Here is a 45,356-nt window from a genome sequence, read left to right on the forward strand (position 1 = left end):
TACTGGGCGACCCAGTCCTGCTCGAGGGAGCGGACACCTGATTCGCCGGCGAGGAGTGCGTTCCAGGACTCCCGGGCGGTCCCGCCGAGGGGAGTGCTGGCACCGATTCCGGTGACGACGATCTTCTTGGTCATGACGAGCTTCTCTGTTCCGTGGGGATGGGTGCCGGGCTCACCCCGGCCGACGGTCGCCGGCCGGGGTGTCCGCCACGAGGACGGGGTGCGCGGGCGTCGACTACTCGGACGCCTTGACGATGAAGCGGACCGCGTCGCCGACCGTCTTGAGGTTCTTGACCTCGTCGTCCGGGATCTTCACGTCGAACTTCTCCTCGGCGTTGACGACGATGGTCATCATCGAGATGGAGTCGATGTCGAGGTCGTCGGTGAACGACTTGTCCATCTCGACGGAGTCGGTGGCGATGCCCGTCTCGTCGTTGACAAGCTCGGCCAGGCCGGCGAGGACTTCTTCGTTGGACAGTGCCATGGTTCTCTCCTTGGGGGTTCTTCGGGTGTTCGTCAGTGACCGTAGGTCAGTTTAGGGGTGGGGTCGCGCCGGTCAGGGGAGCACCACGACCTGCGCGCCGAACACCAGTCCGGCGCCGAAGCCGATCTGCAGCGCGAGTCCGCCGTGCAGCTCCGGGTGCTCCTCGAGCAGGCGGTGGGTGGCGAGCGGGATCGACGCGGCGGAGGTGTTGCCGGTGGTCTCGATGTCGCGGCCGATCGCGACGGTCTCGGGCAGCTTCAGCTGCTTCGCGAGCTCGTCGATGATGCGCATGTTCGCCTGGTGCGGGATGAAGGCGGCGAGGTCCTCGGGCTGGACGCCCGCCTCCGCGAGCGCCTGCTTGGCGACCTTGGCCATCTCCCAGACCGCCCAGCGGAAGACCGACGGGCCGTCCTGGCGGAGGGTGGGCCACTCGGCGGTGCCGTCGCGGTAGGCCGCGAGCGGGTTGTCCATGCCGACGGTGTCCCACTTCGAGCCGTCCGATCCCCAGACGGTCTTCGAGATGCCGGCGGAGTCGCTGGGGCCGACGACCGCGGCGCCCGCGCCGTCGCCGAGGAGGAAGGAGATGCTGCGGTCGGTCGGCTTGACCAGCTCGGACAGCTTCTCGGCTCCGACGACGAGCACGTACTCGGCCAGGCCGGAGCGGATGAAGGAGTCCGCCTGGGCGATGCCGTAGGTGTAGCCGGCGCAGGCGGCCGAGATGTCGTAGGCCGGGGCGGGGTTCGCGCCGATGCGGTCGGCGAGGAGCGCGGCCAGCGACGGGGTCTGCACGGTGTTGCTGATCGTGGAGACGAGCACGACGCCGATCTGGTCCGGGCGGATGCCCGCCTTCTCGATCGCTTCGAGGGAGGCGGCGGTCGCGAGGTCGACCGCGTGGACGTCGGCGGAGGCGCGGCGGCGCTCGATGATGCCGGTGCGCTGGCGGATCCACTCGTCGGAGGAGTTGATCGGCTCGATCAGGTCGTCGTTCGGGACGACGAGGTCGCCGCGGGCCGCGCCGATGCCGAGGATCCGGGTGTACGCGCTGCCGCTGGACTGGGTGAGGGAAGGGGTCGTCATGGGGTCTCTCCTGCTAGGCGGCGTGCTCGTCGAGGAAGGCGCGGGCGGCGTCCACGTCGTCGGGGGTCGTGATGGCGATGCTCGGCACGCCCTTGAGGCCGCGCTTGGCGAGGCCGACCAGCGCGCCGGCGGGTGCCAGCTCGATGATCCCGGTGACGCCCGCGTCGGCGAAGGCCGCCATGCAGAGGTCCCAGCGGACGGGGGAGGCGACCTGGCCGACGAGCAGCTCGAGGAACGCGGCGCCGGAGTCGACGACCGACCCGTCGCGGTTCGTCCAGAGCCGGAGCGTCGGGTCGGAGGGGGTCAGCCCGGAGGCGACGCCGGCGAGGGAGTCGCGGGCGGGCGCCATGTAGCGGGTGTGGAAGGCACCGGCCACCTGCAGCGGGATCACGCGGGTCCCGCGCAGCGGCTCCGCCTTGAGGGCCTCGAGCGCGTCGACCGCCCCGGCGACGACGATCTGCCCGCCGCCGTTGTAGTTGGCCGGCTCGAGGCCGAGCTCGTCGAGCCGGGTGATCAGCGCCTGCTCGTCGCCGCCGAGGACCGCGCTCATCGCGGTCGGCTCGGCGGCGGCCGCAGCGGCCATGGCGCGGGCGCGCTCGCGGACGAACACCAGCGCGTCGGCCTCGGTGAGGACTCCGGCTCCGGCGGCCGCGGTGATCTCGCCGACCGAGTGGCCGGCGATGCCCGCGATGCGCTCGCGGCGTCCGCCCTCGAGGAGGGCGGCGAGGCTCACGAGGCCCGCGGAGACGATCAGGGGCTGGGCGACCGCGGTGTCGCGGATGGTGTCCGCGTCCGAGACGGTGCCGTGCGCGGCGAGGTCGATGCCGACCGCCTCCGAGTGTGCGGCGACCTGCTCGGCCACGGAGGGGATCTCGAGCCAGGGCGCGAGGAATCCGGGGGTCTGGGAGCCCTGACCCGGGGCGACGACGACGATCACGGTATCCAGTCTTCCGATCTGCGCCCGCTCGTGCGGCGCGTGGAGCCACTGACAAAGCACAAAGAGCTTGTCGCGGGTCTACAAGTGTTCAGGGGTGGGGGGTTCAGCGAGCAGGGAGCTTCAGTGAGCAGGGAGCTTCAGTGAGCAGAGGGCTTCAGTGAGCAGAGGGGCTCAGCGGCGGGACGGCTTCCGGCGGACGGCGCCGTCCGGGTCGCTCATGGAGCCGAGGATGAGGGCGGACTGGAGGATGAGCGCCTCGCGGGCGCCCGTCGCGTCCCAGCCGATCACCTCGGCGACCCGCTTGAGGCGGTAGCGCACTGTGTTCGGATGCACGAACAGCTCGCGGGCGGTCGCCTCGAGGGAGCGGCCGTTGTCGAGATAGGCCCACAGCGTGGTCAGCAACTCGGTCGAGTGCTTCTGCAGGGGCCGGTAGATCTGCGTGATGAGGCTCTGCCGGGCGAGCGGGTCGCCGGCGAGGGCGCGCTCGGGAAGGAGGTCGTCGGCGTTGACCGGTCGCGGTGCGTTCCGCCAGGAGCGGGCGACCGCGAACCCCGCGAGTGCCGCGCGGGCGCTGCGAGACGCTTCGACCAGGGTCGGCACCTCGTGGCCGAGGACGAGGTGGCCCGTCCCGAAGCCGGGCTCGAGCGCCTCCGCGATCTCGAGGAACGCGACCGGCGGACCGGTCTCCTCCGTCGCGTTCTCGCTCGGCTCGGCGCGGCCGATGACCAGGACGAGACGGCTGCCCTGCACGCCGATCAGCACGTCGGCGTCCATGTGCCGGGCCGTGCGGCGCAGCTGGTCGACGTCGAGCATCTTGGGAGCGGTGCCCACCAGGACGGCGACCTCGCCGTGGCCGTGCCAGCCGAGGGCGGCGATGCGGCTGGGCAGCTCGTCGTCGGCCTCGCCCGTGAGGATCGAGTCGACGACCAGCGCCTCCAGGCGCGCGTCCCAGAGACCGCGGGCCTCGGCGGCGCGCGCGTAGACGTCGGCCGCGGCGAAGGCGATCTCGCGCGAGTAGAGCAGGATCGCCTCGCGGAGGTCCTCGCCGCCGTTCTTGATCCGGTCCTCGACGACCTCGACGGTCACCTTGATCAGCTGCAGCGTCTGCGTCAGCGACACGGAGCGCAATAACTCGCGGGGAGCTGCTCCGAACACATCCGCCGCGATCCACGGCGTGGCCGACGGGTCGTCGAACCACGAGATGAACGACGTGATGCCGGCCTGCGCGACGAGGCCGACCGCCGAGCGCCGGCCGGGGGGCATGCTGCCGTACCAGGGCAGCGTGTCCTCGAGGCGCTTGATCGTCTGGGTCGAGAGCTCCCCGGCGAGGGTGCGCAGCCAGGCGAGGGTCTGCTCCTTCGTGCGGGGAGCGCCCGGCCGGGTGGCCGGACGCTCCGCCGCAGGAGCAGGACCCCGCGCACTCGACGGAGCGGGTTCCTGCGAGAGCACGGACTCGTCCGTCAGATCTCGCCGCCCGCGTTGCCGGTGGTGCCGGCGTTGACGTCGAGGAGGCGGTACTTCTCGATCGCCTGGACCGCGAGCGAGGGGTCGACCTCGCCGCGCTTGGCGAGCAGCTGCAGCGTCCGCACGACGACCGAGGGGCCGTCGATCTGGAAGTAGCGCCGCGCCGCTGCACGGGTGTCCGAGAAGCCGAAGTCGTCCGCGCCGAGCGTCGCGAAGTCGCCCGGGATGAACTGGCGCAGCTGGTCCGGGACCTGGTGCGAGAAGTCCGAGACGGCGACGAAGGGACCCTTCGCGTCCGCCAGCTTCTGCGTCACGTACGGCACCTGCTCGGCGTCCTCGGGGTGGAGGAAGTTGTGCTGCTCGGCCTTGATGCCGTCGCGGCGCAACTCGTTCCACGAGGTGACCGACCAGACGTCCGCCGAGACGCCCCAGTCCTCGGCGAGGAGCTTCTGCGCCTCGATCGCCCAGGGCACCGCGACGCCCGAGGCGAGGAGCTGGGCCTTCGGCCCGTCCCACTGGCCCCAGGAGATGCGGTGGATGCCGCGGACGATGCCCTCGACGTCGACGTCCTCCGGCTCCTTCGGCTGCACGATCGGCTCGTTGTAGACCGTGATGTAGTACATGACGTTCGGGTCGGTGTGCTTCCCGCCGTACATGCGCTCGAGTCCGGACTGCACGATGTGCGCGATCTCGTACCCGTAGGCCGGGTCGTAGCTCACGACGGCCGGGTTGGTCGCCGCGAGGATCGGGGAGTGCCCGTCCGCGTGCTGGAGGCCCTCACCGGTCAGCGTGGTGCGCCCCGCGGTGGCGCCGATCATGAAGCCGCGCGACATCATGTCGCCGGCCGCCCAGATCGCGTCGCCCGTGCGCTGGAACCCGAACATCGAGTAGAAGACGTAGACCGGGATGAGCGGCTCGCCCTGCGTCGAGTAGGAGGTGCCGATCGCGGTGAACGCCGCGAGGGCGCCCGCCTCGTTGATGCCGACGTGGAGGATCTGTCCCTGCGGGCTCTCCTTGTAGGCCAGGAGGAGCTCGCGGTCGACCGACGTGTAGTGCTGGCCGCGGGGGTTGTAGATCTTCGCGTTCGGGAAGAACGCGTCCATGCCGAAGGTGCGCGCCTCGTCCGGGATGATCGGGACGACGCGGTTGCCGAAGTCCTTCGAGCGGAGGATGTCCTTCAAAATGCGGACGAACGCCATGGTGGTGGCGATCTCCTGCGTCCCGGAGCCCTTCTTGCCGACCGCGTACGCCGAGTCCTCGGGGAGGTTCAGCTGCGTGTACTTGGAGCGGCGCTCGGGGAGGTAGCCGCCGAGCGCGCGGCGGCGCTCCTGCAGGTACTCGATCGCCTCGTCGTTCTGACCGGGGTGGTAGTACGGCGGGAGGTACGGGTTCTCCTCGAGCTGCGCGTCCGTGATCGGGATGCGCATCGTGTCGCGGAACGACTTGAGGTTGTCCAGCGTCATCTTCTTCATCTGGTGGGTCGCGTTGCGGCCCTCGAAGCTGCGGCCGAGACCGTAGCCCTTGATGGTGTGGGCGAGGATGACGGTGGGCTGGCCCTTGTGCTCGGTCGCGGCCTTCATGGCCGCGTAGATCTTGCGGTAGTCGTGGCCGCCGCGGCGCAGGCCCCAGATCTGCTCGTCGGAGTAGCCCTCGACGAGCTTCTTGGCGCGGGGGTCGCGGCCGAAGAAGTTCTCGCGGACGTAGGCGCCGTCCTCCGTCTTGTAGGTCTGGAAGTCGCCGTCGGGCGTCTTGTTCATCAGGTCGAGCAGCGCGCCCTCGGTGTCGCGGGCGAGCAGGTCGTCCCACTCGCGGCCCCAGATGAGCTTGATGACGTTCCAGCCCGCGCCGCGGAAGTACGACTCGAGCTCCTGCACGATCTTGCCGTTGCCGCGCACGGGTCCGTCGAGGCGCTGGAGGTTGCAGTTGACGATGAAGTTCAGGTTGTCGAGGCCGTCGTTCGCGGCGACCTGGAGCTGACCGCGCGACTCGACCTCGTCCATCTCGCCGTCGCCGAGGAACGCCCAGACCTGCTGGTCGGAGGCGTCCTTGATGCCGCGGTTGGTGAGGTACTTGTTCGCCTGCGCCTGGTAGATGGCGTTGATCGGGCCGAGGCCCATCGACACCGTGGGGAACTGCCAGAACTCCGGCATGAGGCGCGGGTGCGGGTAGCTGGAGAGCCCGCCCCCCTGGTGCGACTTCTCCTGGCGGAAGCCGTCGAGCTGGTGCTCGCTCAGGCGTCCCTCGAGGAAGGCGCGCGCGTACGGGCCGGGGGAGGCGTGGCCCTGGATGAAGATCTGGTCGCCGCCGCCCGGGTGGTCCTGGCCGCGGAAGAAGTGGTTGAAGCCGACCTCGTATAGCGAGGCGCTCGACGCGTACGTCGAGATGTGGCCGCCGACCCCGATGCCGGGACGCTGCGCGCGGTGCACGAGGATGGCCGCGTTCCAGCGGATCCACGCGCGGTAGCGGCGCTCGACGTCCTCGTCGCCCGGGAAGTCGGGCTCGTTCTCGGGCGCGATGGTGTTGATGTAGTCCGTGGTGGGCACCATCGGCACGCCGAGGTGGAGCTCCTTGGAGCGCTTGAGGAGGCTGAGCATGACGTCGCGCCCGCGACCCCGGCCCCGCTCCTCGACGAGCGCATCGAGCGACTCGTTCCACTCCGACGTTTCCTCGGGGTCCGAGTCCACGTGACCGACGGAATACGGGTCCTGATCGTTAACAGTCACCCTCGACCTCTCTCTGGGGGCAGATCGTGCCCGAGACATCACTCTCATGAAGCGGTGCGGATCCGCGGATCCGGGGCTCGGATGACGAGCCGCGCGCGGGCACCTCCGTCAGCCTAGCGATTCCTGTGCCCCGAACCTGGAACCGCACTGTGGTGATCCACGACGGATGGGCGCCGTCGACTGTAGGAGAGCGCCAGACGGGACGCGTCGACCGGCCCGCGATCGGGCGAGACGGGCTGTTCCTTGGAGTCTGCGCGGAGCGGGTCTAGCATTGCCCCTCGTGCTCGCGCGACTCTCGTGCGCACGGAAGGACATCGGACCGATGGCTCTCGAGAAGCTGACCCTGGCTCCCGACTTCGAACTCGCGAACCAGTACGGCGAGCGCATCCAGCTGGGCGACTTCCACGGGCGGCGCAACGTCGCCCTCGTGTTCTTCCCCCTCGCCTTCTCCGGCACCTGCACCGGCGAGTTCTGCGCGCTGCGCGAGAACCTCTCCCTCTTCGAGCACGCCGACGTGGAGCTGATCGGCATCTCGGTCGACTCCAAGCACACGCTGCGCGCCTGGGGCGAGAAGCAGGGCTACGACTTCACGCTCCTCTCCGACTTCTGGCCGCACGGCGACGTCGCCAAGCAGTACGGCGTGTTCACCGAGGCGAAGGGCTACGCGACCCGCGCGACCTTCCTCATCGACAAGGCCGGCGTCATCCGGGACACGTTCATGACGGCCCCGGGCGAGCCGCGCTCGATCGACGCCTACCGCGCCGCGATCGACGCGCTCGCCCCCGCGCACGTCTGACCCTCCGGAGGCCGATCGCGCCGGTCCTCAGCTGAGGATGTTGACGGCCCGCGAGATCACGAGGGCCAGCAGGACGAAGCCGGTGAACGCCTCGGCGATCATCAGGAGCTTCATCCGGCTCGAGAGCGGCATCGTGTCGGTCGGGCTGAACGCCATGGTGTTCGTCGTCGAGACCGAGAGGTAGTCGACGAAGCCGGGCCGCCAGTCGGCGCGCTCGGAGGAGGTCGCGGCGACCTCGGGCGCGGTGTTTCGGTAGGTGTCCTGCGGGAAGGCGAAGTCGGCCGCCGGCAGCTCGGTGCGGGGGAGCGTTCCGCGGGCGACCGGACCGCCGCGGTCGAGCTCCCAGAACAGCAGCGCGTACGCGACGACGTTGGTGACCCAGACCTGGAGCGCGGTGAGCAGCAGCGGCGGGCCGTCGGCCGTCCCGTCGACGAGGTCGACGACCACGGCGACCACGTTCACCTGGTTCGCGACGGCGAGCACGACCGCCAGGGCGATGGAGACCCCGCGCGACCAGCGCGTCTCGCTGTCGAGGCGGCGCGGGTTGACGACGAACAGGGGCACGAGCAGAGCGAGCGTGATGCCGGCGGCGACGAGGCGGACGACCGAGGTGTCGGCGCTGTGACCGGCCACGTTCAGGGCGACAGCCACGAGGATCGCGGCGGAGGCGGGCCAGCGGCTCTCGGCGCGCCGTCTCGCCCGGGAGTCGCTGTCGGCGGTCATGTGCCGAGGCTAGTGCCCGCAGGGGGCCGCTCCGCCTGCCGTAGGATCGTGTCGATCGTCCGCGGGTGCGCCCGCGACGGGGGCCTTTAGCTCAGTTGGTAGAGCGCCACGTTTACACCGTGGATGTCATCGGTTCGAGCCCGGTAGGGCCCACCCCCTCAGGCGGTCGGAGCTCCGCGTCAGCGGGACTGGCGGCGCTTGTAGGGCTTCGGCTGGCCCTTCACGATCGGGGCCCGGCCGGTCCCCTTGGAGGCCTTGGCCTTGCCTCCCGACTTCGGAGCCGCCTCCGGCTCGTCGCCGAGAGCGGCCAGCTCCTCGCGGGCCGAGGCGAGGCGCTGCCGCCCGGCCGCGGTGAGGGTCGTCGCGGCGGCACCGGGCTCGAAGAGCGGCTTGCCGAGGTCGAGCTCGACCGCGGCGACGGAAGAGTCGAGCTTCTGCCGTGAGATGCCGAGACGCTCGGCGGCGCGCACGAAGTGCAGCTCCTCGGCGACCGCCACGAAATGGTGCAGCTGGCTGATCTTCATCCCGAACCCTTCACGGCCGCTCCCTGCGGCACGACCACGGTACGCGGTCCAGGAGGGGGCGCCGACCGCCGGGAGCGCCGGCGGGAGCCGCGTCGACCCGTCGATCCGCGCCAAACTCCCCGGCGGACATTGCCGGACGGAGGCGGGAGGCCTACGTTCGCGCCCGTGGGCGGTCCCGAAGCCGGCCACGGAGAGAGGCCGACGTGGGCGCGCTCATCTACAGCTCGATCGCGTCGCTCGACGGCTACGTGAACGACGCGGACGGCGGATTCGCCTGGGCGGAGCCGCGACCCGCCGTGCACCGCTTCATCACGGAGCGCGAGGGGCGGGTGCGCACGTACCTGTACGGGCGGCGCATGTACGAGGTGATGCGCGCGTGGGAGCAGACCTGGGCCCTCGCGGAGGAGTTCGCGTTCATCCGCGACTTCCAGGAGATGTGGCGGGCGGCCGACAAAGTCGTGTACTCGACCACGCTGGAGTCGGCCGACACCCGCCGCACCCGCGTCGAGAACGGGTTCGACCCGGTCGTCGTCGCCGCGCAGGTCGGCGCCGCCGACCACGACGTCTCGATCGGCGGGCCGACCCTGGCCCGACACGCGCTGCTCGCCGGGATCGTCGACGAGGTGCAGGTCTACACGGTGCCGGTGGCGGTGGGCGGCGGGACCCACTTCCTCCCGTGCGGGTTCCACGCGCGCCTCGACCTGCGCGAGGAGCACCGCTTCGCCGACGGAACGGTCTTCACGCGCTACAGCGTGCGGCGCTGAGACCGGCTACTCGGCGCCGACCAGCGCGGCGATCCTCGAGGCGAGACGGGCGCCCTGGGCACGTCCGGCGCGGGCGGAGGCGGCGCGGACGGCCGGGTCGAGCGAGTTCGGGCCGAAGGCGCGCACCGACTCCTCGTCGGCGTAGAGCACCTCGACCCGCGAGTCCGCGAGAGCGTCGAGCTCGCCGGTCGGGACGAGGCCCGCGCCGGGCGTGCCGACGCCCGGCAGCGGAGTGACGATCAGGACCCAGTCGGCTCCCGCGGCGAGGTCGGCGTTGCTGCCGGAGCGCACGCCGCCGTCCATGTAGCGGACGCCGTCGATGCTGACGGGAGGCCAGACCCCGGGGACGGCGCAGCTGGCGGAGATCGCGTCGACGAGGCCGACGCCGCTCTCGCGGTCGAACACGCGCAGCTCGCCGGTGGCCGTGTCGACCGCGGTGATGAGCAGACGCTGCTCGGGCCAGTCGGCGTCGCCCACGCGGGCAGAGATGACGGCCCGGCGGGTGTCCTCGGGGAGCGTCTCGGCCTCGAGCGCGAGGGTGCCGATGCGGCGCCGCGCGTCCTGGGGCGAGGTCGCGCCCTCGACGGCCGCGGCGAAGAGGGCCTGGAGGCGCTCGCCGTCGACGTCCGCTCCGATCTCGGCGGACTCCTCCTGGAGCTGGGACTCGTACGACTCGTCGAGGCCGGTCCCGGTGCTCAGCTGCGCGGCGACCGCGGAGCCGGCGGAGGTGCCGATGAAGGTCGTCGACACGTCGAGCAGGAGGCGGGCCGCCTCGGGGGAGGCGTCGGCGAGGCCGCGGAGGACGCCGAGCTCCCAGGCGATTCCGGCGAGGCCGCCGCCGGCGAGGACGAGTGCACCAGGCATGGGGGAGGTCCTTTCGATCAGGATCAGGAGGGGTCGGGCGCTGCGGTGCGCCGCAGCACCAACGCTGTCACATCGTCGTGCGCGTCGTCTGCGAGAGCGTGCAGACGTTCGAAGAGAGCGGGGTCGTCGTTGCTCCGCACCAGCTCGGCGAGGCGGTCGAGCGCGTCGAGCCGCCCGCCGAAGACGTCGAGAAGGCCGTCGCTGCAGGAGAAGAGCGCGTCGCCGGGGGCGAGCACGCGCTGCTCCTCCTCCCAGGAGACGTCGGCGGCGATGCCGAGCGGGACGCCTGTGGAGGCGAGCCGCTCCGTGGTGCCGTCGGCGCGGAGGAGGAGGGTGAGGCCGTGGCCGCTGTCCACGAACGCGACGGCGCCGCTCGCGAGGTCGACCCGGGCGATCAGCGCGGTGGCGAACATCCCGGTCGCGGTCAGATCGGGCAGGAGCTGGCGGTTCACGGCCTCGACGGCCGCCGCGGGGGAGAGCTCCGGCCGAGCCTGGAACGCGGAGCGGATCGCGGAGGCGATGATCGCCGCCGACACTCCCTTGCCCATCACGTCGACCAGCTCGAGGGAGAGGTCGTCCCCGCTGCGGCGCCACGCCGTGTAGTCGCCGGCGACGTCGTGCAGCGGCGTGGTCAGCGAGTCGAGGCTCCACTCGCCGAGGTCGAGGCGCTCGGGCCAGAGCCGCTCCTGCGTCTCGCTCGCGCGTCCGGAGAAGGCGATCTCGCCCAGCTCCCGCTCCGCCCACCGGCCGAGGTCCTCGAGGATCTCGCGCTCCTCCTCCGAGAAGCCGCGCACCTCGCTGTCGATGATGCAGATCGTGCCGACGCGGAGGCCGTCCCCGACGACGAGCGGGCGGCCCGCGTAGAAGCGCACGTGGGGGGATCCGGTGACCACGCCGCGGTCGGCGAACCGCGGATCGGCGGTGGCGTCCTCGACGACGAGGATGTCGCCCTGCTGGACCGTGACGTCGCACATCGAGTCGGCGCGCAGCATCCTGCTCGCCCGCGCCGAGCGCTGGGGCGACTTCGTGAACTGCGTCGTCTCCTCGAGGATGTTGATCTCGGCGAGGGGGACGCGCAGGAGCCGGCGAGCGACGCGGGTGATCCTGTCGAAGCGCTCCTGGGGGGTGCTCAGGCCGACCCCGAGCTCGGCGACCGCAGCGAGGCGGGCGCGCTCGGACGGCCCGCTCACGTGCGGGTCCGGGCGAGCGCCCAGAGGTTCTGCCCATCGACCCTGCGGTAGGAGAACTCGGTGACGAGGGCGTGGATGAACGGGATGCCGCGGCCGGCCTCGTCCCACTCGTCCGGCATGTCGCGGGGGTCGGCGACCTCGGCGGGCGCCTCCTCGGCGGAGTCGTTGAGCGAGGCCCGCAGCTCGGTCGCGTCGACGCGGATCTCGACCAGGCAGATGATGTGCCGGTACGACCGGGCGTGCTGGACGATGTTCGAGGTCAGCTCGACCAGCGCGGTCTCGAACGACATCCGGTCGACCGGCGCGACGCCCGGCTCTTCGAGCCACAGCTCCTCGAGCGCCTCGTGGACGGCGGTGACGCCGTCCTCGGGCGGCGTGCGCACGACGAAGGAGCGCTCAGGCACGGTAGGCCTCCTCGACGGTCTCTGCGCTCCCGAGAAGGCGGTCGAGGTTGGACAGGCCGAGCACCATGGCGGGCTGCTCGCCGGCGGCGGCCACGCGCAGCTCGCCGCCCGCCTTCCGCGCCTCCTTGAGGCCGGCGACGAGGACGCCGAGCCCCGATGAGTCGAGGAACTCGACCGACGCCAGGTCGACGACCACGCGGACCTCTCCCGCCTCGAGCGCGCGCTGGAGGACCGCTTCGAGCTCCCACGCCGTGGACAGGTCGAGCCGGCCGACGGGGCGGATCACCACGATGTCGGGCTCGATCCGCTCGGTGCTGATCCTCGAGCTGGGCTCCATGGTGTCCTCCTGACGGGACGGCACGCGGTTCCGGAGGGCTCGGAGACGCGGTGAGGACGCGGTCGGGGGCGCGACCGAGGGGTTCCGGATCCGATGCGGGAGTGAATCGGGGAGTTCGTCCGCATCCGACCGTACAAGGGAACGGGGCGCCCCGTGGGAGGCGTGACCGGATCCGCGCTGCGATCCGCGATAGGCGGTCCTGCGGAGGAGGCTCCGCTCAGCCCCTCGCGGCGGCGAGAGCGTCGGCGGCGAGCCGCGCGGAGGCCTCCCGGCCGGTCAGCCAGAGCGGCACGGAGCGGGCGCGGAGCCCCGCCGACTCGAGCGCCGGGACCGCGTCCGCGTCCTCCTCGCCGACGAGCCAGGCGTCGAGGAGGCCGCCCTCGCTCCGAGCTCCGTAGTGCCGGCCGACGGCCTCGGCGGAGGTCTCGACGCCGATCGCGGCGAGGCAGGCGTCGGCCATGCCGCGCACGACCGCGCCGCCGATGACGGGGGAGACGCCCACGACGGGTGCGGAGGTCTGGCGGAGGGCGTCCGCGATCCCGGGGACGCCGAGGATGGTGCCGATCGAGACGACGGGATTGGAGGGGGCGACGAGCACCGCGTCGGTGTCGGCGATCGCCTCCAGCACGCCCGGGGCGGGACGGGCGCTCTCCACCCCCTGCTGGACGAAGCGGCGGGCGGGCGCGGACGCGCGCAGCCGCACCCACCACTCCTCGAAGTGGAGGAGCCGCACGCCCTCCCCGGGAAGCTCGACCTCGACGTGGGTCTCGACGTCCTGGTCCGACATCGGCAGCAGGCGGACCCCCAGCGGCCAGCGGGCGGTGATCCGGGCGGTCGCCTCCGAGAGGGTGAGGCCGTCGCGCAGCATCGAGCTGCGGGCGATGTGGGTGCCGAGGTCGAGGTCGCCCAGGGTGAACCACGGCCAGCCGACGCCGAAGGCGGTGAGCTCGGCCGAGACCCGCTCGCTCTCGCCGGCCCGGCCCCAGCCGCGCTCGGTGTCGTTCACTCCGCCGAGCGCGTAGGTGATCGAGTCGAGGTCGGGGCAGACCTTGAGGCCGGTGAGCCACATGTCGTCTCCGGTGTTGACGACGACGGTGATCTCGCTCGCCTCGCCCCCGGCGGCCTCGAGGTCGCGGAGGTGCTCGCGGACCGCCGAGGTGAAGCGGGCGCCGCCGACGCCTCCGGCCAGGATCGTGATGCGCATCCGCCCACGCTAGCGGCACCGACGGATTCCTCCCCCGGCGAGCCTTAATGCTGCGGATCCGCGCCGGAAACACCGGGGAAACGTCGAACCCCGACGATGAAGCCCTGTCCGCGGAGCCGGACGGGCCGTCATTGCCTTCGGGCCCGGCGGGGACCACAGTGGGTCCACGTCCCCGGCTCCTCACCGCCCGGCGGAGCACGACCGGAGCCGGACAGGGACGCCCGAGCATGGAGGTACCGATGACCATCGTCCGCGCAGCGATCACCCAGACGACCTGGACCGGCGACAAGGAGTCGATGCTCGACAAGCACGAGCAGATGGCCCGGGACGCCGCGGCCGACGGCGCGCAGATCGTCTGCTTCCAGGAGCTGTTCTACGGCCCGTACTTCGGCATCACGCAGGACAAGAAGTACTACCGCTACGCCGAGCCCGCCGACGGGCCGATCGTGCAGCGGTTCGCGGCCCTCGCGAAGGAGCTGGGCGTGGTGATGATCCTCCCGATCTACGAGGAGGAGCAGACCGGCGTCTACTACAACACCGCGGTCGTGGTCGACGCCGACGGGACGATCCTCGGCAAGTACCGCAAGCACCACATCCCGCACCTGGACCGCTTCTGGGAGAAGTTCTACTTCCGGCCGGGGAACCTCGGCTTCCCGGTCTTCGACACCGCGGTCGGCAAGGTCGGCGTCCACATCTGCTACGACCGCCACTTCCCGGAGGGCTGGCGGGAGCTGGGCCTGAACGGCGCCCACCTCGTCTTCAACCCCAACGCGACCAAGCCCGGACTGTCGAACCGCCTCTGGGAGGTCGAGGGCCCGGCGGCCGCGGTGGCGAACGGCTACTTCGTGCTGCAGCCCAACCGGGTCGGCCGGGAGGACAACGAGTACGGCGAGCTCGCGGTCGACTTCTACGGCACCAGCCAGATCATCGATCCGCGGGGGGAGTTCGTCGGCGAGCGGGGCTCGGGCGAGGCCGAGGAGATCCTGATCCGCGACCTCGAGATGGACATGGTGCAGGAGATGCGCGACGACTGGCAGTTCTACCGGGACCGCCGGCCGGAGTCCTACACCAGCATCCCGAAGCCGTGACCGCAGTTCGAGACGGGGAAGACCGATGAAGACCCTCATCACCGGCGGGACGGTCGTCAACGCGACCGGCACCGGAGCAGCAGACGTCCTGATCGACGGCGAGACCATCGCCGCGGTCCTCGCCCCCGGCTCCACGCTGCTGGGCTTCGACCTGGCGGCCCACGTGGACCGCGTGATCGACGCGAGCGGCAAGTACGTCATCCCGGGCGGGATCGACGCGCACACGCACATGGAGATGCCCTTCGGCGGCACCTCCGCCTCCGACACCTTCGAGACCGGGACGCGGGCGGCGGCCTGGGGAGGCACGACGTCGATCGTGGACTTCGTGGTGCAGTACCCGGGCGAGAGCGTCGTCGACCGGTTCCAGGCGTGGCAGGAGAAGGCGGCGGGCAACTGCGCGATCGACTACGGCTTCCACCAGATCCTCTCGGACGTGCAGGACTCCTCGCTCGTCGCGATGGACGAGCTGATGCGCGAGGGGGTGACCAGCTTCAAGCTGTTCATGGCCTACAAGGGCGTGTTCCTCTCGGACGACGGGCAGATCCTGCGGGCGTTCCAGAAGGGCGCGGAGAACGGCGCGATGATGATGATGCACGCCGAGAACGGCGCCCTCATCGACGAGCTGGTGAAGCAGACCCTCGCCGCCGGGAACACCGCGCCGTACTTCCACGGCACCTCTCGCCCCTGGCAGGCGGAGGAGGAGGCGACGCACCGGGCGATCATGATCGCCGACCTCACCGGCGCGCCGCTGTACGTGGTGCACGTCTCCGCGAAGCAGGCGGTGGAGCAGATCGCCCAGGCCCGCGACCGCGGCATGAACGTCTTCGGGGAGACCTGCCCGCAGTACCTCTACCTCTCGCTCGAGGAGCAGCTCGGCGCTCCGGGCTTCGAGGGTGCGAAGTGGGTGTGCTCCACGCCGCTGCGCTCGAAGGCGGAGGGGCATCAGCACCACATGTGGCAGTCGCTGCGCACCAACGACATCCAGATGGTCTCGACCGACCACTGCCCCTTCTGTATGAAGGGCCAGAAGGACATGGGGATCGGCGACTTCTCGAAGATCCCCAACGGCATCGGCTCGGTGGAGCACCGGATCGACCTGATGTACCAGGGCGTGGTGTCGGGGCAGATCTCCCTGCCGCGCTGGGTCGAGCTCACCTCGACCACTCCGGCGCGGATGTTCGGGATGTACGGGAGGAAGGGCGTCATCCAGCCCGGGGCCGACGGCGACGTCGTCGTGTACGACCCGAGCGGGCACACCTCGATCGGGATCGGCGAGGGCCGCAGCCACCACATGAACATGGACTACTCGGCCTGGGAGGGCTTCGAGATCGACGGCCACGTCGACACGGTGATCTCCCGCGGCAGGGTCGTCGTCGACGACGGCTCCTACGTCGGCACGAAGGGCGACGGGGCGTACATCCCGCGCGGTCTGAGCCAGTACCTGATCTGAGCCGGCACCCGATCCGAGCCAGCACCTGATCGAGCAGAAGGAACCCCATGGACTTCGGAGTCGTCCTCCAGACCAACCCGCCCGCCTCGCGCACCGTCGCGCTCGCCGTCCTCGCGGAGACGTACGGCTTCGACTACGCGTGGACCTTCGACTCGCACCTGCTCTGGCAGGAGCCCTACGTGATCTACTCGCAGATCCTCGAGAGGACGCACCGGATCACGGTCGGCCCGATGGTCACCAACCCCGCGACGCGCGACTGGACGGTCATCGCCTCGCTGCACGCGACGCTCAACGAGATGTACGGGAACCGCACGGTGTGCGGGATCGGACGCGGCGACTCGGCGGTGAGGGTGACCGGAGGAGCTCCGACGACGCTCAAGACGCTGCGGGAGTCGATCCACGTCATCCGCGAGCTCGCCAACAGCCGGCCGGTCGAGTACAACGGCCAGACGCTGCAGTTCCCGTGGAGCCGGGGCTCGTCCCTGGAGATGTGGGTCGCCGCCTACGGCCCGCTCGCCCTGAAGCTCGCGGGCGAGGTCGGCGACGGCTTCATCCTGCAGCTGGCCGACGTGGACATCGCGCGCTGGATGATCGGGGCCGTCAAGGAGGCGGCGGCGAACGCCGGCCGGGATCCGGAGTCGCTGCAGTTCTGCGTCGCGGCGCCGATGTACATCGGCACCGACCGGGAGCACATGCGCGACCAGTGCCGCTGGTTCGGCGGGATGGTCGGCAACCACGTGGCCGACATCGTGGGCCGCTACGGCGCCTCGGGAGCGGTGCCGCAGGCGCTGACGGACTACATCGCCGGCCGCGAGGGCTACGACTACAACGAGCACGGCCGTGCGGGCAACAGCCACACCGCCTTCGTGCCGGACGAGATCGTGGAGCGCTTCTGCGTGCTGGGCACGGCGGACGAGCACATCGAGAAGCTCCGGGCGCTCGCCGACATCGGCGTGACGCAGTTCGCGGGCTACCTCCAGCACGACAACAAGGAGGAGACGCTGCGCGTGTACGGCGAGCGGGTCATCCCCGAGCTGCGCGAGCACATCGTGGCCCGCGCATGAGACCGGCCCTCGCGCGCGGGCTCGTGCTCGGCGCCGGCGGGCTGCTCCTGCTCGCGCTGGTGTGGGAGGGCTGGAAAGTGCTCGGGCCCGAGGCGGGGGTGGTCGTCGGAGGCGTCACGGTGCTCCCGCGCACGAGCGCGATCGCGATGCCCCACCTCTGGGAGATCGCGGCCCGGCTCGGCGAGCCGGTCACCGGAGCGCGCAACGCTCCGGCGCTCTGGTCGGCCGTCCTGGCGGCGAGCGCCTTCTCTCTGGGGATCGCCGCGGTCGGCTGGGTCGTCGGCACCGTCGTCGGACTGCTCCTCGCCCTCCTGATGCAGCGGTTCCGCACGGCGGAGTCGGCGGTGCTTCCCTGGATCGTGCTGAGCCAGACGGTGCCGCTGATCGCGATCGCCCCGCTGGTCCGGCGCTGGGGGTCGCAGCTCGAGCTCGGACCGGTGACCTGGGAGAACTGGATGTCGGTGGCCCTGATCGCCTCCTACCTCGCGTTCTTCCCCGTCTCGATCGGCGCGCTCCGCGGTCTCGGTTCGCCGACCGCCCACCAGGTGGAGCTGATGCACGTCTACGGCGTGGGCTGGTGGAAGACGCTGGTGCGCCTGAGGCTCCCGGCGAGCGTGCCCTACCTGCTGCCGGCCCTCCGGCTCGGAGCGGTCAGCGCCGTCGTCGGCACGATCGTCGCCGAGGTGTCGATCGGTCTGCGCGGCGGCATCGGCCGCATGATCATCGAGTTCGCCTCCGCCGCTGGAGGCGACCCCGCCAAGCCGTGGGCGCCGATCCTCGGAGCGGTGCTGGTGGGCCTCGCGGCCGCCGGAGCCGTCGCCCTGCTCGGCACCCTCCTCCGTCCGTTCCGCCGAGGGGAGCAGCCCGCATGAGCACTGCAGGATCCGCGGTCGTCGTCGACACCGTCACGAGGACCTTCACCACCGCCAGGGCTGCGAGCGTGACCGCGCTCCAGGACGTGTCGCTCGAGGTCGCCGCGGGGGAGTTCGTCTCGCTGATCGGCCCGTCCGGCTGCGGGAAGTCGACGCTGCTGCGGCTGATCGCCGACCTCGACGAGCCGGACTCCGGCTCGATCGCCGTGTTCGGCAAGACGGCGCGGCAGGCGAGGCTCGACCAGGACTACGGGATCGCCTTCCAGCAGGCGGGCCTCCTGCCCTGGCGGACGATCCGGGCGAACATCGCCCTGCCGCTCGAGCTCCACGGCGTCGCCGCCGCTGTCCGGCGCTCGCGCGTCGACGAGCTGCTGGCGCTGGTCGGGCTCGGCGACTTCGCCGACTCCTACCCGGACCAGCTCTCCGGCGGGATGCAGCAGCGCGTCGCCATCGCCCGCGCGCTCGCCGAGAGCCCGCGGCTGCTGCTGATGGACGAGCCGTTCGGCGCGCTCGACGAGATGACCCGCGAGCGGATGCAGACGGAGCTGCTGCGGATCCGGCGCGAGACCGGCGCGGCCGTCGTCTTCGTCACCCACTCGATCCCGGAGGCGGTGTTCCTCTCGGACCGCGTCGTGGTGATGTCGCCGCGACCCGGCAGGATCCGCGACGTCCTCCCGGTCGGACTCCCCGGAGCGTCCGAGCGCGACGCGGCGGTCCGGGAGGACACGGCGTTCTTCCGCGACGTGAGCGCCGTGCGCGAGCTGCTGCACGGCGACCTCGCGGCCGTGCCGCGCGGGGTGGAGAACCGGTGAGCACGACGGCGCTCGCGCGCAGCGTGCTCGCTCCGCTCGTGCTCGGGATCGCCGCGGTCCTGCTGTGGCAGGCCGGGGTCACCGCTCTGGCGATCCAGCCGTTCGTGCTCCCGTCGCCGCTCGCGATCGGACGGGAGTTCGCCGCCAACCTCGGCTCCGTCGCCGAGGGCAGCGCGGTGACCGGCCGCAACGCGCTGGTCGGCCTGCTGGTCGGCGCGGTGCTGGCGATCGTGGTCGCCGGGCTCTCGGCGCTCGCGAGGGTCTTCGACGGACTGGTCGCGCCGATCGTGGCAGCCGCCGCCGTCGTGCCGATCGTGGCCCTCGCTCCGGTGCTCTACACGATGTTCGGAGCGAACGCCGAGACCGCGCGGCAGCTCGTCGCGGCGCTCGCCGTGTTCGTGCCGGTCTACGTGACGACGCTGCGCGGGCTGCGGCAGGCCGCTCCGGTGCATCGCGACCTGCTGAAGGCCTACGCGGCGACGCCGTGGCAGACCGCCCGCACGATCACGCTGCCGGGCGCGGTGCCCTACGTCTTCACTGGGCTCCGCATCGCCTCCTCGCTGGCGGTGATCTCGGCGCTGGTCGCCGAGTACTTCGGCGGACCCGTCGGCGGGCTCGGCAAGTCGATCACCACGGCGGCCTCGGGCAGCGACTACGCGCTCGCCTACGCCTACGTCCTGGGCGCCGTGCTCGTCGGCCTCGCCTTCTACTGCGTGACGGCCGCACTCGAGGCCTTCGCGCTGCGGCGCAGCCGGATCCGCTGAGCTTCCCCGACTCCACCCGACTCACCACTCGCACCGCCGCACGATCAGCGCCACCTGCACCACAGCACCACCTGCACCGCCTGCACCACAGCACCACCTGCACCGCCGCACCACGGGGCGCGCCGCACCGGCGTCCCCCGCAGACCGCACCAGGAGGACCCGTGACCAGACGCACCCGCATCACCCTGACGACGACCGCCGCCTTCGCGGCCGTGGGCCTCGCGCTCACCGGCTGCAGCGCCTCCGGCGGCTCCGGCTCGGGATCCGACTCCGGCTCCGACGGGCTCACGCCGGTCACCCTGCAGCTGCAGTGGGTGGCCCAGGCGCAGTTCGCCGGGTACTACGCCGCCGTCGACCAGGGCTACTACGAGGACGAGGGCCTCGATGTGACGATCGCCGAGGGCGGCGGCGACATCGTCCCCCAGGACGTGCTCGCCTCGGGCGACGCCGACTACGCGATCTCCTGGGTCCCCAAGGTCCTCGGCTCGATCGAGCAGGGCGCCGAGATCACGGACGTCGCGCAGATCTTCGAGCGCAGCGCCACCACGCAGATCTCCTTCAAGGACAAGGGGATCACCTCGCCCGCCGACCTCGCCGGGAAGAGCGTGGGCAGCTGGGGGTACGGCAACGAGTGGGAGCTGTTCGCCGGCATGCAGAAGGACGGCGTCTCGCTCGACGACATCTCGCTGGTGCAGCAGCAGTTCGACATGAACGGGTTCCTCGCGGGCGACATTGACGCGGCCCAGGCGATGACCTACAACGAGTACGCCCAGGTGCTCGAGACCGTCAACCCCGCCACGGGCGAGCTGTACCAGCCGGACGACCTGAACGTCATCAGCTGGAACGACGTCGGGACCGCGATGCTCCAGGACGCGATCTGGGCCGATGCGGGCAGGCTCGCAGACGACGACGCGTACGCGGAGCAGACCGTCGCGTTCATCAAAGCCTCCATCAAGGGCTGGATCTACGCGAAGGACGACCCGCAGGGGGCGGCCGACATCGTCACCGCGGCCGGCTCGACGCTCGGCACCAGCCACCAGCTCTGGATGACCAACGAGGTCAACAAGCTGATCTGGCCCTCAACGGACGGCGTCGGGATGATCGACGAGGCCGCCTGGCAGCAGACCGTCGACATCGCGAAGGAGACGGAGAACGAGACGGGCGCCACGATCATCAGTGCGGACCCGCCCGCCACGGCCTACTCGAACGAGTACGTCGAGAAGGCGCTCTCCGAGCTCGCCGATGAGGGCGTGGACACGAGCGGAGCGGACTACGCCCCCATCGATGTGACGCTGGAGGCCGGCGGAGCCTGAGCCGGCGGATCCGCGATCCTGCCTCTCCCGGCCCTCCCGCCCCGGGGCGGGCCGGGGGGAGTAGGCTGGACGCTCGTGACTACTTTCAAGAAGACGCCGTTCACCGTGAACGTGCGCGACCTCGTGAGGCGACCGGGCGAGATGCGCGAGCACCGCCTCGAGCTCGAGGCGCCGGAGCAGTTCGGCGAGGGGATCGTCGCGGTCCGCAAGGGATCGGCCGTCGATCTCGACGTCCGGCTCGAGTCCGTGCACGAGGGGATCCTGGCCAGTGTCGAGGTGTCGGCGAGGGCCGACGGCGAGTGCAGCCGGTGCCTGACCGACATCTCCCTGCCTGTCGATGTCGAGTTCCAGGAACTTTTCGCGTACTCTTCTGACGAAGCTTTCGACTATGAGGTTCACGACGACCACGTGGATCTTGAACCTCTGGTCAGGGATGCGGTGGTTCTGTCGCTGCCGTTCCAGCCGGTCTGCCGGCCGGACTGTCCGGGCCTCGACCCCGTCACGGGGGAGCGGCTGGCCGATTCCTCCACGCCTGAACCCGAGGCGCCGCGCGACTCCCGGTGGGCCGCGCTCGCAGGGTTGGGCGAAGGGGACGGCGGGGCCGCAGCGCCCGGAGCTTCCACCGACAGAGCTTCCGCAGACAGCGGTGAGGGCGCGACCGCCCGCACCGAATCCGACTAGAGGTAGAGAAGAGAGAATCATGGCTGTTCCCAAGAGGAAGAAGTCCCGCGCGAACACCCACGCCCGTCGTTCGCAGTGGAAGGCCGAGGTCCCCACCCTCGTCAAGACCATCGAGAACGGCAAGGTCGTCTACAGCCTTCCCCACCGCGCCAAGGTCGTCGAGGACTCCGCGGGCACCGCGCTGTTCCTCGAGTACAAGGGCCGCAAGGTCGCCGACGTCTGATCCCGCTCCTGGTCCGCACGGCGCGGGGCGAACCGCCTCTCGACGAACGGACCGCGGTCCATGGTGAACCAGACCTCCGCACGACCCTCCAGCGACGACCGGTCGCGTCTGGAGGCCACGCTCGGCGTGAGCCTCGACGGTGAGCTCTTCGAGCTCGCCCTGACGCACCGGTCGTTCGCTTTCGAGCACGGCGGCATCCCGCACAACGAGCGCCTCGAGTTCCTCGGCGACTCGATCCTGGGGCAGGCCGTGACCGTCATGCTCTACACCGAGTACCCCGCCCTCAGCGAGGGCGACCTGGCCAAGCGCCGGGCGAGCCTCGTCTCGACCGTCGCGCTGGCCGAGATCGCCCGCGGCATCGGCCTGGGCGAGTTCCTCCGCCTCGGACGCGGCGAGGAGCTGACCGGCGGTCGGGACAAGGCGTCGATCCTCGCCGACACCGTCGAGGCCATCATCGGCGCCGTCTACCTCGGCACCGGGCCCGACGCGGCCCGTGACCTGGTGCTGCGCCTGATCGCCCCCCTCCGGGCCGATCCGCTCCGCTTCGGCGTCTCGATGGACCCGAAGACGAGCCTGCAGGAGGCGGCCGCCGAGCGCGGTGCGCCGGCCCCGCGCTACGAGATCGCCGCCACCGGCCCCGACCACAACAAGGTCTTCGTCGCCACCGTGATCGTCGGCGGACTCGTCACCGCCCGCGGCGAGGGCACCAGCAAGAAGGCGGCCGAGATGGCCGCTGCGCTGGACGCGTGGACCCGTCTGGCGGCTCCCGGCGCACCCGCCGCTCCTGCGGCCTCGGACTGATCGTGCCCGAGCTGCCCGAGGTCGAGGTGGTGCGCGCGGGCCTCGCCCCGGCGGTCACCGGCTCCCTGGTGACCGGCGTCGAGATCGTCGACGAGCGCTCGCTCAAGCGGCACCTGCATCCGCACGGGACCTTCGAGCGCCTGCTCGTCGGGCGCAGGCTGGAAGCGGCGGTGCGGCGCGGGAAGTTCCTCTGGCTGCCGGCCGGCCGCGACGAGGCGCTGCTGGTGCACCTCGGCATGAGTGGGCAGGTGCTGCTGCGCGCGGCGGATGCGGCGCTGCCGCGGCTGGCGCGCATCCGGATCGGGATCGAGCACCCCGAGCACGGCGAGCTGGCCCTGCACTTCGTCGACCAGCGGATCTTCGGCTCGATGGCGGTCGACGCGCTGGTGCCGACGCCGGACGGAGCGCCGGGCGGCTACGCGGGCGAGGAGGCCCGCGGAGGCGGCTGGCTGCGCGCCGTGCCCTCGCAGGTCGCGCACATCGCCCGCGATCCGCTCGACCCCTCCTTCGACCTGGGCTCGGTCGTCGCGGCGCTGGCGAGGAGGAGCAGCGGGATCAAGCGGGCGCTGCTCGACCAGACGCTCGTGAGCGGCATCGGGAACATCTACGCGGACGAGTCGCTGTGGGCGGCGGAGCTGCACCCGGAGCGGCCGAGCTCGTCGCTCGGCGAGGCGCGCATCCGCCGCCTCTTCGCCGAGGTCCGCTCCGTGCTGGAGCGGGCGCTGGCCGAGGGCGGCACCAGCTTCGACGCGCAGTACGTGAACGTGAACGGCGCCTCCGGCTACTTCTCGCACAGCCTGCACGCCTACGGGCGGACGGGGAAGCCGTGCGCCCGGTGCGGCGAGGCGATCGTGCGGGTGCCGTTCATGAACCGCTCCTCGCACCTCTGCCCGCACTGCCAGCAGCTGCCGCGCTGAAGCACCGGGAGGCGTCGCGTCAGGCCGCGGCGTCGGCGGGCGCGGGAGCGTACCGGGAGTGGACGACGAGCTCGCCGAGCAGCGTCGCGACGAGCGTGATGACGGCGGCGATCGCCAGGCCGAGCCAGAGCCCGACCAGCAGGGCGAGCGCGCCGACACCGGCACCCGCGGCGATCAGGACGATCGCGGCGGCGCGGCGGAACCAGGGCTGACCGGACCCTCCCGCCAGGCGCGAATCCGCGGCCAGGCCGGTGATCGTCGAGGTGACGACGACCGTCGTGACGTCCTTGACGGCGAGATGGCGGGCCGTCGCGGCCTGGAGGCCCATCGCCCCGCCCAGCACGCCGGTGACGGTGAAGGCGAGCGGCTCGGGGTGCTCGGGCACGACCGCGAGCACGATCGCCAGGGCGCCGAGCAGGATCCCGACCACCGCGAAGAGCCACGTCGAGCGCGAGGTCCAGCCCTTCTTCACCGGCCGCAGCACTCGGCCGCCGATCACGGCGCCGATCATGAAGGCGCCCAGCGCGATCAAAGGCCCGACCACGGGCAGGTCGGCCGCCCCGGAGAGGGCCATGCCGAGGATGACCACGTTGCCGGTCATGTTGCCGGCGAAGACACGGTCGAGCCCGAGGTACCCGACGGCGTCGATGATGCCGGTCGAGAAGGTGAGGGCGAGCATCAGGCCGAGGGTGGCGCCCTCGGTGCGGGTGCGCAGGCGTCGGAGCACGGGAGTCCTGTCGTCGGGGGCGGGTCTGGAGAATCGTGGCACACGCGTGCACATGCTCGAAACACGGCGCGGTTAGGGTCGGACGGCGCGGACGGGCCGCGCGGGAGGCGGACGCGCATGCGGTGGACGGAGTGGGCGGTGCAGCCCGGCGAGGGAGTGCCGTCGGGGGTCGACTACCTGCCGGCCGAGCCGGGGTCGGTGCTGTGGGGGCGCCTGCCGTGCGCGGCGGACGCGCCCGTGCTCACGGTCGACTCGGGGGCCGAGGTCGTCATCGACACGCTCAGCCACGAGGGAGTGCTGGAGGACCAGGGGCGCGATCCGGTCGCCTTCTTCGGCCGCCACGGGGTCGCTCCGGAGGGGGTGCTGCGCGACGCGGTCGCGCTCGCCGCCGACGGGCCCTTCCGCGACGGCGGGACGGACGGGCCGCACGTGGTCACGGGACCGATCGCGGTCCGGGGGGCGCTGCCGGGGGACCTTCTCCGGATGACCCTCCTCGAGGCCGAGCCGCGCGTGCCGTACGGAGTCGTCTCGAACCGGCACGGCCGCGGGGCGCTGCCGGGCGAGTACCCGCTGCAGGAGGGGCCGTTCAGCGTCTTCGCACGCGTCGACGAGGACGCGCAGGGCGGTCTCCGCGGCGTGATCCCGCTGGTGCCCGGAGGGACGCGAGCCGCCCGGTTCCCGCTCCGGCCGTTCCTCGGCATCATGGGCGTCGCCGTCGCAGGGGAGGAGCGCCCGCACTCGGTGCCGCCCGGTGCGCACGGGGGCAACATCGACATCGCACTGCTGACGGCGGGAACCAGCCTCTACCTTCCCGTGCAGGTCCCGGGCGCCCTCGCCTACGTCGGCGACCCCCACTTCGCGCAGGGCGACGGCGAGGTGGCGCTGACGGCGATGGAGGCGAGCCTGCGCGTCCGGGTGCGCCTGGACGTCGTCCCGCGCGCCGAGGCGCTCGCGGCGTTCGGGGAGCTGCTCGGGCCGATGGCGGAGACCGGCGAGTTCCTCGTGCCCACCGGGATGGACGAGGACCTGGACGTCGCCGTCCAGAAGTGCGTCCGCGCCGCCATCGCGCTGCTGGCCGCCCGATACGGGATGGACCCGGCTCACGCCTACGCCTACCTCAGCGCGGCGACCGACTTCGACATCTCGCAGGTGGTCGACCTGGTGAAGGGCGTGCACGCCCGCGTCCGGACGGCCGACTTCGATGACTGACCCGCGGGTGACGACGCTCGAGGGCGACCTGCCGGACGGGCTGGTGGACGCGGTCCTCGCGTACGAGGCGGCGCTCGGGGCGGACGACGTCAGGGCGCTCGCCGACGCGTTCGTCGACGCGCCGACGACGCTCCGGGGCGACGCCTCCGGACTGCTCGTCGGTCACGCGGCGATCACCGGCTTCCGGGGCCGTCGCGGCGGGGCGCCGGTGCGACAGGTGATCGAGCTGCACGTGCGGGCGGTCGATCGGGACACGGCGCTCGTGGTGAGCGTGAACGCCCCGGCGCGCGGGGGGCGCGGGCTCGTGACGCAGCTGTGGTCGCGAACGGAGGACGGGATCTGGCGGGTGCGCGCCGCGCAGGTGCAGGCGCCCACTCCGCCGCTGGACCCCCGCGTCTGGCGGGCCGTGGGCGCGCCGCTGGTGCCGGCTGCCGGGTCCGGGCCGCTCGACGGACTGGACGTGGCGGTGAAGGACCTCTTCGCGATCGAGGGCCAGCGGATCGGCGCCGGCGTGCCGGCCCTGCTCGCCTCTGCGCCGATCGAGGCGGCGACCGCTCCGGCCGTCGCCCAGCTGCTCGCGGCGGGAGCGTCGGTGCGCGGGATCGCGCAGACCGACGAGTTCGCGTACAGCATCGCGGGCCGGAACTCCGGCTACGGGACGCCGCCGAATCCAGCGGTAGCGGGGGCGATCCCGGGCGGTTCGTCGAGTGGACCGGCGACCGCGGTGTCCCTCGGGCAGGCGGCGGTCGGGCTCGCGACCGACACGGCGGGCTCGATCCGGGTGCCCGCCTCGTACCAGGGGCTGTGGGGGCTGAGGACGACCCACGGCGCGGTGCCTGTCGAGGGGCTGCTGCCGCTGGCGCCGAGCTTCGACACCGTCGGGTGGCTGACGCGGGACCTCGGCACGCTGCGGCGGGTGGCCGAGGTCTGCCTGCCGTCCGGCCCGCCGGTCCGGGGTCTCGCGGTGGCGCCTGCACTGCTGGGCGGAGTGGATGCGGCCGTCCGGGCGGCGTTCCGAGCGGCCGTCGAGGGGCTGAGTGCCGACGAGGTGGTGCTGCCCCCCGTGGCGGAGATGCTCGAGGCGTTCCGGCTGGTGCAGGCCGCCGAGGCGTGGCGGTCGAGCGGCTCGTGGGTCGCGGCGCATCCGGGAGTGCTGGCGGCGGACGTGCAGGCGCGCTTCGACGCGGCGTCGCTCGTCGACGAGCAGACGGAGGCGGCCGCGCGGGCGCGGGTCGCGGGGTTCCGGCAGGCGCTCGACGGCGCGCTCGACGGGCGGGTGCTGCTCCTGCCGTCGGCGTCGTCGGTCGCGCCGGCCCTCGACGCGTCGGCCGAGGCGATCGACGCGGCGCGGACGGCGACGCTCGGCCTGACCTGCGTCGCCGGGATCGGCGGGTATCCGGCGCTGTCGGTGCCGCGCCTGAGCGTGGACGGCGCACCGGCGGGTCTCTGCCTGGTGGGACCGCGGGGGTCGGATCTCGCGCTGCTGGAGCTGGCCGGCACGCTCTGAGGGCGCGCTCTGAGGGCGGGTGAGGGGCATCCCGCCCGCAGGCACGCAGCATGCCCCGCGGTCAGAACGGGGGAGGCGCATCGCTGAAGCTCGGCCTGAGCGGTGGCCGTGAGGACGCAGGCGGATCGGATGGACGGGTGACCACGCGGCGCCCCCCTGTGGAGGAGCGCTGCGCCGCCGGAGGGGTCCCGAGACCCCGACACGGCTCAGGAGGGTCCGCGGAGGACCGACGTCAGCGTGAGCAGGATCACGACGACGCCGACGACGACGAGGAGGGCGCCTCCCGCGGCCATCACGACGGGCGACTGCGTCCTCGGCCCGACCCTCTGCCCCCGCCGGCGCATCTGGTCACGGGCCCGCGCGGAGATCCACTCGCGCCGGCCGATGAACACCGCTCCGAAGACGATCGCGATCGGCGCCCAGACGAGAGCGACGATCTGGTCCTCGGTCACCGGCCGGCGACCGTTCCGTGCGGCGCTGTCCTCATGCCGACCAGTGTCCCGCGGACCTCCCCGGCGCGACCCGCCGCACCCCGTGAAACACCGGCGAAACGTCCGTCCCATAGGCTCTCCGAGTGAAACAGCTGTTTCTCTCCCGTACGCGAAGAGGTGGCCCCATGACCGCGCCCGCACCGTTCCTCCCCGTCGATCCGCCGCCGCGCCTGCTCATGGGCCCGGGCCCGATCAACGCCGATCCGCGCGTCCTGCGCGCGATGTCGGCGCAGCTCGTCGGGCAGTACGACCCGTTCATGACGGCGACGATGACCGAGACGCAGGAGCTGTACCGGCAGGTGTTCCGCACCCGCAACGAGAAGACGATGCTCGTCGACGGCACGAGCCGTGCCGGCATCGAGGCGGCCCTGGTCTCGATGCTGGAGCCGGGCGACCGCGTGCTCGTGCCGGTCTTCGGGCGGTTCGGGCACCTCCTCCGCGAGATCGCGGAGCGCTGCGGCGCGGAGGTGCACGTGATCGAGGCCGAGTGGGGGCAGGTCTTCCCCGTCTCGGCGATCGCGGAGGCCCTGGCCCGGGTGAAGCCGAAGATGCTGGCCGTGGTCCACGGCGACACGTCGACCACCATGGCGCAGCCGCTGGAGGAGCTCGGCGCCCTCTGCGAGAAGCACGGCGCCCTCTTCTACACCGACGTCACCGCCTCCCTCGCGGGCAACGCCTTCGCGACCGACGAGCTCGGGCTCGACGCGGTCACCGCGGGGCTCCAGAAGTGCCTGGGCGGCCCGTCCGGATCGGCGCCGGTCACCTTCTCGGAGAAGGCCGTCGCGGTGATCGAGTCGCGCAAGAGCATCGAGGCCGGGATCCGCGACGAGGGCGACGCCGTCAGCGCCCGCCGCGTCCGCTCCAACTACTTCGACCTCGGCATGGTCTTCGACTACTGGGGGCCGCGGCGCCTCAACCACCACACCGAGGCGACCACGATGCTCTACGGCGCGCGCGAGTGCGCCCGCATCGTCGTCGAGGAGGGCCTGGACGAGACGGTCGCCCGCCACGCGCTTCACGGCTCGGCGATGCTCGCCGGCGTCCGCGGCCTCGGCCTCGAGGTGTTCGGCGACGTCGGGCACAAGATGACGAACGTCGTCGCGGTGCACATCCCGCAGGGCGTGAACGGGGACGCGGTGCGCGGGGAGATGCTCTCCGACTTCGGCATCGAGATCGGAACGTCCTTCGGCCCGCTGCACGGGAAGGTCTGGCGCATCGGCACGATGGGCTACAACGCCCGGACGGACGCGGTGCTGACCACCCTGGCGACGCTGGAGGCGGTGCTGCGCCGCGCGGGTGCCTCCGTGCCGGTGGGCGGCGGAGTCGCAGGAGCCTACGAGGTCTACGGGGCGGCACGGGCATGACCGGCACCACCACGGACCCCACCACCACGGACCCCGCCGCCACGACCGCGGCCCCCGTCGCGACCGCCCTCGATGCCGCCGCAATCATGGCCCGCTGCGACGAGCTCGCCGCGGTCTCCTCCAGCCGCGACGGCATCGAGCGGGTCTACCTCTCGCCCGAGCACGCCCGGGTGAACGCGATGGCCGCGCGCTGGATGACCGAGGCCGGCATGCGCACCTGGCAGGACGCGGCCGGCAACCAGTGCGGCCGCTACGAGGGCGCCACTCCGGGACTCCCGGCGCTCCTGCTCGGCTCGCACCTCGACACCGTCCCCGACGCGGGCCGCTACGACGGGATCCTCGGCGTGATGCTCGCGATCGCCGTGGTCTCGCGTCTGCACGGGGCGGGCCGGCGCCTGCCGTTCGCCGTCGAGGTCGTCGCGTTCGGCGACGAGGAGGGCACCCGCTTCGGCACGGCGCTCCTCGGCTCCCGCGCCCTCGCCGGCACCTGGGACGAGCACTGGTGGGAGCTCGCGGACGCCGACGGGACGACGCTCGTCGAGGCGTTCCACGAGTTCGGGCTGGACCCCTCGCGCATCCGCACCGCCGCGCGCGACGCGCAGGACGTGCTCGCCTACCTCGAAGCGCACATCGAGCAGGGCCCCTACCTGGAGGAGGCGGACCGCGCCCTCGCCGTGGTCTCCTCGATCGCGGGCGCCCGCCGCTTCGCGCTCACCCTCACCGGCAAGGCCGGGCACGCGGGCGGAGTCCCGCTCGACCGCCGCCGCGACGCGCTCACCGGAGCGGCCGAGGCCGTGCTCGCGGTGGAGCGGATCGCACGGGAGCAGGGCGTGATCGCCACCGTCGGCCGGCTCGAGACCTTCCCGGGCGCGGTCAACGTCATCCCGGGCCGGGTCGAGTTCAGCCTCGACCTCCGCGCCGAGACCGACGCCCAGCGCGACGCGGCGTGGGACGCCGTCGAGCACGCGATGTCGGAGTCGGCGTCGCGCCGCCGTCTCGCGCTGACGGTGGAGGAGACGCACTCGGCCCCCGCGGTCGTCGCCTCCTCGCGGCTCCAGGACGTCGTGCGCGCGGGCATCCGCGCGACCGGGGACGCGGAGCCGATGGTGCTGTTCTCCAAGGCAGGCCACGACGCGATGGCGGTCGCCGACCTCGCCGAGTACGCGATGCTCTTCCTCCGCTGCGAGGGCGGCGTCAGCCACCACCCGGACGAGAACGTGACGGAGGCCGACGTCGCGACGGCGCTCGACGCGTTCGAGGCGGCCGTCCTGGCGCTCGCCGACGGGACGCCGACCGCGTGACTCCCGCCCCCGCCCCCTCGACGAGCATCGGCCACCGCATCGATGCCGGCTACGCCGCGCTCACGCGGCAGGAGCAGCGGGCGGCCGACTTCATCCTCGACCACCTCGGCGACCTGGCCGTCTACACGGCGACCGAGCTCGCCCAGCACAGCGGAGTGTCCAAGGCCACGGTCTCGCGGCTGTTCCGCCGCCTGGGGTTCTCGAACTCGCAGGAGGTGCGCGAGCACGCCCGGGCGCTCCGGTCCTCCGGTGTCCCGGTCGGTCCCGCGCAGGGTCAGGGGGATCCGCTCGCCGCGCACCTCGAGGGCGAGCGGGCGAACCTGGCCCGGCTGGCCTCCGCGTTCGGCGGCGGGCGGCTGGAGGACGCGGTGCGGCTGATCGCGGGAGCGCGCGAGGTCGTCGTGATCGGACTGCGCAACAGCTACCCGGTGGCGCTGCACCTGCGCCAGCAGCTCGCGCAGGCGCGCGGACGCGTCCGGATCGCCCCGCAGCCCGGCCAGTCGCTCGGCGAGGAGCTCGAGGGCCTCGGAGCCGACGACGTCGTGGTGCTGGTCGGCTTCCGCCGCCGCCCCGCCTCCTTCGCCGCCCTGATCGGGACGCTCGCCGCGCGCGAGGTGCCCGTGGTGCTCCTCGCGGATCCGCCCGCTCGGCGCTACGCGGAGCACGCGGCGGTCTGGCTGGAGTGCCCGGTCGACAGCGGCACGGCGCTGGACAGCTACGCGGCGGCGATGAGCGCGGTCGCGCTCGTGGCCTCCGGAGTGCTCGGCGCGTCCCCGAGGGAGTCGCGCGAGCGGATCGCCGGGATCAGCACGGCCTACGCGGAGCTCGCGGAGCTGGAGGACCGGCCGTGAGCGAGGCCGCGGAGCTGATCCGCGCGCACGCCAAGGATCCCGTCGGGCAGGCCGACCCGACTCCGTCCCTCGGCCGGGCCGAGCTGATCACCCCCACCTGCGGCGACCGGATCGAGCTGCGCGTCGACGGCGGCGCGGAGCAGGTGCGCCTCGCCTGGAGCGGACGGGGGTGCGAGGTCTCTCGGGGATCTGCGTCGCTGCTCGTGGACGGTCTCGACGGGCTGCCGGCGTCGGCGGTGCGGGAGCGGATCGACGCGTTCCTCGCGGCGATGGCGCACCGGGAGGGCGCTCTCGCCGGCGAGGAGCAGGCGTTGCTCGCGGTGGCGGCCAACCCCGTCCGCTCGGTCTGCGCGACCCTGGCCTGGCGGGCGCTGACCGCCGCTCTCGACGATGCGGGCCTGGTGTGAGCGGCTCAGTGCGGCCGCCCGTCGCGGTCGGCTCCCGACCACAGGTCGCCGCACTCGACTCCGAGCGCGCCCCTCGCGCGCAGCAGGTCGCGCGCGCCGGAGTCGCCGTGCACGCCCTCGAGGAGCTCCGGCCAGTGGTCTCGTCCCAGCAGCACCGGATGACCGGGCCGACCGCGGAAGACCGCGCGGGCGAGCACGTCCGGCGCGACCGGCGCCTCCACGAGCAGCCGCGCCCCCACGCTCGGCGGCTCCTCGGGCAGGTCGACCAGGGCGACCAGCGCGGCGACGCCCTCGGCGGCGGCGAGACCCGCGCGGAGGGACGCCGACAGGCCGGTCTCCCACTCCGCCGCGACGACCACGTCAGCGGACGGCGGCACCAGGAGGCGCGCCCGTCCGGCCTCCGCGCCCAGGACGACGAGCACCCGCCCGCAGCCGACCGCGCGGAGCCTCTCGACGGCCCGCTCCACCCAGGGCACTCCCCCCGCGTCGCGCCGCAGCGCCTTCGGGCCGCCCGCCCGGCGCCCCGCGCCCGCCGCGAGCACCAGCCCGACGAGGTCCCGACTCCCGACCAGATCCATCCGACCATCGTGCCGCAGGCCGAGCCCCTGCTCCGCCGGACGAAGGAGACCGCATGACCGACACCCGATCCGAGACCGCCCGCGACGTGCTGCTCGCGTGCCTCGCCGTCCCGCGCTGGGCCGACGAGGTCGCCTCCGGCGCGCCCTACCCGTCGGCCGACGCGCTGGCCGACGCGGCCGAGCGGGCCGCGCGCACGCTCACCGAGGAGGAGGTGGAGGCGGCGCTGGCCGACCACCCTCGGATCGGGGAGCGGCACGCGGGCGCGGGGCGCTCCTCCGCGTTCTCGGCCGCGGAGCAGGCGGCGAGCCGCACCGGCGACGAGGAGCTGACCCGGCGGCTGCTGGCCGGCAACCGCGCCTACGAGGAGCGGTTCGGGCGCGTGTTCCTCCTCCGCGCGGCCGGTCGCAACCGGGCCGAGGTCGTCGCGGAGCTGGAGCGGAGGCTCGGGCTCGACGACGAGACGGAGGCGCGCATCGTCGCGGAGCAGCTGAGGGAGATCACGGTGCTGCGGGTCCGCGGGCTCGACGACGGGCGCCTGGTCCGGGCGGAGGCGGCACGATGAGCGGGCACGCCAGCCGCGTCACCACCCACGTGCTGGACGCCGTCCACGGCCGCCCCGCGCGCGGCGTCCCAGTGGCACTCGACGTCCGCGTCGGATCGGGCTGGGAGCGCCTCGCCGAGGCCCGCACCGACGACGACGGCCGCGTCGCGGCCTTCGGCCCGGAGCGGCTGGCGGCCGGGGTCCACCGGGTCGTCTTCGACACCGGCGCCTGGTTCGCCGCCTCGGGCACCGAGACGTTCTACCCCGAGGTCGTCGTCGCGTTCCGCCTCGACGACGAGGACGCGCACTTCCACATCCCGCTCCTGCTCAGCCCCTTCGCCTACTCGACCTACCGGGGCAGCTGATGCAGCTCCAGGACGTCCTCGACGCGCCGCAGCTGCGGCTGCACGTGCTGGTCGCCGGCGACGGAGCGCTCGCGCGGCCGGTCGACGGCATCTTCACGACCGATCTCCTCGATCCGCGCCGCTACATCTCGCGCGACCAGCTGGTGCTGACCGGTCTGGTCTGGCGCCGGGACGCCCAGGACAGCGCGGCCTTCGTCGCCGCGGTCGCGGACTCCGGCGCCAGCGCTCTGCTCGCGGGCGAGGGGCTGCTGGGCTTCGTGCCGGACGACCTCGTCGTCGCCTGCCGCGCGCACGACGTCCCGCTGATCGCCGTGCCGGCCGACGTGTCGTTCGGAGCGATCACGGCGCACCTCTCGAACGCCCTCGCCGGCGACCGCGTGGCCCGGCTGACGGCCGCGCTCGCCCGCCAGCGGGAGCTGCTGACCGAGGTCTACCGGGGGCAGCGGCTCGACGAGCTCGTCGCGCGCACCTCCCGAGAGCTCGGACTCCCGGTGTCGGTGCTGACCGCCACCGGCCGGACCGCGGCCTCCGCCTCGCCCCTCGGGCTGGGCGAGATCGAGCGGGTCGTCCACGCGGCGCTCACGGCCCGGCGCAGCCCGGTTGTGGTCCCGGACGCCCGCGGCGGCGCGCTGTCGGTCCTCACCGTCGCCGGCGCGGGCGAGCACCGCGCCACCTCCTGGCTGGTCGTCGTCGGGGGCGACTGGAACGACTGGCCCGCCGCGGTCCTCGACGCCGTGACCGAGCTCGCCGGAGTCGTGGGGGTCTACCGGCTGCAGCGGGAGGCGGCGCTCTCGGCCGACTCCGCTCTCGCCGACCGCCTGCTCGAGCTCGTGGAGGAGGACAGCGAGCAGCCGGAGGCAGCGGTGTACCTGCGGCAGCTCGGACTCGGCGGCGCCGGGCGGTGCGCCGTGGTCGCCGCCGAGTTCGAGGGGGACGCGCCCCCGGACCTGGCGCGCCGGGTGCTGGTGGACGCCGCCGCGCACCTGGGTCGAGCCGTGGTCGGACGCGACGCCCAGGGCTGCGCGGTCGCGGTGCTGCCCACCGAGGCGACCGACGCGATCCCGACCGGCGCGGATCCGCTCGCCGTCGTCACCTCGGCGCTCCGACGAGCGGGAGCCGCGTGGCCGGGCGCCGTGCTGCGCGTCGGGACGAGTGCTGCGACTCCGCTGCCCGCGCTCGGCGGCGCCCTGCGCTCGGCGCGCTACGGGATGCTGCTGCCGGGCTCTCCGGGCGACGACGCGCCCGTGCGGATCAGCGACTCCGGAGAGGTCACCTCCGCCGTGCAGCTGCTGAGCGCGGTCCCCGACCACCTGCGCTCGGTTTTCGTCGAGCTGGTGCTCGGGCGGCTGGTGGAGCACGACGCTCGGTACGGCTCGCAGCTGGTCGCCACGCTCGCCGCGTTCCTCGACTGCGGCGGCTCGTGGGTGCGCACGGCGGAGCAGACGCACCTGCACCTGAACACCGTGCGGTACCGCATCGCGCGGGTGGAGGAGCTGACGCAGCGGGATCTGTCCGACACGGCGGACCGCGCCGACCTGTTCCTGGCGCTGCGGCTGCGCTGACGGCCGGGTGCGCGCGGTCCGCACCGCGCCGCCCCGGCCGGCCCCGTCACTCCGGAGCCGCGATCCGCCTGCCCCGGACGTGCACCGCGGCGATCGCCGGCTCGCGCAGGGTCATCAGCAGGGCGAAGAGCAGCTGGGCCGTCGCCTCCTCCTCGTCGTCCGCGCGGATCCCGTGGGCGAGGACGTCGGCGAGCGGCTCCCACCGGTCGGGCTCGATGCGGAGGAAGTCGGCGTCCTTCCCGGGGTCGAGGCTGCCGAAGCGGTCCTCCTGGTCGAGCGCCCGCGCTCCGGCGAGCGTCGCCGTGAACAGGAGCTCGGCCGGATGCAGGGCGACGGCCGCGTCGCCGGGCTCCGAGAGGTGCACCTTGAAGGCGTCGTTCGCCACTCGCGCCAGCAGCCATTCGTCGCCCGCGCCCACGTCCGTGCCGAGAGCGACGGTGACTCCGGAGGCGACGGTCCGGCGCCAGGGCATGGTGCCGGAGCCGAGGAACTGCTGCGAGGTCGGGCAGTGGGCGATCGAGGTGCCGGTCTCCGCCATCCGGTGCAGCTCCGCGTCCTGGCAGTGCACGGCGTGGGCGAGGATCGTGCGCGGCCCGAGGAGCGAGGAGCCGCCGCGCGCGGAGCCGGGCAGGAAGAGCCCGTCGTAGGTGTCGAGGTAGCTTCGGGTGCCGTACGAGCCGAGGACCGCGGCGATCTCGCCGTCCCCGGGCCGGTCGTTCTCGTTGAGGTGGCTGTGCACGTAGACGCCGAGCCCTCGGACGTCGTCGTAGAGGTCGCCGAGCGCACCGAGGGTCCGAGGAGTGACGGACAGCGAGAACCGCGGGACGAGTGCGACTTGCAGGAGCGGGTCCCTCCCGTGCCAGCGGGCGATCTCCTCCGACGCGAGCGTCAGCGCCTCGTCCTCCGACGTGATCAGGGGAGCCGCCGAGGCCGGCCCCGTGGTCTGGATGCCGCGCCCCGACACGATCCGCAGCCCCGCCTCGCGGGTGCGCTCGAAGAGGGCGTCCTGCGCCGCCGGGAACGCGGAGCCGAAGACCATCGCGGCGGTCGTGCCCGCAGCCACCCGCCGCCGGGTGAAGGCGCGCGCGACGACGTCGGCGAAGTCCGGGTCGGCGAGCCGCGCCTCCGCCGGGAACACCGTCCGGTCGAGCCACTCGAGCAGCTGGCCGCCGCCGAAGCCGTCGGTCGAGAACGTCTGGGGGAAGTGCACGTGCGCGTCGACGAAGCCGGGCAGCAGGATCGACGCCGCGTCGCCGGAGACCGGCAGGAGCGCGTAGCGGCCCGGCAGCTCGCCGTACGGACCGACCCAGGCGATCGTGCCGTCGTCGTCCACCGCGAGTGCGCCGTCCGGGATCGACACCAGCGACTCCTGCGCGGTCTCGAGAGTCGCGCTCCCGGAGACGTGCAGGACGTGCCCCCGGTGGACGCCCCCGGCGCCGGTCACACCAGGCCCGTGTAGGCGGTCCAGGCGGATCCCGCGGGCGGCGCGTCGTCGCGGGTGACACTCGCCTGGATCAGCCCGTAGGGGCGGTCGTCGGCGTGGAAGACCTCGTTGTCGTTCTCGATGCCGAAGGGCGAGAGGTCGTAGACGAAGTGGTGCTTGTTCGGCGCGGAGAGCCGGATCTCGACGATCTGCGGGTACTCCTCCAGCACCGCCCTCCCCATCTCGAAGAGCGTCTGCTGGAGGGCGAGCGAGTGCACGGTCGCGAAGCGGCTGGTCATCAGCGCCTTGACGCCCGCGTAGACCGCCTCCCAGTCCATCGCCGCGATCTCGCCCTCGGTCAGGGCGAAGCGCCACTTCGCGACCAGCGACGTCGCCATCACCCGGTCGTTCGTCGGCTGGAGGACCGTGTAGGGGTCGGTGAGGAAGCCGTGGAACTCGCTCCCCGTGGACTTGAGGATCGTGAGGTCCTTGAAGCCGCCGGTGATCCAGATCCGCCGCTCGTCGCCCGAGCCCTCGACCGTCACCGACGCGATCCGCGTCTCCTGGCCCTTCCGGACCCAGGTGTGGTCGTGCTCGCGCCCGTCCACCAGCACGCGCTCCCAGGCGAACTCCTCGATCTCGATGCGGGCGCCGTGGACGGGCTCGTACCCGTCGACGAAGTGGCGGGCGAGCTCGAGACCGTAGGGCTCGATCGAGCGCAGGCCCTTCTCCTTCGCGAAGGCGTACGCGGTCTGCTTCTGCGTGTCCGTGGGCAGGACGGCCGACTGGTCGCCCTCGCGGTGCGCGGCCTCGAAGTCGCCGCGGAGGGCGGTGGAGACGTTGACGTCGTGGATCTCGTGCCGCGGGGTCTCGCGGTAGATCCGCACGACGCGGTTCTCGGCTTTCCCGTACTGGTGGTCCCCGAGGATGATCGACATGTCCGCTCCTGTCCGTTCACTGCGGCCGGGCCGCGCGTGGTTCCCGTCCGGCTCGAGGCTCCTTCGAGCCCGTCCGCCAGCTTCGCGCCTGACGGACGCTCCGCGCATCGGCGGAGCGACCCGAGTCGCCGTCTCCGCGTCCCCGAGTCTTGTGCGATCCGCCCGCTCCGCGGCTCCGACCCGCCTCCGTTCACATACTGGAAACGTGCCGATGACACGGGGTCGCCGATGAGCGGCGGGCCTCCCCGAGGTGTCGTCGCCAGGGGTGCAGGGATCGCCAGGGGTGCAGGGATGGGCGGTCGAGGTCAGGGGCGGGTGAGGAGGCGCCCGGCGGGCGGGACCGTCTCGGCGGTGACGCGGCGGCCGCCGACCCAGGTGGCGGCGACGGTGCCGCGGAGGACGCGGCCCTCGTAGGCCGAGACGGGGTTCCGGTGCGAGAGGGCATCGACGTCCACGCGCCATTGCGCCTCCGGGTCGAAGGCGACCAGGTCGGCGTCGGAGCCCGCGTGCAGCAGCCCCTTCTGGCCGAGCCCGGCGAACGCGGCGGTCGCCGTGGACATCCAGGCGACGACCTGCTCGAGCGGGATGCCCCGCTCGCGGGCCCCGGTCCAGACCGCGCGGAAGCTCAGCTCGAGCCCGGAGATCCCGCCCCAGGCGATGCCGAAGTCGCCGCCCGCGGGGAGCTTCAGCTCGGCGGTGGCGGGGGAGTGGTCCGACGCGATGATGTCGATCGTCCCGTCGAGCAGCCCCTTCCAGAGCAGCTCGCGGTTGCGCTCGTCGCGGATCGGCGGGCAGCACTTGAACTGCGTGCCGCCGTCGGGGATCGAGCCGGCGTCGAAGGTGAGGTAGTGCGGGCAGGTCTCGGCGGTGATCGGCAGCCCCTCGGCCTTCGCCTCGCGCAGGAGCGGCAGTGCATCGGCGGAGGAGAGGTGCAGGATGTGCGCGCGGCAGCCGGTCTCGCGGACGGCCTCGATCACGTGCAGGATCGCGCTGCGCTCGGAGGCGGGCGGGCGGGAGTCGACGAATGCGCCGTAGGAGGCGCCGGGCTCCAGCGCGCTCGCCTCCAGCTCGGCCGGGTCCTCGGCGTGCACGATCAGCAGTCCGTCGAATCCGGCGATCTCGCGCATCGCCTCGACGAGCTGCTCCCGGCTCAAGTGCGGGAACTCGTCCACGCCGCTCGGTGAGAGGAAGCACTTGAAGCCGAAGACGCCCGCGTCGTGCAGCTCGCGCAGCGTGCCGAGGTTCGAGGGGATCGCCCCGCCCCAGAAGCCGACGTCCACCTGCGCTTGCGGCCCGGCCGCCGCGCGCTTGGCCTCGAGCCCCGCCACCGTGGTGGTCGGCGGGATCGAGTTCAGCGGCATGTCGATGATCGTGGTGACGCCCCCGGCAGCGGCCGCGCGGGTGGCGGAGGCGAAGCCCTCCCACTCCGTGCGGCCCGGCTCGTTGACGTGCACGTGGGTGTCGACGATCCCCGGGATCAGGACCTGGCCCTCGGGGAGGACGATCTCCTCCGTGGTGCGCCAGGGGGCGTCCCGCTCGCCGACCGCGACGATCAGGCCCTCGGCGATCGCGATGCTGGCCGGACGCCGGCCGTTCTCGGTCAGCACGTCGGAGGCGCGGATCACGAGGTCGAGGAAGGGAGCGTCGTCAGGCATGGATCGACCCTATACTCGGCATGTTTCCTGCGTGTGAGCGCCCGTCGGCGGCTCCGCTCGGCCGCGTTGCGGCTCCGGCGCCGTCGCCTCCCGTCCGTGCCGCAGCCGTGGCGCCGTCGCCCTCCGTCCCTGCTGCAGCCGTGGCGCCGTCGCCCTCCGTCCGCATCGCAGCCCCGGCGCCGTCGCCTCCCGTCCGAGAAGAGGAGACCGTCGTGCTCGACATCGCCGCCGCCCTGCTCGATCGCGTCGAGGCGGGCGGGAGCGTCGCGGTCGTCACCGTGACCCACGTCTTCGGCTCGGCTCCGCGTGCCCTGGGCTCCTCCATGGCGGTCGACGCCGACGGGCACGCGATCGGCTCGATCTCGGGCGGTTGCGTGGAGGCGCAGGCGTACGCGCTGGCCCAGGAGGTGCTCGGCTCCGCGGGCACCGCCGCCGAGCACTTCGGCTTCGACGACGAGGCCGCCTTCGCCGCGGGGCTCTCCTGCGGAGGGCAGCTGCGCGTGTTCGGCCAGGTCGTCGACTCCGGCTCCATCGCGGTCCTCGCCGAGCTGCGCGCCGCCCGTGCCGGCCGCTCGGCCGCGCTGGCCGTCGTCGTCGGCGGTCCGGAGGAGCTGGTCGGCCTCGTCCTCACCGGAGCGACGCGCCTCCAGGACGTCGTCGGCCCGCACCTGGACGAGGACACCGCCCGTCGGATCCTCGCCGAGCGCGAGGCGCGCCTCGCCTCCGGTCGCTCGGCCACGGTCGAGACCGCCTGCCGGGGCGCGGAGCTGGAGGTCGCCTACGTCGTGCACGCCGAGCGGCCGCGCCTGCTGATCTTCGGCGCCGTCGACTTCTCCGCTGCGCTCTGCTCCGCCGGGTCCCTGCTCGGCTACCGCGTGACCGTCTGCGACGCACGTCCGGTGTTCGCGACCGCCGAGCGCTTCCCCGGCGCCGACGAGGTCGTCGTCGAGTGGCCGTCCGACCACCTCGCCCGCACCGAAGTTGACTCCCGCACGGTGATCGCGGTGCTCACCCACGACGAGAAGTTCGACATCCCGCTGCTCGAGACCGCGCTCGCGCTCCCGGTCGCCTACGTCGGCGCGATGGGATCGCGGCGCACCCACGAGCGGCGGCTGCGGCTGCTGCGCGAGGCGGGAGTGACGGAGGAGGCGCTCGCCCGCCTGCACTCGCCGATCGGCCTGGACATCGGGGCGTCGACTCCGGAGGAGACGGCCGTGTCGATCCTCGCGGAGGTCCTCGCCGCGCGCACGGGGACGTCGGGGGAGCCGCTCGCGGGGCGCTCGGGGCCGATCCACGCTGCGCGCTGAGCGGTGGCCCTGAGCGGTGGCCCTGAGCGGTCTGCAGGCCCCCGCGCGATCTGCAGGGGTGAGTGCCGTGTGCAGGGGTATGTGCGATTTGCAGGGGTATGTGCGATCTGCAGGGGTATGTGCGATTTGCAGGGGATGCTGCTCGTTCTCGACCGATCGCGCGGAAGGATGGGCCTTGAGGCGCGCATCCCCTGCAAATCGCACGCGCCCGTCCTGCAGACGGAACTTCCTCCTGCGAATCGCACACTCCGCCCCTGCACACGGCGCACACTCCTGCAGATCGCACACCCTCCTGCAGACGGCACGCGCTCCTGCAGATCGCACGCGCCCCCTCCTGCAGACGGCACGCGCTCCTGCAGATCGCGCGCCCCTGGGGTAACGGCCGCGAAACACCGCGGTGCCATGCTCGGGGCATGCAGCGCCACGTCCTCACCGGAGCCCATGTCGCCACCGTCGACGCGCACGGGACCGAGCACCCTGTCGGCCACGTCGTCGTCGACGACTCCCGCATCGTCGCGGTCGGAGCCGGCGACCCTCCGGCGTGGGCCCTCGACGGGCGCTCTCCCACCGGCGGGCCCGCCCACGAGCCGATCACGCTCACGCGGATCGACGGCCGTGGCCACCTCCTCACGCCCGGCCTCGTCAACACGCACCACCACCTCTACCAGTGGCTCACCCGCGGCTGGGCGCAGGACTCGATCCTCTTCGACTGGCTGGTCGCGCTCTACCCCGCGTGGTCTCGGATCGACGCCGATCTGACCCGCTCCGCCGCCCTCGGCGCGATGGGCGTCCTCGCCCGGTCCGGCTGCAGCACCGTCGCCGACCACCACTACGTCTTCCCGCGGGGCTCCGGCGACATCGTCGGCGGCATCGTGGACGCGGCCGCCACCCTCGGGCTCCGGCTGCACGCGACCCGCGGGTCGATGGACCTCGGCGAGTCGAGGGGCGGCCTCCCGCCGGACTTCGCCGTCGAGACCACCGCTGCCGCGCTGCAGGCGAGCGGAGAGGCGGTCCAGCGGTACCACGACGCCTCCGCCGACGCGATGGTGCGGGTCGCGATCGCACCGTGCTCGCCCTTCTCGGTGACCACCGACCTGCTTCGGGAGTCGGCCGTCCTCGCCCGTCAGCTCGGGGTCCGGCTGCACACCCACGGCTCCGAGACCGTGGAGGAGGACGCCTACACGCGGGAGGCGTTCGGCCTCTCGCCCACCGACCACCTGGAGTCGCTCGGCTGGCTCGGCGACGACGTCTGGATGGCGCACTGCGTCCACCTCGATTCCGATGCGATCGCGAAGTTCGCGGCCACGGGCACCGGAGTCGCGCACTGCCCGTCCTCGAACGGCCGGCTCGCGGCGGGCATCGCGCCGATCCCGCAGCTGCTGGCCGCGGGAGCACCGGTCGGCCTCGGCGTGGACGGCGCGGCGTCGAACGAGTCCGGGCAGCTCGGCTCCGAGATCCGCGCCGCGGTGCTGATGAACCGCCTGCGCGCCGGCGCCGACCGGATGAGCGCCCGCCAGGCCCTCTCGGTCGCCACGATCGGCGGGGCGCGGGTCCTGGGCCGTCAGGACGAGATCGGCTCGATCGAGGTGGGCAAGCTCGCCGATCTCGCCCTCTGGCGGATCGACGGGATCGAGCACGCGGGCATCGCGGATCCGGTCGCGGCGCTGGCGCTCGGTGCGCAGCCCCCGCTGAGCCTGCTCCTGGTGCAGGGCCGCCCGACGGTGCGGGAGGGCCGGCTGGTGAACGCGGACGAGGACGCGATCGCCCGCGAGGTGGCCCGGGCGAGCGCGGAGCTCGCGTCGCGGGTCTGAGCGGCGGATCACAGCAGGCGGGCCTCACCGGGTCGCGCCGCGCATCCGCTTCGTCGCCCTCAGCCGGGAGGCGCCCCCGCCTCGACGGTCGCGACCGGTGCCGCATCCGGATGGAGGAGCCGCCAGACGCGGTCGCGGGACAGCGGCAGCTCGGTGGGCCGGACGCCGATCGCGTCCCGGACGGCGTTCGCGAGCGCGGGGGCGACCGGGTTGTAGGGCGCCTCGCTCATCGACTTCGCCCCGAACGGCCCGAGGTCGTCGGCCGTGTCCGCGAAGTAGACCTCGGTCTCGGGCACGTCCGCCATCTGCGGGATGTGGTAGTTCCGCAGGATGGCCGTGGTGACGGTGCCCTCGCCGTCGAGGATCACCTCCTCGTAGAGCGCCGAGCCGATCGCCTGCGCCACTCCGCCCTCGACCTGCCCGCGGCACTGCGCGGGGTTGATCACGAAGCCGGCGTCGGCCGCCTGCACCGACTGCAGGATGCGGACCTCGCCCGTCGGCTCGTGCACCGCGACGCGGAAGCCCTGGACGTTGAACGCGAGCGAGCGCTGAGCCCCGTCCTCGGTGCCGGTCGCCGTGACGGGCCCGCCTGCGGCGCGCACCAGGTCGGCGAATCCGACGCGGGTGCCATCGGGGGCGAGCAGGCCCTCGTCGTCGGGCTCGAAGGTCTCGTCGTGCCCGGTCAGCCGCTTGGCGAGCGCCTGCAGGTCGGCCAGGAGGCGCGTCGCGGCCGAGTACACGGCCTTTCCCGCGACGACCGTTCCCGCGCTGCCGAACGCTCCGGTGTCGTAGCGCGCCGCGTCCGTGTCGGACTGCCGGATGCGCACGCGGTCGGCGGAGGCGCGGAAGGCGCTCGCCACCAGCTGCGTGTGCACGGTGGTCGTCCCGTTGCCGAACTCGGCCGTGCCGACGCCGATGGTCAGCACTCCCTCGGCGTCGACGGTGACGGTCGCCTCCGAGAAGTGGCCCCTCGGAGGGATGGTGGCGATCATCGCCAGTGCGGTGCCCTGCCCCGTCCGCCACCCCGGTCCGACGGGGGCGGGGGAGCCGCCGCCGCCGGCCAGAGCCGCCTCGGTGAGGTCGAGGCACTGGTCGAGCCCGTAGGAGGCGAAGCCGATGTCGTCGCCCTCGACGTGCGTGACCACCAGCGGCTCGCCGGGGCGCACCGCGTTGATCCGCCGCAGCTCGAACGGGTCGATCCCGAGCTCACGCGCCAGTTCGTCCATCGCCGATTCGATGCCGAAGATCACCTGCCCGAGGCCGTAGCCGCGGAACGCTCCCGAGGGGAGGTTGTTCGTGTAGACGGCCTGCGCGTCGACGCGTTTGCTGGGCGCGCTGTAGACGGCGACCGACTCGGAGGTGCCGTGGAACATCACGCCCGGTCCGTGGTTGCCGTAGGCGCCGGTGTCCGAGAGCACGTCCACGGCGAGGGCGGTCAGCCGTCCGTCGCGCCGGGCGCCGAGCGTGACGCCGACCCGCATCGGGTGTCGGCAGGGGGCCATCGTGAACTCGTCGCTCCGGGTGAACTCGAACTGCACAGGCCGACCGGTGGCGAGCACGGCGAGGGCGACGACGTCCTCCGTCAGGATCTCCTGCTTGCCGCCGAAGCCGCCGCCCACCCGTGCCGTGAAGACGCGGACGGTCGACGGATCGCGGTCGAACAGGCGCGCGATCTCGTCGCGCACGAGGAAGGGCACCTGCGTCGAGGTCCGCAGCACCAGCTCTCCGCCCTCCATCCAGCCGATGGTCCCGTGAGTCTCCAGCGCCGTGTGCGCGACGCGGGAGGTCGAGTAGCGGCCCTCGACGACCACGTCGGCCTCCGCGAGTCCGGCGGCCACGTCCCCGTACTCGCCGTGGAGCTCCGCGACGACGTTCGCCTCCGGCCGGGCGATGCGCGAGGCGATCGGGTCCTTGTCGGCGTGCAGGAGCGGCGCACCGGGGGAGCGCGCCTCCTCCGGGTCGAAGACGGCGGGCAGCACCTCGTAGTCGATTTCGACGGCGCGGCAGGCCGCCTCCGCCTCGGCCACCGACTCCGCGACCACCACGGCGACACGCTGCCCGCGGAACCGGACGACCGTGTCGAGCATGCGGGTGTCGTCCGGGTCGTCGAGCCGGGACTCGTGGCGGGCGGTGGAGTAGAGGACGTCCGGAACGTCCTCGGCGGTCAGGACCGCGACGACGCCCGGCATCGCGCGGGCGGTGGTCGTGTCGATCGAGCGGAGGCGCGCGTGGGCGTGCGGGCTCTGGACGACCTTCAGGTGCAGCAGGCCGGGCACGGCGATGTCGAGGGTGAACGGCTCGCGGCCCTGGACGATCCGGCGGCCGGCGGGCGCGCCGAGCGAGCGGCCGACCCGCGACTCCTCGGCCGACGGGCGACCCGTGCGGCGGACGGGCGTGAGACCCGACGGCGGGGCCGCGTGCCGCCCGTGACCCGGCGCCTCTCCGCGGTCGGAACCGGACGGCCCGGCCGCGTGCGCGCCGTGCCCGGACGCGCAGGCGCCCGTCACGGCCTCGCGGATGGGACGGTAGCCCGTGCACCGGCACAGGTTCCCCTTCATCAGCCGCGGCACGTCCTCGGGGCGGACCCCGTCCATCGCCGTCGCCGTGACCACCATGCCGGCCGTGCAGAAGCCGCACTGGAACGCGCCGGCCTCGACGAACGCCTCCTGCACCGCGCTCGGCTCCTCACCCGTGCCGAGGCCGGCCGCAGTCGTCACCTCGCGCCCTTCGACGCGGTGGGCGGGGTAGAGGCAGGAGTGGAACGGCGTCCCGTCGACCAGGACGGAGCAGGCGCCGCAGTCGCCGGCGTCGCACCCCTTCTTCACCTCGAAGTGCTCGTGATCGCGGAGGAGGGTGCGCAGCACCTGGCCCGGGCGGGGGGAGGCGTCGACCGGCTCCCCGTTGACGGTGAACCTCATCGGGCACCTCCGGTCAGCTCGGCGCGGATCTCCTCGGCGAGCACGCGGACGACGGCGTGGCGCCAGTCGGCGGCTCCGTGCGGGTCGGTGAACCAGGTCGCGACGCCGTCGACGGCCGCGGCGAGCTCGGCGGCGGACGGGGCGGTGGCGAAGCGGAGCAGCTCCGGCCGGACGGTCGCCGCGGAGATCGTGAGGACGAACGCGCCGTCGGTGTCGAGGCGGCCGATGACGACGGCGCCGGAGCGTCCGAGAGGCGAGAGCGCCGTCTTGCGGAACGCGGTGCGCGCCCGGAGGGAGGAGAGCGGGAACTCGATCGAGCGGATCACGTCGTCCCGGGCGAGCGTGGTGGTCATGTTGCCGGTCACGAGCTCGGCGACCGGCACGGAGACGTCCGAGCCGTCGGCCCGCCAGACGAGCGCAGTGGCGTCGAGCGCGGCGGCGAGGCTGATCATCGGTCCGGCGGGCAGGGCGTTGGCGATGTTGCCGCCGACGGTGGCGACGTTCCAGATCTTGAAGGAGCCCAGCAGCGCCGTGCAGCACTGGAAGAAGAGCGGATGCGCGGCGTCGCCCGCATCGGGCATCGCGGCGAGCTCGCTGAGCGTGCAGGTCGCCGCGATCGAGAGGCCGTCGGGGGTCCTCGTGATCGGCTCCCAGCCGAAGCCCTGGAGGTCGAGCAGTTCGTCGAGGTGGTCGTGGGGGAGGGAGAAGACCCAGGAGCCGCCTCCGATGACCGCCGAGCGCGGCCCGCGGTCGGCCAGCTCGGAGCGGTCGCGCACCACCCGGACGCGCCGGATCGTGTTCAGGTCCATGCCGCGCCTCCGTCCCTGCGCCGGTCCGGCGCCTCCCCCCGCCCGGGCCAGGTGCTGCGCACCCTCCTCCGCGATCACGAGCACTTCGAGGTGAAGAAGGGGTGCGACGCCGGCGA

Annotated in this window: 45 protein-coding genes and 1 tRNA gene (1 of these 46 only partly in view); 25 read left to right on the forward strand and 21 right to left on the reverse strand. The window is 72.9% G+C overall.

Features of this window, described 5'->3' with window-relative positions; genetic code table 11:
- From C5D44_RS09425 to aceE, 6 genes are all read right to left on the reverse strand, one after another.
- On the reverse strand, positions 1 to 134 hold the beginning of the coding sequence (locus C5D44_RS09425; protein WP_104281491.1) for a beta-ketoacyl synthase. The gene continues 1,102 nt to the left of window position 1, outside the view; 134 of the gene's 1,236 nt are visible here — the first part of the coding sequence; it begins with the start codon at positions 132 to 134; its stop codon lies off the left edge, out of view.
- A gap of 100 nt (positions 135 to 234) precedes the next feature.
- Positions 235 to 483, reverse strand: coding sequence for an acyl carrier protein (locus C5D44_RS09430; RefSeq protein ID WP_104223463.1), 249 nt, complete (start codon positions 481 to 483; stop codon positions 235 to 237).
- 72 nt (positions 484 to 555) lie between these two features.
- The gene (locus tag C5D44_RS09435; protein ID WP_104276791.1) at positions 556 to 1,560 is read right to left on the reverse strand and encodes a beta-ketoacyl-ACP synthase III; all 1,005 of its coding nucleotides are present in this window, start codon (positions 1,558 to 1,560) and stop codon (positions 556 to 558) included.
- 13 nt (positions 1,561 to 1,573) lie between these two features.
- Positions 1,574 to 2,497, reverse strand: a complete 924-nt coding sequence (locus C5D44_RS09440) for an ACP S-malonyltransferase (protein WP_104276790.1) — start codon at positions 2,495 to 2,497, stop codon at positions 1,574 to 1,576.
- Between the two features lie 171 nt (positions 2,498 to 2,668).
- On the reverse strand, positions 2,669 to 3,835 hold the full coding sequence (locus C5D44_RS09445) for a CdaR family transcriptional regulator (protein ID WP_181027189.1): 1,167 nt from the start codon (positions 3,833 to 3,835) through the stop codon (positions 2,669 to 2,671).
- A 122-nt stretch (positions 3,836 to 3,957) separates the two neighbouring features.
- Complete coding sequence (aceE, locus tag C5D44_RS09450; RefSeq protein WP_104281492.1) at positions 3,958 to 6,684, reverse strand: pyruvate dehydrogenase (acetyl-transferring), homodimeric type; 2,727 nt, start codon at positions 6,682 to 6,684, stop codon at positions 3,958 to 3,960.
- Between the two features lie 322 nt (positions 6,685 to 7,006).
- On the opposite strand from aceE, the gene C5D44_RS09455 reads away from it, so the two are divergent.
- Positions 7,007 to 7,480 (forward strand): peroxiredoxin, encoded by a 474-nt coding sequence (locus tag C5D44_RS09455; RefSeq protein WP_104238203.1) that lies wholly within the window; start codon positions 7,007 to 7,009, stop codon positions 7,478 to 7,480.
- 27 nt (positions 7,481 to 7,507) lie between these two features.
- On the opposite strand, the gene C5D44_RS09460 is transcribed toward C5D44_RS09455, so the two are convergent.
- Positions 7,508 to 8,203, reverse strand: a complete 696-nt coding sequence (locus C5D44_RS09460) for a hypothetical protein (protein ID WP_104281493.1) — start codon at positions 8,201 to 8,203, stop codon at positions 7,508 to 7,510.
- A gap of 80 nt (positions 8,204 to 8,283) precedes the next feature.
- Here C5D44_RS09460 and C5D44_RS09465 point away from each other — a divergent pair.
- Positions 8,284 to 8,356: transfer RNA gene (locus C5D44_RS09465), tRNA-Val, on the forward strand.
- Positions 8,357 to 8,382: 26 nt separating this feature from the next.
- Here C5D44_RS09465 and C5D44_RS09470 read toward each other — a convergent pair.
- On the reverse strand, positions 8,383 to 8,727 hold the full coding sequence (locus tag C5D44_RS09470) for a LysR family transcriptional regulator (protein WP_104281494.1): 345 nt from the start codon (positions 8,725 to 8,727) through the stop codon (positions 8,383 to 8,385).
- 203 nt (positions 8,728 to 8,930) lie between these two features.
- Between C5D44_RS09470 and C5D44_RS09475 the strand changes: the two genes are divergently transcribed.
- Positions 8,931 to 9,491, forward strand: a complete 561-nt coding sequence (locus C5D44_RS09475; RefSeq protein WP_104276787.1) for a dihydrofolate reductase family protein — start codon at positions 8,931 to 8,933, stop codon at positions 9,489 to 9,491.
- A 6-nt stretch (positions 9,492 to 9,497) separates the two neighbouring features.
- On the opposite strand, the gene C5D44_RS09480 is transcribed toward C5D44_RS09475, so the two are convergent.
- The 5 genes from C5D44_RS09480 to cofD all read right to left on the reverse strand — a co-directional run bounded on the left by C5D44_RS09480 (position 9,498) and on the right by cofD (position 13,490).
- Positions 9,498 to 10,355, reverse strand: a complete 858-nt coding sequence (locus tag C5D44_RS09480) for a patatin-like phospholipase family protein (protein ID WP_104281495.1) — start codon at positions 10,353 to 10,355, stop codon at positions 9,498 to 9,500.
- Between the two features lie 23 nt (positions 10,356 to 10,378).
- Positions 10,379 to 11,545, reverse strand: a complete 1,167-nt coding sequence (locus tag C5D44_RS09485) for a PP2C family protein-serine/threonine phosphatase (RefSeq protein WP_181118480.1) — start codon at positions 11,543 to 11,545, stop codon at positions 10,379 to 10,381.
- On the reverse strand, positions 11,542 to 11,949 hold the full coding sequence (locus tag C5D44_RS09490) for an ATP-binding protein (RefSeq protein ID WP_104223473.1): 408 nt from the start codon (positions 11,947 to 11,949) through the stop codon (positions 11,542 to 11,544). Before C5D44_RS09490 ends, C5D44_RS09485 begins: the two co-directional genes overlap by 4 nt.
- Entirely contained in the window at positions 11,942 to 12,286 is a 345-nt protein-coding gene (locus C5D44_RS09495) for an STAS domain-containing protein (RefSeq protein WP_104276783.1), read from the reverse strand. Before C5D44_RS09495 ends, C5D44_RS09490 begins: the two co-directional genes overlap by 8 nt.
- A 217-nt stretch (positions 12,287 to 12,503) precedes the next feature.
- Positions 12,504 to 13,490, reverse strand: coding sequence for a 2-phospho-L-lactate transferase (cofD, locus tag C5D44_RS09500; protein WP_104276782.1), 987 nt, complete (start codon positions 13,488 to 13,490; stop codon positions 12,504 to 12,506).
- A gap of 239 nt (positions 13,491 to 13,729) precedes the next feature.
- Here cofD and C5D44_RS09505 point away from each other — a divergent pair, with 239 nt between their 5' ends.
- From C5D44_RS09505 to mutM, 11 genes are all read left to right on the forward strand, one after another.
- On the forward strand, positions 13,730 to 14,578 hold the full coding sequence (locus tag C5D44_RS09505; protein WP_104276781.1) for a nitrilase-related carbon-nitrogen hydrolase: 849 nt from the start codon (positions 13,730 to 13,732) through the stop codon (positions 14,576 to 14,578).
- Positions 14,579 to 14,603: 25 nt separating this feature from the next.
- Positions 14,604 to 16,028: a dihydropyrimidinase gene (gene hydA, locus C5D44_RS09510; RefSeq protein WP_104226664.1), complete on the forward strand. Its 1,425-nt coding sequence runs from the start codon at positions 14,604 to 14,606 to the stop codon at positions 16,026 to 16,028.
- 47 nt (positions 16,029 to 16,075) lie between these two features.
- Entirely contained in the window at positions 16,076 to 17,092 is a 1,017-nt protein-coding gene (locus tag C5D44_RS09515) for a TIGR03842 family LLM class F420-dependent oxidoreductase (protein ID WP_104281497.1), read from the forward strand.
- Positions 17,089 to 17,964, forward strand: a complete 876-nt coding sequence (locus C5D44_RS09520) for an ABC transporter permease (RefSeq protein WP_104281498.1) — start codon at positions 17,089 to 17,091, stop codon at positions 17,962 to 17,964. Before C5D44_RS09515 ends, C5D44_RS09520 begins: the two co-directional genes overlap by 4 nt.
- A complete protein-coding gene (locus tag C5D44_RS09525) occupies positions 17,961 to 18,776 on the forward strand; it encodes an ABC transporter ATP-binding protein (protein WP_104276778.1) in 816 nt (271 codons plus the stop codon). Before C5D44_RS09520 ends, C5D44_RS09525 begins: the two co-directional genes overlap by 4 nt.
- On the forward strand, positions 18,773 to 19,540 hold the full coding sequence (locus C5D44_RS09530) for an ABC transporter permease (protein WP_104276777.1): 768 nt from the start codon (positions 18,773 to 18,775) through the stop codon (positions 19,538 to 19,540). Before C5D44_RS09525 ends, C5D44_RS09530 begins: the two co-directional genes overlap by 4 nt.
- Positions 19,541 to 19,701: 161 nt before the next feature.
- Positions 19,702 to 20,853, forward strand: a complete 1,152-nt coding sequence (locus C5D44_RS09535; RefSeq protein ID WP_258065105.1) for an ABC transporter substrate-binding protein — start codon at positions 19,702 to 19,704, stop codon at positions 20,851 to 20,853.
- 141 nt (positions 20,854 to 20,994) lie between these two features.
- Positions 20,995 to 21,534, forward strand: a complete 540-nt coding sequence (locus tag C5D44_RS09540) for a DUF177 domain-containing protein (protein WP_104276832.1) — start codon at positions 20,995 to 20,997, stop codon at positions 21,532 to 21,534.
- Between the two features lie 19 nt (positions 21,535 to 21,553).
- A complete protein-coding gene (gene rpmF / locus C5D44_RS09545; protein ID WP_104223482.1) occupies positions 21,554 to 21,757 on the forward strand; it encodes a 50S ribosomal protein L32 in 204 nt (67 codons plus the stop codon).
- A 60-nt stretch (positions 21,758 to 21,817) separates the two neighbouring features.
- Positions 21,818 to 22,558, forward strand: a complete 741-nt coding sequence (gene rnc, locus C5D44_RS09550) for a ribonuclease III (protein WP_104281499.1) — start codon at positions 21,818 to 21,820, stop codon at positions 22,556 to 22,558.
- A gap of 2 nt (positions 22,559 to 22,560) precedes the next feature.
- The gene (mutM, locus tag C5D44_RS09555) at positions 22,561 to 23,475 is read left to right on the forward strand and encodes a bifunctional DNA-formamidopyrimidine glycosylase/DNA-(apurinic or apyrimidinic site) lyase (RefSeq protein ID WP_104281516.1); all 915 of its coding nucleotides are present in this window, start codon (positions 22,561 to 22,563) and stop codon (positions 23,473 to 23,475) included.
- Between the two features lie 19 nt (positions 23,476 to 23,494).
- On the opposite strand, the gene C5D44_RS09560 is transcribed toward mutM, so the two are convergent.
- The gene (locus C5D44_RS09560) at positions 23,495 to 24,202 is read right to left on the reverse strand and encodes a YoaK family protein (protein ID WP_308470818.1); all 708 of its coding nucleotides are present in this window, start codon (positions 24,200 to 24,202) and stop codon (positions 23,495 to 23,497) included.
- 117 nt (positions 24,203 to 24,319) lie between these two features.
- On the opposite strand from C5D44_RS09560, the gene C5D44_RS09565 reads away from it, so the two are divergent.
- Positions 24,320 to 25,411 (forward strand): acetamidase/formamidase family protein, encoded by a 1,092-nt coding sequence (locus C5D44_RS09565; RefSeq protein ID WP_104281501.1) that lies wholly within the window; start codon positions 24,320 to 24,322, stop codon positions 25,409 to 25,411.
- Positions 25,404 to 26,918, forward strand: a complete 1,515-nt coding sequence (locus tag C5D44_RS09570; RefSeq protein ID WP_104281502.1) for an AtzH-like domain-containing protein — start codon at positions 25,404 to 25,406, stop codon at positions 26,916 to 26,918. The genes C5D44_RS09565 and C5D44_RS09570 overlap by 8 nt, the downstream gene beginning before the upstream one ends.
- Positions 26,919 to 27,124: 206 nt before the next feature.
- Here the strand turns inward: C5D44_RS09570 and C5D44_RS09575 are convergent, their stop codons facing one another.
- The gene (locus C5D44_RS09575) at positions 27,125 to 27,370 is read right to left on the reverse strand and encodes a hypothetical protein (protein WP_104276772.1); all 246 of its coding nucleotides are present in this window, start codon (positions 27,368 to 27,370) and stop codon (positions 27,125 to 27,127) included.
- A 164-nt stretch (positions 27,371 to 27,534) separates the two neighbouring features.
- On the opposite strand from C5D44_RS09575, the gene C5D44_RS09580 reads away from it, so the two are divergent.
- From C5D44_RS09580 to C5D44_RS09595, 4 genes are read left to right on the forward strand one after another with little or no spacing between them, the layout of a single operon-like run.
- Entirely contained in the window at positions 27,535 to 28,773 is a 1,239-nt protein-coding gene (locus tag C5D44_RS09580; RefSeq protein WP_258065107.1) for an alanine--glyoxylate aminotransferase family protein, read from the forward strand.
- The gene (locus tag C5D44_RS09585; RefSeq protein ID WP_104281503.1) at positions 28,770 to 30,074 is read left to right on the forward strand and encodes an allantoate amidohydrolase; all 1,305 of its coding nucleotides are present in this window, start codon (positions 28,770 to 28,772) and stop codon (positions 30,072 to 30,074) included. Before C5D44_RS09580 ends, C5D44_RS09585 begins: the two co-directional genes overlap by 4 nt.
- A complete protein-coding gene (locus tag C5D44_RS09590; RefSeq protein ID WP_219815338.1) occupies positions 30,071 to 30,925 on the forward strand; it encodes a MurR/RpiR family transcriptional regulator in 855 nt (284 codons plus the stop codon). Before C5D44_RS09585 ends, C5D44_RS09590 begins: the two co-directional genes overlap by 4 nt.
- The gene (locus C5D44_RS09595) at positions 30,922 to 31,332 is read left to right on the forward strand and encodes an iron-sulfur cluster assembly scaffold protein (RefSeq protein ID WP_104281504.1); all 411 of its coding nucleotides are present in this window, start codon (positions 30,922 to 30,924) and stop codon (positions 31,330 to 31,332) included. Before C5D44_RS09590 ends, C5D44_RS09595 begins: the two co-directional genes overlap by 4 nt.
- A gap of 5 nt (positions 31,333 to 31,337) precedes the next feature.
- Here the strand turns inward: C5D44_RS09595 and C5D44_RS09600 are convergent, their stop codons facing one another.
- Positions 31,338 to 31,910: an NTP transferase domain-containing protein gene (locus C5D44_RS09600; RefSeq protein WP_104281505.1), complete on the reverse strand. Its 573-nt coding sequence runs from the start codon at positions 31,908 to 31,910 to the stop codon at positions 31,338 to 31,340.
- A 53-nt stretch (positions 31,911 to 31,963) separates the two neighbouring features.
- Here C5D44_RS09600 and uraD point away from each other — a divergent pair, with 53 nt between their 5' ends.
- From uraD to C5D44_RS09615, 3 genes are read left to right on the forward strand one after another with little or no spacing between them, the layout of a single operon-like run.
- Complete coding sequence (gene uraD / locus C5D44_RS09605) at positions 31,964 to 32,473, forward strand: 2-oxo-4-hydroxy-4-carboxy-5-ureidoimidazoline decarboxylase (protein ID WP_104281506.1); 510 nt, start codon at positions 31,964 to 31,966, stop codon at positions 32,471 to 32,473.
- Positions 32,470 to 32,817: a hydroxyisourate hydrolase gene (gene uraH / locus C5D44_RS09610; RefSeq protein WP_104281507.1), complete on the forward strand. Its 348-nt coding sequence runs from the start codon at positions 32,470 to 32,472 to the stop codon at positions 32,815 to 32,817. Before uraD ends, uraH begins: the two co-directional genes overlap by 4 nt.
- Complete coding sequence (locus C5D44_RS09615) at positions 32,817 to 34,379, forward strand: PucR family transcriptional regulator (protein ID WP_104281508.1); 1,563 nt, start codon at positions 32,817 to 32,819, stop codon at positions 34,377 to 34,379. Before uraH ends, C5D44_RS09615 begins: the two co-directional genes overlap by 1 nt.
- Before the next feature lie 46 nt (positions 34,380 to 34,425).
- Here C5D44_RS09615 and C5D44_RS09620 read toward each other — a convergent pair whose 3' ends face one another.
- The 3 genes from C5D44_RS09620 to allB form a co-directional block, all read right to left on the reverse strand.
- Positions 34,426 to 35,823, reverse strand: a complete 1,398-nt coding sequence (locus C5D44_RS09620; RefSeq protein ID WP_104281509.1) for an amidohydrolase family protein — start codon at positions 35,821 to 35,823, stop codon at positions 34,426 to 34,428.
- Complete coding sequence (pucL, locus tag C5D44_RS09625; RefSeq protein ID WP_104281510.1) at positions 35,820 to 36,740, reverse strand: factor-independent urate hydroxylase; 921 nt, start codon at positions 36,738 to 36,740, stop codon at positions 35,820 to 35,822. Before pucL ends, C5D44_RS09620 begins: the two co-directional genes overlap by 4 nt.
- A gap of 305 nt (positions 36,741 to 37,045) precedes the next feature.
- A complete protein-coding gene (gene allB / locus C5D44_RS09630; protein ID WP_104276763.1) occupies positions 37,046 to 38,395 on the reverse strand; it encodes an allantoinase AllB in 1,350 nt (449 codons plus the stop codon).
- Positions 38,396 to 38,607: 212 nt separating this feature from the next.
- On the opposite strand from allB, the gene C5D44_RS09635 reads away from it, so the two are divergent.
- On the forward strand, positions 38,608 to 39,702 hold the full coding sequence (locus tag C5D44_RS09635) for an XdhC family protein (RefSeq protein WP_258067936.1): 1,095 nt from the start codon (positions 38,608 to 38,610) through the stop codon (positions 39,700 to 39,702).
- A 413-nt stretch (positions 39,703 to 40,115) separates the two neighbouring features.
- Positions 40,116 to 41,513, forward strand: a complete 1,398-nt coding sequence (locus C5D44_RS09640; protein ID WP_104276761.1) for an 8-oxoguanine deaminase — start codon at positions 40,116 to 40,118, stop codon at positions 41,511 to 41,513.
- 59 nt (positions 41,514 to 41,572) lie between these two features.
- On the opposite strand, the gene C5D44_RS09645 is transcribed toward C5D44_RS09640, so the two are convergent.
- Together C5D44_RS09645 and C5D44_RS09650 are read right to left on the reverse strand one after the other, a co-directional pair.
- The gene (locus C5D44_RS09645) at positions 41,573 to 44,431 is read right to left on the reverse strand and encodes a molybdopterin cofactor-binding domain-containing protein (RefSeq protein ID WP_104281512.1); all 2,859 of its coding nucleotides are present in this window, start codon (positions 44,429 to 44,431) and stop codon (positions 41,573 to 41,575) included.
- The coding region (locus C5D44_RS09650) for an FAD binding domain-containing protein (protein ID WP_308471645.1) at positions 44,428 to 45,356 on the reverse strand (929 nt) is incomplete at its 5' end. The genes C5D44_RS09645 and C5D44_RS09650, both read right to left, overlap by 4 nt.

This window comes from Rathayibacter sp. AY1B5 (genome assembly GCF_002932795.1).
Lineage (GTDB): Bacteria > Actinomycetota > Actinomycetes > Actinomycetales > Microbacteriaceae > Rathayibacter.

Coding starts and splice junctions, on each gene's coding strand:
- C5D44_RS09430 (WP_104223463.1), bottom strand. CDS start 483: ATGGCACTGTCCAACGAAGAAGTCCTCGCCGGCCTGGCCGAGCTTGTC.
- C5D44_RS09435 (WP_104276791.1), bottom strand. CDS start 1,560: ATGACGACCCCTTCCCTCACCCAGTCCAGCGGCAGCGCGTACACCCGG.
- C5D44_RS09455 (WP_104238203.1), top strand. CDS start 7,007: ATGGCTCTCGAGAAGCTGACCCTGGCTCCCGACTTCGAACTCGCGAAC.
- C5D44_RS09460 (WP_104281493.1), bottom strand. CDS start 8,203: ATGACCGCCGACAGCGACTCCCGGGCGAGACGGCGCGCCGAGAGCCGC.
- C5D44_RS09470 (WP_104281494.1), bottom strand. CDS start 8,727: ATGAAGATCAGCCAGCTGCACCATTTCGTGGCGGTCGCCGAGGAGCTG.
- C5D44_RS09480 (WP_104281495.1), bottom strand. CDS start 10,355: ATGCCTGGTGCACTCGTCCTCGCCGGCGGCGGCCTCGCCGGAATCGCC.
- C5D44_RS09495 (WP_104276783.1), bottom strand. CDS start 12,286: ATGGAGCCCAGCTCGAGGATCAGCACCGAGCGGATCGAGCCCGACATC.
- cofD (WP_104276782.1), bottom strand. CDS start 13,490: ATGCGCATCACGATCCTGGCCGGAGGCGTCGGCGGCGCCCGCTTCACC.
- C5D44_RS09505 (WP_104276781.1), top strand. CDS start 13,730: ATGACCATCGTCCGCGCAGCGATCACCCAGACGACCTGGACCGGCGAC.
- hydA (WP_104226664.1), top strand. CDS start 14,604: ATGAAGACCCTCATCACCGGCGGGACGGTCGTCAACGCGACCGGCACC.
- C5D44_RS09515 (WP_104281497.1), top strand. CDS start 16,076: ATGGACTTCGGAGTCGTCCTCCAGACCAACCCGCCCGCCTCGCGCACC.
- C5D44_RS09520 (WP_104281498.1), top strand. CDS start 17,089: ATGAGACCGGCCCTCGCGCGCGGGCTCGTGCTCGGCGCCGGCGGGCTG.
- C5D44_RS09525 (WP_104276778.1), top strand. CDS start 17,961: ATGAGCACTGCAGGATCCGCGGTCGTCGTCGACACCGTCACGAGGACC.
- C5D44_RS09540 (WP_104276832.1), top strand. CDS start 20,995: ATGCGCGAGCACCGCCTCGAGCTCGAGGCGCCGGAGCAGTTCGGCGAG.
- rpmF (WP_104223482.1), top strand. CDS start 21,554: ATGGCTGTTCCCAAGAGGAAGAAGTCCCGCGCGAACACCCACGCCCGT.
- rnc (WP_104281499.1), top strand. CDS start 21,818: ATGGTGAACCAGACCTCCGCACGACCCTCCAGCGACGACCGGTCGCGT.
- C5D44_RS09565 (WP_104281501.1), top strand. CDS start 24,320: ATGCGGTGGACGGAGTGGGCGGTGCAGCCCGGCGAGGGAGTGCCGTCG.
- C5D44_RS09570 (WP_104281502.1), top strand. CDS start 25,404: ATGACTGACCCGCGGGTGACGACGCTCGAGGGCGACCTGCCGGACGGG.
- C5D44_RS09580 (WP_258065107.1), top strand. CDS start 27,535: ATGACCGCGCCCGCACCGTTCCTCCCCGTCGATCCGCCGCCGCGCCTG.
- C5D44_RS09585 (WP_104281503.1), top strand. CDS start 28,770: ATGACCGGCACCACCACGGACCCCACCACCACGGACCCCGCCGCCACG.
- C5D44_RS09600 (WP_104281505.1), bottom strand. CDS start 31,910: ATGGATCTGGTCGGGAGTCGGGACCTCGTCGGGCTGGTGCTCGCGGCG.
- uraD (WP_104281506.1), top strand. CDS start 31,964: ATGACCGACACCCGATCCGAGACCGCCCGCGACGTGCTGCTCGCGTGC.
- uraH (WP_104281507.1), top strand. CDS start 32,470: ATGAGCGGGCACGCCAGCCGCGTCACCACCCACGTGCTGGACGCCGTC.
- C5D44_RS09615 (WP_104281508.1), top strand. CDS start 32,817: ATGCAGCTCCAGGACGTCCTCGACGCGCCGCAGCTGCGGCTGCACGTG.
- pucL (WP_104281510.1), bottom strand. CDS start 36,740: ATGTCGATCATCCTCGGGGACCACCAGTACGGGAAAGCCGAGAACCGC.
- allB (WP_104276763.1), bottom strand. CDS start 38,395: ATGCCTGACGACGCTCCCTTCCTCGACCTCGTGATCCGCGCCTCCGAC.
- C5D44_RS09640 (WP_104276761.1), top strand. CDS start 40,116: ATGCAGCGCCACGTCCTCACCGGAGCCCATGTCGCCACCGTCGACGCG.
- C5D44_RS09645 (WP_104281512.1), bottom strand. CDS start 44,431: ATGAGGTTCACCGTCAACGGGGAGCCGGTCGACGCCTCCCCCCGCCCG.